Source organism: endosymbiont GvMRE of Glomus versiforme, from assembly GCF_003546845.1.
Window position 1 is genome coordinate 115,343 of sequence record NZ_NWVA01000002.1, and the last position, 57,671, is coordinate 173,013.

Below are 57,671 nucleotides of genomic sequence, written 5' to 3' on the forward strand. Positions count from 1 at the left end.
TCCACACTCATAAACATTTTATTCACCATTATAATTTCCCGGCTTTTGCGGTGAACGAAATTGAGAAATTTAAGTCTATTTCTCGGCGAGAAATTGGACATGGGCAATTAGTCGAAAAAACTTTCCCTCCTTTATTACCATCGGTTGATACTTTTCCTTATACTATTCGAGTAGTTTCAGAGGTACTAGGTTCCGATGGTTCCTCTTCCCAAGCTTCAATTTGTGCTACTTCTTTGGCCTTGATGACAGCTGGTGTCCCTCTGCAAAGGTCAGTGGCTGGAATTGCCTTAGGATTACTAGAAGGAGAAATTTTAGTTGATATCAATGGTCTGGAAGACAAACTCGGAGAAATGGATTACAAAATTGCTGGTACGGAGAAAGGTATTTGTTCCTTACAGTTAGATGTAAAAAATCAAGGAATTTCCTTTCTCACTTTCCAAAAATCTTTGCAAGAAGGCAAAAAAGCCCGAACTTATTTGCTCCAAGAAATGAGCAATTTTTTGCCGAAAACTCATCTGCAATTGCCTCCCCAAGCTATTAAATTTAAAAAAATTTTTGTTGGCACTGAGCGTTTTGGATTAGTCGTTGGTAGCCAAGGAAAAAACATTAACCGTTTAATTCAAGAAACCGGAGTAGAGATAGACTTGCAGCAATCTAGTGGCTTTATTCTCCTTTATCATCATGACGAACAACAATTAACTAGGGCTATTCGTTTTATTGAAAATCAAATAAAAAAGTAGAAGTCTCTAAACAATTAAAAATTATGGATAAAAATTGGTAACAGAAAGAGTTAAAAAAATTGAATTACCCTTATTACCAAAGCAAAAGGATATTAATTTTTAGAGTTAATGGACATAAAAATTTGATTATTTTTCCTTTGCTTGGCTCAGATGCTAAAAATTTATTTTGGGGAATATTGAACTTGTTGGATTTGTGCTATTTGTTGTAATTGATTTTGTAAAATAGTTACTTGTTCTTCCAGGCTCCTAATTTCTTCATTTTTTTTATCAATGATTATGTTTTTCTCTTCTAGGACTCTCATTTGTTCTATTATAGTGTTTACTTTTTCTTCTTCCGAAAGTGATTTTATTCAATCAAAATTTTCCTGTTGAGAAACTTCTTTTCCTTTGCCCTTATTTGAGGAACTTGAAGTTTCTTCTGGAACATTACTCAAAGAAAAATTCATTGCTTCAAGCAACTCAATATTTTCATCTAATCCTTGTTTATTCCTTTGATAAACACTTGTTAAAAGGGGATGCTTTTCTTCTTGAAAAAGTTTTAAGGTTGATATTAATTCTTGCATTTTTTCTTTTTTTTCATTAATTCCAATTATTTTGGCTATTTCTTTTATTTCTCCTAAAAGAAATGAATAATAAAGACTAAAAAAACTTTGTAGAGTTTCCTTTTCGTTGCCTTCAATTTCTTCTACAGAATTTAATTCCTCTATTTTATCAGCAATACTAGTCTCATAATTGATGTTTTCTGTAAAATAACTAGTGAACTCATCATTATCTTTGCACAAAGCAGTTTGCACATTTCTAAAAAGTTGGTCTAATTGTGATTTAGTTTCTTCTAAATCTAAATGATAAGTAAATTTATTTTTTTCGTAATTTTCTACAAGTTTCAAAACTTCTAAAAATTTTTCTTTATTAAGTATCTTCATAATACTCTTTTTTAAGTAAATAGTATTAAAATTATAAAAAAGAAATTATATGGCTAATTATATTTTCGAATGAATTTTCTTTGCTAACAGCAGTAATGAAAACAAAATTGAAATAACTTTTGGCAATTTACAAGAGGAGTGAAAATATGACTATTTGAAAGAGGCAAAAGGAAAAAAAATCAATGCCTTTGTTATAAAAGGAGAAAAAGCCACTAAATTAAATAAAGAAATATCACGACAAGCATTAGAAGATTTCCAAAAGTTCCTATCTAATTTTATGGGAAGCACTCTTATCATTAAAGGAGCTAAAAAAGAACCAACAATTGTTCCTGTTTCTGAAGAAAAAGTTAATTTTATATTTGAAAGCGAAGATTTTGAGAGCGTTATAATTACCAAAGGAGAAGACGAAAAGAAAATCCTTCGTGATTTGGAAAAAGAGTCCGAGCAAGAAAAACCAAAGGAATCTAGTTCCAAAGAAAAAACTCAGCAAGAACAAGAAGTCCCCCCAACTAGTAATGAAAAAATGAGCCAATGGAAAATTTTTCTTTGAATTAGCGGAATAATTATTTTTCTATTATTAGCCAGTATGTTTCTTTATTTTTGGTGAAAAAAGGAAAGAGCCAAAAAGTAATCTATGAAAACCAATAAACAAAAAAAAGGAATCAGTTGACCAGCAGATTTATGTTTAGAAGGAAACGACCAATTTCGTGGTTGATTTAATTCTTCACTTATTATTTCTACTATTTTAACTAATAATCCTCCTTATAGGCAAGTAGTATCTCATGGATTTGTGGTGGACGAAGCCGGAAGGAAAATGTCAAAATCATTAGGGAATGTTGTCGAACCTGATGAAATTATTGAAAAATTTGGGATTGATACTATTCGTTTGTGAGTAGCCAGTACAGACTTTGCCAAAGAAGTAAAAATTGGCATTCCTTTATTACAAGAAGTTCAAGGTAACTACCAAAAAATTCGCAATACTTGTCGCTTCCTTTTGGCTAATCTTGCCACTTTAACTGGCGAAGAACAGTTAGTTAAAGAATTAGAACCAGTAGACGAATGAGTTTTGGCAAAGCTAGACAGACTAACGAATTATAGCCAAGAAAATTACGAAAAATTCAATTTTAATTTAATCTATAAAACTCTTTTACATTTTTGTATCAATGATTTAAGTTCTTTTTATTTTGAAATTAGTAAAGATAGTTTATATTGTGATAGTTTAGAAAGCCTAAGGAGGAAGCAAATTATTACAGTTCTATATTATCTTTTAGGTGGATTATTGAAAATTATCACTCCTTTGTTGCCTTTTCTGGCAGAGGAAGTATATGAAAACATTCCTTTTAATTTTGGTTATGCCCGAAAGGAAAGTGTAATGTTTTTGCCTGATTTCCAGTTTTTATCCACCATTAATGAGCAAAATTTAAAATTAATGGAGGGTTTTTTTTTATTACGCCAAGAAATTTTTTCAGCCCTGGAAAAAGCCAGGCGAAGTAAAATAATTCATACTAATTCCCAAGCCCAAGTTTTAGTTATCCCAAAAAAGGAAATAAAAATTTCTCAATTTTCTTTACTTAATCTGGCTCGTTTGCTGTTGATTGCCCAAATAGAATTTGCCGAGAAAACTCCCCAAACTGATTTCTATGAAGAACAAAAATATTTAATAAAGGTAGTAAAAACTTCGGTTGCTCGTTGTATTCGTTGCTGAAATTATGAAGAATTAAAAGAAGAATCTTGCTCTCGTTGCTGAAAAGTGCTTAATCAAATTTAAAATCACCCCTGGCTAAATAAGACCTAAAATTAGCCGCCTTATTAGCAGGAATTCAATCAAAAGCATCAAATCTTTTGCCATTTAAGATTTTAACTAAACAAGCATCACAGAGATATTTATGCTGATTACTTTCTTTTTGGGTTCAATAGCCTCAATTGTTTTTTTGGCTGTATTGTTTTTTTTTTGTATATCATTTTTTTGTTTTTTCTTTTTTTGCTTATCTTTGAATGGTGAAAGCATAATAAAAACCTTAGCATAGACAAAAAGCATGATATCGCTGGAGTAGGAGAAGCTATTTTAACTTTTTCTAGTTTCCTAGTATTTTTTTTAGCTTTTTTTTCTTTTAGTTCTTTAAGCGGGTGAAAACATAGTTGACAGAAAAAAATAATAAAACAAAAGAAAAACAAAAGAAAATGGATACCAAATATAATCCTCTTCTTCGTATTCTTGTTGTTATTCATTTTTTTGATAAAATTGTAAAATAAATTTACATGGAACCATTAGGATATCTTTTTTATTTTCTTATTTTTTTTCCTTTATGAGTTATTTTACTTGTTTTCTCTCTAGTATACAAAATCTATCATATTCAACAACAGATTAAAAAGCACAAAAAAGCAGCCGTTTTTTGATGAGACTGGTTAATGATTAGTTATCTTTTACTTATGCTTGCTTGTGTTATCTTATATTTGAATCGTTGTGACAAGTTAATTTCGATTATTGTTATACCCATATTTACTTTTTCTTTATTTTTGCTAATTAGTAGATTTTTTTATCCCCAAAAATCTTCATGAGCAGATTGATTACTAGTTTTTCCTACTTTGCTTGCTTCTACTTTAGTTTTTCTTCATTTAATTATTATTTTTTATTATTAAACTAAAAAATGTTGAGTAAATAGTTAACCAACAGAGAAGACTCAGCGGGCAAAGGTTAAGAAACGAGAGGCAAGCCAGCGAAGGTTGAATTAGTTCAAGCAGTTTAGAAAGAAAAAACAGGCTCCAAAGAGAATTAAATGAAAAAAAGCAAGAGTTAGAAGAACAGATAAGGAGAAGTGAAGATAGAAAAGATGCTTCTCGGCAACAAATGGAGGCTTATATTCAGCAAAGGTTAAATAATAATTTTTCTAGGAGAGATTAATAATTCCTAATTTTTTACAAAAAAATTTAAAATAATAAGCATTATGATAAATAATAATAATACTAATAAAGGATTAGAAAAATTAAAAAGTCATCATAATATTAGCACTACCTTGCTTCACTCATTACGGAATAGAACTGATTTTCAAATATGTGTATAGGTGTTTGTCTTCATGATGAAGGAAATGGATATAAGTTATATAGCCAGCAATAAAGAAACTCCTATAAGTGTGAAAGACTAAAGGCGAAAAAGTGGTAAAACCAATATTTCCTTTAAAGTGTTTTTTGTCTTTTATTCAGGTTTAATCAGCAATCTACAAAAGAATGTTTTTAGTTATTTCATTTTACTTCAACTAATCTCAGTTCCTTTTCTTGAAAAAATTGAAGTTTAAAGGTTAAGCAAATATGTTCTTTGTTCTGTCAAAACTGGGGATTTTTTTCAGGTCATTCAATAACATTTAAATTGTTAATGGTTAATTCCTCAAAAACAGAAAGATTATCCTGGGAAGTTAAACGAAAAAAATCAAAATGATTTAAATAATAGTTATTCCTTATTTTGTATTGCTGTAAAATGGTAAAAGTGGGTGAATTTACTGTTTGCTTGATTCCTAGTTTTTTAGCGATTATTTGGGTGAAAGTGGTTTTGCCTGTTCCCAATTCTCCTTGCAAAAGTAAAAAGATATCAGGTTGAAGGTAAGGCAAAATAAAGTCTGCTAGGTTTTCCAAATCAGTCAAGTTTTTTATGACAAAAGATTGATTTGGGAGCATAAAAGTAAAATTATTTCTTTTTCTTAAATAACTTAACTAATATAAACACAAGTCCAAAAAGAATTAAGGCAACACTAATTCCTACGCAAAATTCTTGTCATTTTCATTGATTTTTATCCTCTTTTTCGAAGTTCAAGTTATTTTTCGCTTTACTAAGTCTAGCGCCACAGCCTCGGCAATATTTATCAGTGGAAATAACTTCTTTGATTCCATGATTAGGACAATATCTTCTTACATATTCAGGGTCTTTTTTGGTTGTTTCATTATTTTCTTGACTAAAGACCTCAGCAATTTTTTCGTGTAATTTCCGAATTCTTTCATGCTCTTTTATTATCCTGTCGTGTTCCTCCATTATTCGAGCATGTTCTTTCAATGCTTTTTTTTGTTCTTTTAGACTTTTATTACTCTCACACTTTTCTCACAACTTTTTCTTTAATTCTTCATTATTAATGGTATAATTTTCTACTTCTCCCCATAATTCTCAACCTTGTTTCTTGCTATTAGGAGAATAAGAATAATCTTTATCAGATTTAAATTTATGAATTATTTCCTTTATTTCTCTAATTACTTCGGAATCGCCCTGGTAACAAAATCAATCAATTTTTCCGTTCTTTTCATAGTCATAACCAATTACACTTCCGTCTGGATAACGGGTTCATGAATTACCTTTTATAGTTTCTGTCATAATTTTTTATATATATAATATAATTTTAAGTGAACTACTCGCCACTTGGAGAAGTGGGAGCTTCTAAAAAGAATCAACAGACCTCACCTATTTCTAGGTCGTGTTCCTGTTTCACGAAGTCCGCTCCGAACTCCGAGATGCCTACACATCTATATTATAATTTTGCCAATTCATTCCCAGTTATAGAACAAGGGGACTTCTTGGCAAGGTTGGGTTAAAATTGCGAGAAATTAAAAATTACCTCTTTGTTTTTTTAACTTTTTCAAGACTGCAATTCTTTCTTCTAATGGTGGATGGGTGCGAAAAAGTTCTAAAAGTCAATCACTTCTTTTTTTGCCAGTGCTAATTTTTAAGAGAGAAATAGAATTAGGCTCTTTTTGGTAATCATTAGTTTGTTTTTTAGTCTCTTCAAAATCTAAATCATCTTCTGGGGTTTTTTCTTCCGGCAAAAAATCATCCAAGGATTCTTCTTGTTTTTCTAAGGATAACAATTTTTTCAGAGTAGCAATCATTCGGTCTGTGCCCACAATTTCAGCTCCTTTACGGTCGGCTTTTAATTCTCTTTTGCGGGTAACTCAACAAACAATTATCAAGGCTATAATTCGCAAAATAGTAGTGACTATAATGTAAAGAACAAAAGCAAAAATAAATCGGACAATTTGACTACCAAAACTTTCCTCCTCGTCTCGGCGACGGGGAGCCGCTGCCAACACAAAAACAAGAGAACTTAAAACAATAATCACTAAATCACAAATTCCTTGAACTAACAAAATAAATCTTAAATCTTTGTGAATTAAATGAGAAACTTCGTGGGCTAAAACTCCTTTAATTTCATCATCAGTAAAATTTTTGATTAAACCGGTAGAAATGGCAATTAAACTATCTCCGGGACGACCAGTAGCAAAAGCGTTAATTTCCCGTGAAGGATAAATTCCTATTTCCGGCATGGGCGCTTCATAATGGCGACAAATTGCTTTAATAGTACGAACAATTTCTGCCAATTTTGGGTATCGTGCTAGGTCTTTTCGGTTATCAATTCTTTTTACTCCTTTAAACCAAATAGCAATACTTTTAGCCCAAAAATAAGTAATCAAAGGACCAAGCAAAAGTAGGAAAATAAAGAGAAAAACAATAAGAATTATTAAAGCAGGGTGGAGCATATAAATAAATTTTAAAGAGTTTTAGATTTTTTCTTATTATAAGTTAGTTTCGTTCAAATTATTAAAAAAGAAAAGAGCAAAACAATAAGAAAAGCAAGCGGTAATCAAAGAAAAAATAACAAAGAATTTTTTTTAACAAGTCATTGGAAAATTGGGTAAGGATATTTTTTCAGGTAAAGACCTAATTTGTTTCCGTCACCAAAATTAAATCGGGAAAGAAAGTAAACATAAATAAAGTAAAAAACAGGCCAAATAAAAGAACATAAGATACTTCTGGCTAGATTTTTTTTCAAAATATCTATTCTGGCTCATGCATAAAAGCAATAAATAGTTAAAGGAGGGGCAACTAAGTGCCAAAGAATTGAATTTAAGTTTAAAAGAAAAGAAGGATGTTTTCGTCCCAAAGCACCAAAAAATAAATTAAAGAGGCAAAACAAAAAAGTAATTAAATTAAAAATAACTGACAAAAAAGGAATGAACTGGGATAACCACGAAGAAGTCTTTTTTTTTTCTTCCCGAACTATTATAATTGCTGCTAGAAGGGCCAAGATAGAAGAATGAACCGACCACCAAGTAAAAAAACGAAGTAAATGAAAAGACAAATGAAAAGGCAGATTATTTTGAGTTTTAAAAAAAGCTACTAAAATTCCTAACAAGTGGAACAAAAAAGTTAAACCAATTATAATTCTTTTTTTCGAGCAGGCAAACATTCTATAATAAGTTTTGAAAAAAACTTAACAATGGCGAGAGAAATTTAAATACTTTTATGGTTAATCATTTTCCGGCTTCGTTTTACATCACTACTACTTAAAAAAGCAACCTTTCGAGAATTTTTTCTTTGCCGACTAGTTTTATTGCCAAACAAATGAGAAGTATTGGATTTCCCTCTTTTTAATTTGCCATTAGCAGTTTTTTTAGCAAATCTTTTAGAGAAGGATTTTCTTGATTTGAACTTTATCGTCGACATATATTAATGTTTTTATAGTTGTTTTTCTTTTATCTATATGGAAAGTGAAAAAAAATCAATGAAAAAGTATAAATCGAGCAGCAAGGTCTACGAAACTCTGGTGAATTCCAGAGAAGAAAAACCGATAACCTTTGTTAACTTTCCGAGCCTCCTTTTAGAGAGATTTCATTTTCATCGGTAATTTTGCCAACCAAACTTTCCAAAATATCTTCCAGGGTAATAATACCAATGAATTTTTTTTGTTTATCAACCACAATAATTAAATGTTGACAAGTTTTTTGACAAGTCTCAAAAGCAGTATTTAGTTTAGCATTTATCTCAAGATAATTAATTTTTTTTTCAATAAACTCGTGTCAATCATCTTGTTTGTCTTTCATTTTTAAACTAAGTGTTTTAAAATTTAAGATGCCGACTAATGTTCTTTTTTCGGAAAGGACAGGATAGCGAGTATAATGATATTTATAATAAACTTGCTGAATTTCCTTAAAAGTCATTTCTGTAGAAAGTAAAATTACTTTTTTGCGGAGTCTAAAGTGCTTTTCAATAGTTACCTCATCGAAATTAAAAGCGGCTCTTAATAAACGAACTTCTTGGGGTTCGAGAACATTTTCCGCTTCTAAATTTCCTATTAAGCGAATAAGATCCTGTTCTCTATAAGGAGAAAGTTTTTTTTCTTTGATTATCCAACGCAAAGGTCAAGCCATTACTCGGGTAATTAAATTAGCAGAATTAAGAAAAAAAGGATTAAGTATTCGGCGCTTGGCAAATTCTTTTTCAGCGAGATAACGTACAAATATTTCGGTGAAAATAACTAAAAAAAGGATGGTAAATATTTCAATAATTAAATTTCATGCTTCCTTTTCATTAAGAGGAATAATAGGTTTTCCAAAAAAGCCAGCAAAAATAATTCGCGAAATGGCAACATTTAAAAGCACCGATAAGACTGAAGCTCCTACAAAAAGGAAATAGTTATTTTTAATAACGTAAATAAGTTTTTTGACTTTTTTTTTCCTTCGGTTAACTTTCGATAAATCAATTTTAGAAATATCAATATCGGAATATAAAGAAGAAATAAAGTTAAAAAATCCAGTTAAAATTAATAAAAAAACAACAACTACAATACTTGCGACACTGGTTAATACTTCTGTCTGTTTTTCTGTTAGTAATTGAATTTGCGGCATTATTTGATTTTTTGAATAATCTTTTCTAAATCACTAATTTTCTTTAGTCCTTGGTCCAGCAAGAGGGTTATCTTAGGCAAGCGGGCAAATTTTTTTGATTTTGCGAGATGCTTTTTAATGAGCGGCAAGTAATTTTTACTAATAATATTAAGAAATTTTTGGTCTTCTTCATTGGCAAAAACTAAGTAAACTTTTAAGTTTTCGGCTTTAGTGCTTAAAGAACAATAACTAATGGAAAAAAGTGGCAGTTCTTTTTGATGAATTAATTTTTGAGAAATGAAAGCAATTTCTCGGGCATATGCACTTTCTAATCTGGCATGGTGAAAATTGGTTTTAACTAACATCTTCTTCCTCCCAACGATAACTAATAATTTGGTCTTTTTCTTGAAAGTCATCAAATCCTTCTAATACTATTCCACATTCTTGACCTTTCCTCGCTTCACTGGTTTTTTCTTTTTCCACTTGTAAACTTTTAATCTTTCCAGAAAAAATTTTTTGCCCTTGGCGAGAAACATGAACTAAATTATTGCGTTCAATTATTCTGTCGGTTACTTGGCAACCGGCAATATTGCCGACTTTGGAGAAATAGATTATTTTTGTGACTTCGGCTGTTCCTAAAATTTTTTCTACCTGCTTTTTTTCTTTGGTTCTTTTGATTAATTTCTCAAGTTTTTCTTCTACTTCGTAAATGATATCGCTCTGGAACCATTTGAGTTCGTTTTCCTTGAATCTTTGACGAATTTCTTTGCTTAATTTTAAGTTAAAGATGAGCAAATAACTCCGGGTGATTTTCGCTAAGTTAAGTAATTGGTCAGGGATGTTTCCAACTGAACTAGCAATGATTTGAAAAGATAAATCATTAATGGCTTTATTTTCAACTAGGTCAGTAAGCACTTCCAAAGAAGCTTGGGTATCGGCAATCACTAATAAATTGATAACTTTTTGTTTCTCAACTTCGGGGTTTAGCCAAGTAGTTGATTGACTAACCAAATCAATTTCACTTCTTTCTTTTTGGTAATCAGTTAATAATTTACTGATTTTTTTACCTAATTTGTCATCAGAAATAGTTAAAAATTTTTCTCCAACTTCGGCCAGAAAGTCCAAACCAATTACTTGCACCGGGTCGCCAGGAAAGGCTTGGTTAAGGTTTTTTTTTTGAAAATCAGTCATTCTTTTAATTTTTCCTATTTTTCCATTAGTGAGAAGTAAATCTTTTTCTCGCAAAGTGCCATTTTGGACTAGAAGGAGAGCAATTTTCCCTAATTTTGAACTTAATTTACTGTCAATAACCAGACCGCAAGCCGGTAATTGGGGATTGGCTTTTCATTGGCCAATCTCACTTATTGAAAGAATATTTTCGCAAAGTTGGTCGGCATCTTTTTTTTCGCGGACACTGCCAGAAATTCATTCTATTGGAGTTAAACCATACTCCTGCACCTGTGACTTTAATTTAGTTAAATTAGTTTCGTTATCCGTTTCAGAAGGTTTTTTATGATTAAAAAAAACAATTACTGGCAATTGGTATTCGTGAAGATAATTAATGATTTCTTTGGTTTGAGACATTATGCCATTTTTGGCATCAATTACTAATACCACCAAATCAGTTAAGGAAATTCCTCGTTGACGCATTTTAATAAAGTCACTATGCCCTGGGGTATCACAAAAAGTTATTTTCTTTTCTTGAAAAGTTACTTGATAAATGCTGATTTTTTGGGTAATGCCGCCTTTTTCTTCTTTTTGAACTTGACTTCCCCGAATAGTATCTAAAAGAGTAGTTTTGCCGTGGTCAATGTGTCCCATTATGCTAACTACTGGTGGACGAGAAACTAAATTTTCTTGTTGGTTAATTTGGTGAAAATACTCTTCAATAATTGAATCAAAAGAAGAATTTTTTTGCTTCACAACTTTTATTCCGTGACTTTGGCAATAATTTTCAATTAGTTGCGGTGAGAGATTTTGTTCTTGGTTAACAATTATTCCTTTATCCCAAAAGAAGGTGATAATTTGTTTAACAGGAACTTGAAAAATTTGGCTTAAATCAGTTAATTTCAAATTGCCAGCATAAAAAAAGGTTTTATCTTTTATTTCTTGCCAATTTTTGGCAGATAATTTATTTTTCAGTAATTCCAATAATAATTGATTATTGTCCTGGGTCATATTGATGTTTTTCTGGATAAGTTTTGGTTCTTTCTTGTCAATCTCTTTTATCAGGTGTTCAAAGAATAACAACATTTTTTTCCTTTATTTCTTCGGGAGTTTGAATAAGAATTTTGATTTTTAGATAATCTTCAATTAGTTGAATTATTTTGCCTTCTAAAGACAAACTTAAACTTTTTTGTTCTGGTGAAACAACAACTATTAATTCTTTTTTTTCTTGCAATTTGCAAAGATAAAGAACATTTGTTGGTAAAAGAAGCTCGGCAATTAACTCGTTTTTATTTTCTTTTCACTCCGCAAATTCAATTCTTTCTTTTTCCATTTCCTTTTTAATAATCCTAACTCTTTCTCCTCCTTTTCCAATGCAAGTGCCTTTCACATTAATGTGTGGATCCTTACCAGACACAATTATCTTACTAATTGCTCCTGGCTGACGTAAAATGTCTCGAATAATTATTTCTCTTTTATTGATTTCGAAAATTTCAATTTCTAATAGTTTGCGCAGAAATTCTTCATCACGGCAAACGAGATTGACAGCATATTCACCCTCCTTTTTCACTTCCTTAATTAAAAATCTTCTTTGCTGTCCTATGTTAGGAGCTTTCTGGGATAGTCACTCATCTTTGTTTCAGTAACCAATTCCTTTTCCTCCCAGTAAACTTACCAAGCAATAGCGAGGATAAACTTCGTGAACTGTTCCTTCCACAATTTTTCCTTGCAAAGGTAAAAATTCTTCATACCATTTCTTTTGCTGGCTTTTTTGCAAGCAAAGGCGAAACTGAGGCAAGATTTCTTCATAAGTAGTTATTTTTTTCAAATCTAATGGTAAAAGCAAGCAGTTTTCTTGAATTTGGGCTTTTTCTTCTTGAAGCAATTCATTTCGGGAAGTGATTTCTTGGTTTGGGTCATTAACTTTCTCCACAATTCGATAAACTTGATAAGCCAAAAACTGTTTTTCTTCCGCATCAAAAGTTACCCGTAACTCTTTTGGGTCGTTAACTTTTTGCTGATAAATTTCTTGAATGGCAGAAATAAACAACTCAATAACTCGGCTTTCTGCAATTTTTTCTCTTTCTGCCAAACTTTTGATTAGTTGATAAGTAGTATTAATATGCATTATAAATAAATTTTATTTTTGGCACGCCTAGAGGGATTCGAACCCCCGATCTTCTGATCCGAAGTCAGATGCTCTGTCCACTGAGCCATAGGCGTAAACTTAAAAATGCCAACGAAACAAAGATTTTTCATTATTATTATATTTTTACTAACTCTATAAATTTAAATAAAGAAAAAGTAATAGCATCCAACAAAGAAATCAAATCCTTATTAGCAAAATTCCTTTTACGGCATTAGATGAACACTCATTATATCTCAATTTAGACCTTAGATTTGGTTGTCCCTTAAAAGAAGTAGATCAGTTTCCAAAGACCTAGTTTTTTAACCCGAGCAGACCAAGGAATTATAAAAAAATGAAAAATTCATTGAATTATTGAATAAGAAAAATTTAAAAGGAGATGCTTTGAAAATTGTTTAGAATACTTATAAAAAAATAAGTTATTAGAAACTATATTAAATGTATATACCTTGAAACTGGCTAAAAAGTCACCTTATTTTTCCTGAAAATGCTCAACCGCAAAAAATTGCTGAAAAATTGGCTGAATTAGGGCTAGAAACTGAAATAGTAGAAAAAAATTGACAATTCACTCCTTTACCAAATCGCTTAGACCTTTTTTCTTGATGGGGAATTGCCCAAGAAATAAGTATTTTATTAAATTATCCTTTAAATTTACCATTAACAAGCCAAAAAAAACTAAATAATTCAACTAAGCAAGAAACAAGTTGAGGTAAAATCACTATCAATACTTCTCATTGTTCCCAAATTAAACTGGCTTTAATTCAAAATGTCAAAATTAACCCTTCACCACAACGAATAAAAGATTATTTGGCTAGTAATGGCATTGTCCCAATCAATAATGTCATTGACATTGCTAATTTGGTAATGCTTGAAATCGGTCAGCCTTTACATATTTATGATTATAACCAACTGGCCAGCAAGGAAATTACTGTTCGGCAAGCCCTTGAAAGAGAAAAAATAACCATTCTTTTAGGAAAAACCTTTTCCCTAAGCGTGGAAGATATGGTAATTTCTGCTGGTCAAGAAATAATAAGTTTAGCGGGAATTAGTGGAAGCCAAGCCACAGCAGTAAATAACCAAACTGTTAATATTTTAATTGAAAGTGCTTGCTTTGTTCCTTATGTTATCAAAAAAACCAGTCAGCGTTTAGCAATTTCTACCCAAGCCAGCCAATATTTTAGTAAAAAACATAATTTACCCTTTGGCAACTATGCTTTGGGTCGAGCAATTGAGTTAATTAAAGAAATTTGTCCAGAAGGAAAAGAGCAAATAATTAGTTGAACAAAAGAAGAAAAGCAGAAAAATAAAAAAATTATTACTATTAACCAAGAATTTATTGAAAAAAAGTTAGGAATGAAATTAGACTCAGAAAAGTTAGAAGAAATTTTAAATCGCTTACGCTTTCCTTTCAAAAAAGATAAATAAAATTTAAGTAAAAAAAGTCATTTTATTTTTAATTACTTTAAGTAAATTCTACTAATTTTAGTAAAAATTAAGGTGATTTTCATCATTTTTCAAATTCTTTATATTCAGAAGAGTTAACAATTATTTCTTTAATTTCTTTGGTCAATTGAGTGTGTTCTTTTACTCATTCAGGGTATTTTGGCTTGGTTAATTTAAGAGGGTCGGTGGGGTCATTTCTTTCTCCTTCTCCGCTGCTTTCGCATTGGCTTAATATCATGCCTCTTTCACCCATTTTTCAATCGTCCATATTTATTACTTCTTGAACCGCATGGGCTAATTCGTGAGCAATAGTATCAATTAAACTATCAAAATCTATAATTAAAGAGTGGATGTTAGTTACTTCGCCTTTGGAATTTCTTTCAATCTTAAAGATAAATTTATCCATACTGCCATTTTTTCCATTATTCAGCAAATACATTTGGTTAAGTTTGATTATTATTGGTAAGCGAGTTATTTTTTTACCGTCTGGCGTAAGTGGAATATCTTTATCGTCTTCCGGAGCTCCGCAATTACCCATTTCGGATACTTTTCCGGAAGCTCAGTTAGGTTCAATATAAAACTTTCCAAAACCTTTAAAATCGACTTCGGGTCGGGATAGTCCTTTTTTGGTTAAAAAGCGGTGAAAGAAAGTTTTAATAAAATCATTAAAGCGAGCATTAACTCCTTGGTCTTGGTCTAACTTAAAAGTCATTGATTCTCAGTTTTTTTGGATTTCATGTAATTTTACGTTATCAGCAGTTTCTTTTTCTATTTTATTTCAATATTCACCGATTTTAATTTTAATGTCGTAAAACTCCTTTCACGCTTGCTGAAATTCTTTTTCTAGTTTTTCAGTTTTTTCGTTTTTTTGTTCCCAATTAGGAATTTTTGGTGGTTCATCACGAGGGATGCTACCTTCGCCTTCTTTTAGCGTATTATTAAGAAGTTTATTATAATATTCCTTATTATATTGAGTTTCCTGCTTTAATTGTTGGATTACCTTTTCAAAATTCTTAATTTGCGTGTTATTTTGCTCGGTTGAATGATTTTTCTTTCAATGGCGATAAATGAGATAACCGCCACCAACTAAACCTGCTAACAACAAAATACTAATTATTCACTTATTAAAGATTTTTTTCATATTAAATTTTTATTAACTTTTTTCAGCATTCTTGATATTTTTGATTGAGAAATTGACTTAATTCCTGTTCCTGGCAAGAAAAGCGAAATTGCTCTCTGCTGTCTCTTTCCCTAACTGTTATTGTTTCATCATTTAGAGTTTGGTCGTCTACTGTTAAACAGTAATAAGTGCCAATGGCATCTTGATAATGGTAACTTTTGCCAATGCTATCAGTTTCTTCATAAATTACGGAAAAATTAATTTCGGTTAATAATTTTTGGTAAATTTGCTGGGCTTTTTCCCGCAATGATTTTTTTCAAGGAATAACTGCCACAAAATAAGGGGCTAAAAGAGGATGTAATTTTAATACTTCTCTTTTTTTTTCTCCTTTGGAATTTTTTACGGTTTCTTCTTGGTAAGCATCTTCCAAAATGGCTAACATTAATCTTTCAACACCAAAAGATATTTCAATTACATGAGGAGTTGTTCCTTCTACTTTTAATTTCTCTCCTGATTTTTCGCTATGATTTTTTAAGTCGTAATCTCCACGGTCGCTAATACTGCATAATTCCCCTTCACCAAAATGATATTGAAAATATAAGTCTGTGGTTTTTTTAGCGTAATGCGGTAATTCTTCTTGGCTAAGTGCTTTTTTTTGGGCTTTTTTTTTATCATTGACAAGCAAACTAGTTAAGAAACTTCAGGCTTTTTGGTTTCAGTATTCTCATCATTTTTCTTTTTCTTCAAGAGAGCAAAAAAATTCTAACTCCATTTGTTCGAATTCTCGAGTGCGAAAAATGCCATGGTGGAGGGTAATTTCATTGCGAAAACTTTTCCCAATTTGTCCCACCCCAAAAGGTAATTTTTTTCGAATGCTTCTTTGAATTGCTGAAAAATTAATAAATATTCCTTGGCAAGTTTCTGGGCGAAGGTAAACAATATTTTCCTTTTTTTGATTAGTTATTTGTAAGTCACTACTTAAAAGCAAATTAAATTGTCGTGGGTTGGTGAATTCATTTTTGTCGCAGGAAGGACAATTTTGCTTAACAATATATTCGCTCTTGTTCTCTAAGGCTAGAAAATCATTAAATTCTTTAACAGAAACTAAATTATCTAAACGATATCTCTTTTTACATTTGTTGCATTCTACAAGCCAATCATGAAATTCTTTTAAATGTCCTGAGGCTTCTAATACTCGTGGGTGAGTAAGAATTGAACTGTCTAAACTTATGTTATAAGGCTGAGAAGTGATAAAATATTTTCACCATAAATCCTTTAATTTTCTTTTCAATTCAGCACTGTTTGGTCCGCAATCCCAAGACTTCGCTAGCCCTTGGTAAATTTCTGCATTAGGGAAGAAAAAACCATAATTTTTAAGATAACTAGTAATGTCTTTGGCTTTATTCATTTCCTTATAAATAAATTTTTAAGTCTTTTTTTGTACTGTTTTTCTTTCGCATTTGATTGAAATCTCCAAATTTGTCACTATGAGTTAAAATACTTATATGAATATAAAACCAGGAAATTTAGATTTAGAGAAAATTGAAGGTGAAATCAAAAAATTTAAACTAAACGAGGATTATACCGTTTCGGATAATGAAACCGGCACAATTACTTATACTATAAAATCAGAAAAAGCCAAGAAAGAATTACGTTTAAAAGTTTTTGGTTCGGAAAAAGACGAAATAGACGTAGTTATTGCTCGGGGAAAAGGAAATTGTGGCAGTTTTGGTAAACCATATTATCATTACCAAGAGGCAGAAGAAGGACCTGATTATTTTACCATAGAAGGTGGAGAAGATAAGAGAAAAAAAGATGCTGAATGAAAGGAAAATAATGAAAAAGAAAAACAAGAAGACGTAAAGTGAAAAAGAGAAAGAGAAAAATGATTGAAAGAGCTGGATTCGCCAGATAATAAAAAAGTGAGAGAATATTGTTTTTCTTGCGGCAAAGAAATTAGAAAAGCCGATTTACCGAAAGACATGCCAACTATTACTCGAATAAAAATTACCGAAAAAGGGCAAGAGCTAGCATTTTGTTCTCTTGAATGTTGCAATGATTATAAAAAGAAAGAAACTAATGAACTAGAAAACAAGCAAAAACTAAATAAATTTTCTCCATTATTAATATTCGGCTTTTTAAGTATTGCTATTTTCCCAGTTATTTATCTTTTGGTGAAAAAAAAGAAAAAATAATTTTTGTCTGCTATTAGTCATATTCTCGTCTTTGTAGTTTTCTTTTAATTTCTTTATCTTTAATATCTCTCTTTATCTGGTATTTTCTTAAAGTTTGTACCAAGGCAATTTCCGTTTTGGCTCAACCTCTTTCATTAATAAATACTCGTAAAGGAATTAAATTATAATGTTTAGTTTTTATTTGGGTAATTAAATGCTTTATTTCTTGCTTTTTCATTAATAATTTGCGAGGCTTTTTGCTAATGTTATCAGGTTGAGAAAATTGACTAGCATAACGGTAGGGGGAAATAAAAGTTTTATGAAGAAACAATTCACCTTTATAAGGCAAAATATAGGCATCACTAATGGAAATCTGATAGTTACGAATTGCTTTAATTTCGTTGCCCGTAAGTTGAAGACCAGCAGTTTTTTCTCGACTAATAATTTTGAATTTATGAGTATTTTTTCGTTGAGTGATAATTTTCATGTTTTATTCATTTGGTGTGGGTCAAGGGACTCGAACCCTTACGCTTTAAAGGCACAAGAACCTCATTCTTGCATGACTGTCCAATTCCATCAGACCCACTTTTTAACTTTATTCTTATTTATTATTTTATCTGGTGTGGACCGAGGGACTTGAACCCTCACGCATAAAAGCACTGGATTTTAAGCCCAGCATGACTACCATTCCATCAGATCCACTCTATAAGCAAATTTTTAACATAATAACATAAAAATTTATTTATAGCAAGGAGGTGTGGTTAAGTGGTAGAATAACAGTTTCCAAGTCTGAAGACAGGGGTTCGATTCCTCTCGCCTCCGCCAATATTCAAACAAAGATTTGTAAAAACATTATTCTTTTATTTATTTTTTTTCTTTTCCTAGTAATTCTTCTTTTTCCAACTTAATTAGTCTTTCTCCTGTGAATTGATAAACTTCATTAATATATTGGAAAATATCATAATGATGGTCAATCACAATAATTGTTTTGTTTTTTAAGTGAGAAAAAATATTAGTGAGAATCTTTACTTTTAAATCTTTTTGGACATTGCTTAAAATTTCATCAAAAATATAAATGTCATAATCTCGCACAAAAATGCGCATGGTAGCAATTTGTTGTTTTTGTCCTTCGGAAAGGTCACCGCCTCTTTCTTTAAGTTTTGTTCGGAAGTTTTGGGGCAAAGTTTCAATAAATTCTCAAATCCCGACACTCTTTGCGGCATGAGTTAATTGTTCTAATTTTTCCTCATTATACTCATTTTCTGCTGAAGAATAAGGATAAAAAACATTCTCAGCAATCGACATTTGGAAAAACCCCGGTCGATTAGTTAAATAACAAATTCGTTCGTGAAGATTTTTTGTGTCAATGTCTTGGATATTCTTCCTGGCAATAGTTATTTCTCCTTCACGCAGGTCGTAAAGTTTCAATAAAGTTTTGGTTACTGTGCTTTTACCAATGCCGTTTTTTCCGGCAATCCCATAACTTTTGCCTTGATAAAAACAAAAAGTGAAATTTCGTAAAATAATGTTATTTGGTCGAGCAGGATAAGCAAAAACCACTTTTTTGAAAGCAATATCACCGTTTTCGAAGGGTAAATTAGCAGGGAGAGTTTTTTTTTCTTCATGAAGAGTTTTCACGCTTTCCATTACCAAGGATAAATCACCCGAAAGGTCATCTAAATTTGCACTCGCTTGGACCATTTTTTCTACCTCGCCTCGCAAATCAGAAACAGTAGCGTGAATTAGAGCAAAAGTGACAAAGAAAAAAAGTTGATTTTCGGCGGGACTAGGAACCAGCCAAAAAGTGGAAAGACCCGAGAGTACGATAAAGAAAATATTAATGTTCGGAATTAAGATAAATTGAGGGATTGCTTGAAAAAACACACTCCATAAAAGAGATTTTTTGTTTTTTTGAAAATTACGGTCCAGTAATTTATTTAGTTTCTTTTGTTCGCAATTCTCACCTGAAGTAGTTTTGATATACTCCAAATTATTAATTCTTTCAAAAATATGACGATTTTCTTTTTCGTAGCGGTGTTTTTTTGCAATATTTAATTTCGTGGCTCGCTTGAAAAGGAAATATTGAATGGCAAAAGTGACTGCAAAAAGAAATAAAACTACCAAAGTAAAACGTAAAGGAAAGCCATAATTTCTCGTTCGAGCAATAAAGTCAAAAGTACAAAGAAAAATTAGGGAAGTAAAAACATAAAATCCACGATTGACAATAAACCAAGTATCCCGAGCCACTCGGTCCAAAAGGGTAAATTGAGTAAATAAATTTCGAGAAACCTGGAAAGAATGAGGATATTTGGCTTGAATAAAATGTCGAAATAAATCTTTGGTTAAGTCATTTTCTATTCGTTCGTAGGAATAATTCATCCAGTAATAATGTAAAAGAGAAAATATTCCTTTACCAATTAGTGATAAAAACAGAAAAGATAAGAAAAATCCTCAAAAGCCTATTCCTTCGACCAAGCGGCCAAAGGGGAAAAAACTAAAATTAAATCCTTTGTAATCTAAGATAGACATATGCGGTCTCTCCGCAAACGCTTCTTTCAAGTTCAAGCGAATATTAAAGTTAATTATAGCAGTGATAATGGCCAAAAAAACGTTAAAAAGAAACAAACTAAGATTATTTTTGACAATATTACAAAAAACCAATCAGAGTAGTTTAAATTTACTTTTTTTTTTTTGTTGAATAATTGCGGGCGTGAAAATGGCAGCCTGAGGCATATTAGAGTATTATTATTTATTTTACTCCTTTTAGTTAATTAATTAGCAAAAAACTTTACTTGGCAGTCCCTCATTTGTCAGGGTCAATGTCGTCAGTAGCTGGCAACAAGAAGAATTTGCTGAGAAAATATTTGATAGCATAAGTATCGGCTGCTCCTTTGGCTTTAGCCAAGTCTATATTCTGCCCACATGCTCAAAATTCTTCAATTATTTTCTCTTCTGGCTTGTCAATATCAATTATTTCCATTTTTTTGGTGTATTTTACCACGTGTTCTTTTTCCAGTTTTTCATGAATAAATCCTTGCTCTTTGCTGTCACTAAACAATAAAATTAATCTTTTTTCTTTTAATAAAGGTCTTAATTTAATTAGTATTTGGGACTCGGTAAAATAGCGATAATTTTGAAATTTATTAAATTCAGTTCGCACCAGTTTAGCCATTTTTGGGTCTTGTTGAACTGCAAAAACTTTTTGGTAAATATTCATAAGTTATCTTTTATATAGATATTTTGTTAATTATTCAATAATTTTAGTAACTTTTCCTTCACCAATAGTTTTTCCACCTTCGCGGATGATAAAATTATCACTATTTTCAAAAGCTAATGGCTCAACTAGTTTTACCGTGAAGTCTACAGTATCACCAGGCATTACCATTTCAATGTTTTCAGAAAGTTGGATACTACCAGTAACATCGGCTGTAAAAAAATGAAATTGGGGTCGATACTCCTTTCCACTTTTTTTATCTTTTTTGCTTTCTCTTTCACTTCCGCCAAAAGGAGTGTGTCGCCCTCCTTCTTCCTTAGTAAGAATGTAAGCAGTTGCTTCGAATTTAGTGCGTGGTTTAATGCTTCCTGGTGCTGCTAACACTTGACCCCTGGTAACATCTTCAAGTTTGATTTTTTGTAAAAGAATAGCAAGGTCATCGCCCGGCTTGCCTTCTTTTAAAGGCAAGTGGTTTTCCTGAATTTCAACAACTTTTGTTTTAATAATTAACGGAGCATTTTTTGTCTGTGGCAAACCCACAATTTCTACCTCAGAATTTACTGTTAGCACTCCTCGTTCCGGTGTACCGGTTACTACAGTTCCGCGACCACTGATAGTAAATTTGTCACTAATCGGCATTAAAAAAGGTTTAGATATATCACGAATCGGGGAAGGAAAATTATCAATAGTCTCTATCAATTTTTCAATTTTCTTCTCACCTATTTCGGGATTTTTTCCATCTAAAACACATCTAGCTGAGCCTCCGATAACAGGGGTTTCCACACCATTAAATCCGTACTTAGTTAAGCAGTCACGAACCTCCATTTCTACTAACTCAATTATTGATAAATCGTCAACAATATCTGCTTTGTTAATAAAGACTACTAAATGTTTAATCCCAATTCGATGAGCTAAACGCAAATGCTCTCTAGTTTGAGGCATCACACCATCAGTGGCAGCAACGACCAAAATAGCTCCATCAGTTTGGGAGGCTCCCGTAATCATGTTTTTCACATAATCAGCATGTCCTGGACAGTCAATTAAAGAATAAGCTCTATTTTCAGTTTCAAATGGAACATGAGCAGCATTAATAGTAATTCCTCGCGCTTTTTCTTCCGGAGCCCGGTCAATTTCTCCATAATCTTTAAATTTGGCTCTTCCTTTACTGGACAAATATTTAGTAATCGCCGCACTTAAAGTGGTTTTACCGTGGTCAACATGACCAATAGTTGTAATATTAACCCGTTCTTTTCTTATTTCTGGTGCTGCCATAGTTAAAGACGGATTCCTTTCATTCTTTGCTTCACGATTCTATTCATATATTATAATTTTATTGCCCATAAGGAAAATTAGCAAACTTGGAGTTTACTTTTTAATTCTTTAATCATTTCTTTTAAGTTATTTAATAGTGGCTGGTAAATGTCAACTTTATTCAAGTCAATGCCAATGTCCTGGAAAATAGCCAAAGGGTCTTTATGCCCCCCTGACTTTAAGAATTTCAATAAATTAGTAACTTTGTTATCTTTGATTTCTTGGTATAATTTAAAAGAAATTGTAATTGCCACAGCGTATTTATAAACATAATAAGGAGAATGAAAAAAATGAGAAATTCGTGGTCAAGCATAGGATTTTTTGTTGGGGTCTTTTTTGTCTAAAATGTCAGCACCAAACTCTTCATTAATTTTTTGAAATAAGTCGGCCAAGAGGTCAGCATTAAGGGGGGTGTCTCTTTCTACCATTTGGTGGGATTCTCATTCAAATTTGGCAAACTGAATTTGGCGAAAGAAAGTGCCTACAATTTCTTCAATATGACTTTGAAGCAAGTAAATTTTTTCTTCTTTGGTTTGGCTGTTTTGATAAAGATAATCAAATAGCAAATGTTCATTAAGGGTAGAAGCCACTTCGGCTAAAATAATAGGATAACCAGCATTAGGATAAGGTTGATTTTCCTCAGCAAATAAAGTGTGAACAGAATGACCCAGTTCGTGAATTAGGGTATTAACTGAATTTAAAGTATCATCTCAGTTCATTAAAATAATAGGCTCAACTCCGTTTCCGCCAGCGGAATAGGCACCATCACGTTTATTAGTATCTTCATAGTAATCGATTCTTCCGGGTTGCAACGCTAAATTTAATTTTTCTTGGTATTCTGGACCCAAAATTTGGAGTACTCGTTTGATTAAGACAACAGCCTCTTCAACAGTAAATTGTCGTTGGTATTGAGGAACTATTTTTAAACTATTATCAGTAGCATAAAAATTTGTTAGGTCAAAGAATTTTTTTTTGATTTGGAGGAACTCGCGATAAAGTTTAGCATTTTCTTGTCCCGCTTGAATTAAAGTTGCATAAATTTCATTAGGAATGTTGTTCCCAATTAATCCCATTTCTAAGGTGGATTGGTAACCACGAAGGGACAATTCTTCTACGCTTGTTCGCAAAATTCCTTCGTAAACCTTGGCAAAAGAGTGTTTTTTGTCATTAAGATAAGCAACTCATTTTTGGCTAACTTCATAACGAAAATCTTGGTCTTCTTTTGGTTGCGATTTTTCCATAATTTCGGTATACAAAGTTAAAGTTAATTTTTGCTTTTGTCCTTGGTAATCAACGAAAACTGGTTGTCGGTCCGCATAAGCCAAAGTGTCATAAAGTTCATTAGCAATATGTCGGGAAATGCTTACTTGGCTCAATAATTTTTCTTTGTCTTCAGGCAAAATATATTTGGCTAAGCGAAAAAATAATTCAAATTTATGTTGATAAGATTGTAAGTCTTTATTTTGTTTAATTCATTTGGTAATAGTTAATGCCCCGATTTTCTTTAGTTCAGGGTCAATTCAAGACAAAGAAGTATTAATTTCTTGGCATTTATTAGTATATAGAGTATTTAATCTTTGAAAATCCAAGTTGGTTAAATCTAAATCAGCATAATGTAAATATTGACCTAGTTTTGTTAATTGAAAAGTTAGTTCTTTTTCTCGTTGAAGATATTGGTAAAAGTTCTCTAATTCGTTGAGTTTTCCCCGAAGACTTGCTAATTTTTGAATGATTTGATTGAGATTGTTTAATTCTTTTTCTCACGCTTGTTGATGAGGAAAAAGATGAGTAAAATTTCATTTATATTTACTGCTGGCTTTTTTTCTTTGCATTTACTTAAAATTTTACTATGAACCCACGTGGCTCAATGGATAGAGCAGATGCCTTCTAAGCATCAGGTTGAGAGTTCGATTCTCTCCGTGGGTGCCATTTGTAATTAAAAATAATAAATATAGGGCCTTAGTTCAGCGGTTTTAGAATGCTTGTCCTACAAACAAGAGGTCGGGGGTTCGAATCCCCCAGGCCCTACCATATAAATAAATCAAAGAAAAGTAAAAAAGAACAAAAGGCTAAAAAAACTTGCTAGGAGCAAAGAATAAAAATAAACGTGATTAAAGTTAAAAAAAAGAAAATAAAAGTTGAACAAAAAAAGAATTTTAATCTAAATTTTCACGAATAAATAAGCATTGCCAAAAAAGGAGACCGAGATTTGCGCAGTTCGTTTTTAATTTTGCGAAAAGAAAGAAAAAAAAGTAATTTAGCAAGTAATAAAAGCAAACAGGAAAGAAAAGAGAAAAATTCCTACAATTCCCAAAACATTAGAAGAAATTTGACTTGCAATTCTCGGTATGTAATACATAATAAAAAATTTTAATTTCATTTGTTCTTTTTAAAAAAAGCAATTAAACCAATAACTTTGCCATGTTATCTTAAGCAAGAGAATTTTGTTGTTTTTTTTTTTTTTTCGAAATATTTTTGGCTGGTTACTAAAAATATTAAAGATTACTTAATTCAGTTCTTATCTCTTCCAAAATTATTTTGCGAATATCAGTTTCTAAATCTTTTAAATTTTGTGCCGCTCGGCTAATTTTGTCAGTATTATTATTTAAATCTGCTAATTTTTTTTCTAAACGTGAAAGATATTGAGGCAATTTGTTGCCCACTCATTCATCAAGGCTCCTAATTCTTTTTTCTTTGCTGTCCCTATCATTGTTAACTGTTTCCAATAAATTATATCTTTGTATAATGGTATCTCGCATTATTTTAGCAATATAAGTAAAGTTAGCATCGTCGCTAACATAAATTTTTTTACGAGGGTCTACACAACGCAAAGGCTCGCCGTTCTCACAAGCAGCTATAATAATACCAAAGTCAGCTTTAAAATTAATCATATCTTTATCTAACTTATGTATTCATTCATCGCTCCATTTTTCAGTATCTTTGGCCTCATAAATTATTTTGCCAGCGATTTTTTTAGGTTCTGTCTCTGTTAGTACTTCTTGAATAAAATCAGCTTTTTTGCCGGTCTGGGTTTGGTTAATTTTTTCTATTTTGTCTTTACCGAAAAAAACGCGATTTAATTCGCCAGAAACATAGTGTTCAAAGTCTTCTCCTTTTCTCTTAACTGCTCGGCTTTTTATCATTAATAGTTGGATTTGATTGCGTAATTCGTTATTTTCTTCGTTTAATTTGCGAACCCTTTCCAACTTTTCAATATACTCGGAAGACTGTAATTCAGCAATTTTTTTAGTTTGGAATTCTAAGTTTTTTTTTATTTCTTTCACAGCTGGAAGATTTTCATAAGTGCGGTTTGCCTCTAACTCTTTTAACCATTTTTTTCGATATTCATTTTCCTGAGAAAGAAAATATTTTTCCACTAATTCTCTTATTTGTTCACTAATGTAATTAAACGCTCGGTGTTCTTTACTAAAATGTTCATCATTGATTTCCTTTTCGCAATGTGGACAAGGAAAAGTAAGTTTGTAATTTTTAATTATTTGTTTAATATTCACTTGGTTTATTGGTGCTTCATTTAAATTTTCTAATTGTTGCTCATTCATATTCTGTGTTTATTAATTAATTTTAAGTTAGAGATAAATCTTTTTCTTGTTGCAATCTCTTAAAAATATTAATAATAAAGAATTCTTAACACTTTAATTATGCTTACGCCCATAGCTCAACGGACAAGAGTATTTGATTGCGGTTCAAAGGGTAGAAGGTTCGACTCCTTCTGGGCGTGCCAAATTCGACAAAATAAAAAAATTTACATGGAATATAGAGTTAAATATTTAGGAAAACGTAAGAGAAAAATTTATAGGAGTAATGAAAGATTTGGCGAAGTTTTTTATGTTTTAATTTTTCAAAAATTAGATGAAAATAGCGAAGATAAAGAGCAAAGAACGCCAGCAGAAAAAATTTCCGCTTATGTTTTTGAAAATAAACTTGAACTTGAGCAATGAAATGCTATTGAGGAAAACAAGTTAAAAGTCGGCGACATATTAACGATAAAAATTGAAATCAATACAGATGAAAGATATGGACGCAAGCAAGATTATTACCATTTAATAGATTTTAAATTAGAGGAAGAAATAGTTGATGTAGTTATTGAAGAAAATAAAATAAAACAGTTAAGGCAAGAAATAACTGAACTAATTAGTGAACTTAACATTATTGACAATCAAACAAAGGACTTGCAATCACGTAAAAGAATTATAAATAAACAAATTAAAGAGAAGCTTCAAGAAAAAAATTCGCGAGAAGTAATTTTATCTAAGCAACTACCAGAAGAGAAATCAAAAGAAATAAACAACAAAAATGAATAAAAATTTAAAAATATTAGCCCTGGGTGGCTTACACGAAGTAGGAAAAAATTGCTATATAATTGAAAAAAATGAAGATTTAATTATTATTGATTGCGGAATTAAGTTCTTAAACAATGGTTATAATTTGGCTAATGGGATGATTCCTAACTTTGCTTATTTGAAAGAAAATAAAGAAAAAATAAAAGGACTATTTATTACTCATGGCCATGAAGACCATATTGGCGGAATGCCATATCTTTTAGAAGAAATTGGTTATGAATTCCCAATTTATGGCTCGGCTTTTTCTTTGGCTTTGTTAAAAGGAAAACTTGGCAATAAAGAAAACTTGCTCAAAGGTGTTATTTTCTCTGATGAAACAGTTGCTCGCACTGCTGAATTTCGAGTTAACTTTTTCCGGGTAACCCATTCAATACCAGGCTCTTTTGGATTAATTGTGGAAACTTCTCATTCTCGCATAGTTCTTACTGGTGATTTTAAATTTGACTGAACCGAGATTGGAGAAAAAACTGACTTAGTTAAATTGGCAGAGGTAGGAAAAAAAGGAGTTGATTTGCTTTTAAGTGATTCCACTAATGCGGAGGTTCCGGGTACTACTCCTACGGAAAGGAAAATAATTTCGCGTTTAGAAGTTATTATTTCCCAAGCTCCCGGACGAGCAATCATTACTTCTTTTGCGTCTAATGTATACCGTTTAAAAAAAATCATTGAGATTGCTAAAAAATATGACAAAAAAATTCTCCTTCTAGGTTCTTCATTAACAAAAATGCTAAAAGCTATTCAAAAAGTTAGTTTGTGAAAAATCGATAATTCAATTTTCGTCAAGTCAGCTTTTGAAAAAAAAATTCCTCCGCAAAAATTGATTATCTTTTGCACTGGTTCCCAAGGAGAAGCCAAAGCAGTTTTAAGCCGCTTAGCTCATCAAATCCATCCTGACTGAAAAATTATTCGTGGTGATACCGTGATTTTAACTTCTTCACCAATTATGGATAATCGTTATAACTTAGAAGCAATTAATAACAAATTAATCGAACTAGGAGCCACTATTTATGAAAACAGTAAAGAAGAATTACTCCACGCCTCAGGTCATGCTTGTCAAGAGGATTTAAAATTAATGCTGACTTTAACTAAACCTCGCTATTTCATGCCTTTTCATGGTGATTTTCGCATGTTAAAGGTTCATGGTTCTTTGGCTCAAGAGACAGGAGTTCCAATTGACAACGTTTTTGTTTGTCAAAATGGAGAAGTGGTCCAAGCAAGAGAAGAAGAAAATAAACCCACCCAATTCTTTTTAACTAACCAAAAAATTGATACCACTCCTCACTATGTTTTCAATCAAAAAATCATTCAGGGTGATTGGTGAAAGGATTATCTTGACCTGCGCCAACAAATGTCTCATTTTGGTGTGGTGGTCGTCATTACCTTTTATAACCAAGTTCAACAAAAATTTGATTTACCTTATCTTTTTACTTATGGCTTTTTGAACATGGAAAAAAACAAATTTTTGGTGCATAATTGAAAAAAAAATCTCCATAAACTAGTTAATGACAAGAAAAAATCTCCTGTTGATGAACTAAAAAAACAGATTAAAGAAAAAATGCAAGACTTAATTTCTCAGGATTTACCAAAAACCAAACCACTAATTATTTCTTTAGTAGACGAATAAATGAAAAGTTTAGCATAAATTAATTTCATTCCTTTTCAAACTAAACTTTCTTGAAAGAAAAATTTTAGGCAAGCTTTTTCTTCCTGAAGTCAAAAAAGAGAAAAGAATGTTCTTAAATTTTCCGAATAATCTTTTTTTTACTGACCCATTTTTGACGTTCTTCCAAGGCTGAGCCAATTGGTGCTAATTGACCGACTACTAAGTTTTCTTTTATTCCTTGAAGATAATCAATGGGTTGAAAAATAGAATAGTTAATTAAAGCTTTCAAAGTTTCCTGGAAAGAAATACTGGCTAGGAAAGAAGGTGAAAACTTTGCTATTTGCTTCAAGCCAAAAACTAGATTTCTGGCTTGGGCTAGTTCTTTGCTTTTTGCTTTTAAATCTTGGTTAGTTTGAAAAAACTCTTGATTATTAATAATATCGCCAGTTAAGCAATTGCTGTCTCCAGTCTTAGTTATTTCAACATTTCCTAACATTTGACGAGCAAATAATTCAATGTGTTTTTCGTTTACTCTAATTCCTTGAGCGTAATAAACTTTTCAAATTTCTTCTTTGATATAATTTTGGCAAGCCTCCCGACCAACTATTTCTAGCAATTTTTCTAAATTGATTTTGCCAGCAGTTAAACTTTTTCCTTTTTGCACCTCTTGCCCTACTTTTGCTCTCACTTTTTTTTCTGAGTTAAAACTATAAGTGAATTCCTGACTTTCAGTTTTTTGTTTGATAGTGATTTGCTGGTTTTCTTTGTCTTCAGTAATTTCAATTATTTCTCCGGTTTCTTGGGCTAAAACTGCTTGTTTTTTTTTGTCAGGAAGAACATTGCCTAAAATTTCTTTTACTTTAGGTAATCCTTGAACAATGTCTCCTTCTCCGGCTACACCTCCAGTATGGAAAGTTTGCATTGTCAATTGTGTTCCGGGTTCTCCTAATGATTGAGCGGCAATAATTCCTACGGCAGTTCCTAATTCAACTATTTCCTGGTTTTTGCTTAAATCACAACCATAACATTTTTGGCAAATTCCGCGAGTTAAGGAACAAGTAAATGGAGAACGTACTTTAACTGTGGAAATGTTATTTTCTTGGAGAAGTTTAACTTCTTTTGTTCACAAAAGTGTGCCATTAGTCATTATTATTTTACCGTTGATTGTAATATCTTGGGCTAAGTATCGACCAGTAATTCTTTCGGCTAGATTGATGAGAATATTTTTTTCTTGGCTAAAAGCAATATTTTCTTTCAATTCCTGAAGGTAAATACCTTCTTGGGTTTGGCAATCTTCAATAGTAATAATCAAATTTTGGACTGCTTCCACTAATTGACGAGTCAAATAGCCAGCTTCGGCAGTTTTTAACGCTTGGTCCATCATTCCTTTCATTGCACCATAAGCAGAAATGAAAAACTCAAAAGGATTTAAACCTTCTTTTAAAGAGGAGAAAATAGGTGTTTCAATGGTAGTGCCTTTGTAGTCAGTCATGCTACCTCGCATTCCAAAGACTTGGGTCAAGTTTTCAATATTAGCCCGAGCTCCTGAATCTCAAAGATAATACAAAGAACTATTGCTTTTTTGGGTTAGTTTTTGAAAGATTACTTTTTCTAAATTTTCCTTACATTCTGTTCAAAGATTATTTTTTTGCTGGGTGAATTCTTCTTCACTATAAAAACCTTGGTCATAATAATCTTCAATTTGTTGAAGTCGAGTTCAGTTTTTTTGAAAAAGAGTTTTTTTTTCGGTGATTTCTGGCAAATCAAAAAGAGAAATGCTAATCCCAGATTGGGTAACTGCCGCAAATCCTAAATCCTTTAATTGGTCCAAGAATTTTACCATTTCCCCTTGACTAACTATTTTAGTTAACTTATTGAGAAAAATAATAATCTCTTTTTTTTTCCACCCAGGAGAATCTTTCGGCTCCCCATTAAGAAAAGGCAAAGCAAAAATATTTTCTGGAGTTGGAGAAATTTGATGTTTGTTATAATATTCTAAATCATTAATGTAATGAGGAAAACTAGCAGGAAGAATTTGGTTGAACTTCCACTTACCAAAAGTAGTCAGGAGAAATTTTTGTTCGTTTTGGTGAGCGAATTGTTTGCCCGCTAACGGCAAGGGAATAAATAAAGGAGCAGCGAGATTAAGTTTTCCTCTTTCATAATCTTTTTCCATTTGGCTAGTTTCGTAATAAAGAGGAATATTTTCTTTAACATTTGGGGAGTTAACTTGGGTTCTTGTCAGGTAATAAATCCCTAAAATGATATCCTGAGTAGGAGCAACGATTAAATTACCATTTTTCGGGTCCAAAATCTGAGAGTCCGCCATTGCTCTTGCTTGCACTTCTTCTTGGCATTTTTTGGTTAAAGGTAAAAGGACTGCCATTTGGTCTCCGTCAAAGTCCGCATTGAAAGCCACAGTTACGAGTGGATGTAACTGAATAGTTTTGCCTAAAGTTAGAACGGGCTGAAATCCTTGCATACCTAGACGGTGCAAAGTAGGGGCACGATTAAGCAACACCGGTCGGTTTTGCATAACTTGGTTGAGAAGCGAGAAAATTTCCGAATTATTTTGCGACAAAATTTGTTTGGCTTCTTCCAAACTTTTGCCTTTTTTTAAAGAAGAAGCCAACAAAAAAGGCTGGTAAAGTGCTAAAGCCATTTCTACTGGAATTCCTACTTGATTCAAAGTTAAGTGAGGGTTAGGAGAAATGACTGAACGAGCTGAATAATCTACTCTTTTTCCTAGTGAATATTTACGCAAAATTCCTTCTTTGCCGCTTAATATTTGGAGTAAACTTTTGGCTGTGCTTTGTTTAGGAAGGCCTTCTCCTGATTGTCGTTGGTCAAAGACTTTTTGTAATCTTCTTTTTTCATTATGAACGATGTCTAAAAAGAATATCGGTGTTTGGAGGTTTTCATTAACTTCTAAAATTTTTTTCACTCTTTCATTAGTAAGAATAAGTTTCCAATCAAGATTGCTTAGTTGACCCATGGCAATGCTTCCATCATCTAATTTAACTATTGGGCGCAAGCCTGCAGGAAGCACCGGCACATAATTTAAAACTAAACCAGTTAAAGGTAAATTATTTTTGAGTAAAGCTTGAATAAATCTTTTTTTGTTGGTAGTTTGTTCCGGCTTTATTTTAGGAGAAAGTTCAGCAATTTTTTTCAATTCAGCTTTTAAATCAATGGTTTTTAGCAGTTCAGAGAGAGCCAGAGAGCCAGTTTCAATTCTTACTTTTCAATTTTCTCGTAAAAAGTCCAAATAATCTTCCAAAAAAACTACTTCCAACTTTGCTTGGTTTAACTTTTCTTGCAAATCAGTTTCTTGTTTAGTTAATTTAGCCTTTTGTTTTTCATTTTTCTCTAACTGTTGAGATTTTTTTACTTGGTTTAGTTCACTTTGGATTTCTTTTTTTTTTTGTCCAAGTAACTTTGTTTGAAACTCCTGGGCTTTTTTTAACACAGTTTGGTTGCTTTTATTTTCGTCATTTTGGATAATCTCAGTCAGAATTTCGCTAATTAGTTCTGGGTCTATTTTACGGGTTAAAATCTGTTTATTTTGTAGAACGGTGGAATTACCCTTGTCTAGAACAACGTAAGCATTAAAATAAACTAAATCTTTGATGGATTTGCCAGGAATTTCTAGTAGTTGTTCCAAATAAGGAAGAATGCTTTTGAGAATTAAAGTGTTTGTAACCGGGCTGGCTAAGGCAATGTGTCCCATTCTTCACCGACGAATATTAGAATTAGCAATTAAAACTCCACAGTTTTCGCATTTTTGGTTTTTGATTCGTCGTGATTGGTCACTGCGGCAAGCACATTGATAACTCTGAGACGGGCCAAATATTTGCGGGCAAAAAAGTCCACCGATCTCTGGTTCAAGAGTGCTAGGGTTAAGAGTTTTGCTGTTTTTTACTTCCCCAAAGGAAAGTTTTTTAATTTTTTCGTCGGTTAACCAACTGAGTTTGAGCGATTTAATGATGGTCATAATTATACTTTTGAGATTTTACTGAATTGTTTATAGAAGTCAACATTTTTATCTTGGTAATCTTCAGCCGTTAAATCAAAACCAATGCCTCGTAAGTATTGAAGTAAAAGATTAAATGATTCACTTTGGCTGTTTTTGATGACCAGTTCTCTCTCACCAAAGACTAAAGAATATTGTATCAAGCGTCGCAAATGTAGGTCATCAGATTTGGCGCTCATCATTTCCAGCAGGTTATAAGCAACTCCGTGGGCTTCTAAGGCTCAAGCCTCCATTTCTCCCACTCGTTGTCCACCACCATGAGCCCTTCCTTTAACTGGTTGTTGATGGACCAAAGCATAAGGACCAGTATTACGAGCATGAAATTTATCGGCTACCATATGATTAAGTTTAATAATATAAATACAACCAACTAGAACTTTTTGGTCGAAGGGTGAGCCAGTTTGACCATCATAAAGTTGGGTTAAGCCGTAATCTTTCAGTCCGCTTTCCTTAACAATTTGAGCAATATGCTCCCAACTAGGAGTATTGAAGGGTCGAACTAGTAATTTGGTTTTTGTTTGATAAGCAACTTGCCCTAATAAAACTTCCACTAACTGACCAATATTCATTCGGGAAGGAACACTTAAAGGATTAAAAATAATATCTACCGCTTGGCCATTTTCATCAAAAGGCATGTCGATTTCTGGCATAATTTTTCCCACTACTCCTTTATTTCCAAAGCGAGTAGTTAACTTGTCACCAGGTTCGATTCTCCTTTTTTGTACTACACAGACCTCAATGGCTTCCAAATCGTCAGCATTATAACTGCTTCTTCCTCGTTGGTAAATTTCTTCTTTTGACAAACGGTTTACTTCATAAACAATACTTTCCTTTTCTCCTCATGGTAAACGGAAAGAACTATCCATAAAGGAATGGGTTTTTTCACCCATGATACTAGCAATAAGCAGTTCTTCGGGTTGTTGTTTTTTGTAAGGAGTTCTTTTGCTAACTAAAATGTCATTTTCATGCACCTCACTACCGACTTTGACTATTCCTTGATGGTCTAAATGACTAACTTCCCGCTCGGGGTAATAAAATTCTTCTTCTATAGGTTTCTTGTCAACTTTGATTTTCTTGCGAACAACGATATATTTTTTGGCAAATAAAGAAGTTAAAACATCCTCTTTAATTAGACGTTCATTTACCACAATTGAATCTTCAAAATTATAACCTTTTCAGCACATAAAGGCTACTCGCAAATTTTGACCTAGGGCCAACTCTTGTTGTTCTTGATAATTGCCACAAGCGATTATTTGCCCGGCTTGGACTTGTTCGCCTTTTTTTACCATTGGAGCCGAAGTAAGCAGACTATTAGTGTTGGTAATCATAAATTGACTAATGGGATATTCTTGTTGTTTTTTACTTGCAGGAGATGAATGATTAATGATAATTTTTTCACTATCCACATACTGAACTGTGCCAGCAAAATTGGCTTTGACAGTTAGGGAAGCATTATCTAACAAATAATTTTCAACTCCGCTTGCTACCAAGGGTGCTTCTCCTTTCAGCAAAATTACGGCTTGCTTTTGCATATTGGTAGCCATCAGCATTCGCACAGAGTCATTATGTTGAAAAAAAGGAATATTAGAACTGTTAACTGAATTTAAATGGTAAAAAGAAGTATCGATAAAATTAATTTTTTCTTTGGAGACAAGAAAAAATTTTCTTTGATGCCGAGCTCAAACCTTGTCTTCTTCAATTAAGTCGTTTTCGTTAATTTTAATATTACAATGAGCAATGTAGTTTTCTAATTCTTCCTCAGCAGTTAAGTACATAATTTCCGGAGTAATTTTTCCCTGTTTAACCAAGTAATAAGGAGCCAAAATCTGTCCGTATTTATCAATTTTGGTGTTTAAAGTTAAACTATGGATTAATCCTACCTTTTGTCCTTCGGGAGTTTCGACAGAACAATAGCGACCATAATAGGAAGGATTAATATTGCGAATGCTTGGGCTGACATTAGTTAAGTTAAAGCCACCCAGACCCAGAGAACTAACTTTGCGAATATGAGAGTTTTCAGCCAAAGGATTATTTTCATTTTGAAGTTGAACCAAAGTAGAAGAATTAAAAAAGGCTTTCAAAACTTTTTGATTAAATTCTTGAATTTTTGGTAATTTGGTGGGGTCAGATTTGTTTAACTGAGAAATGATGGCAATATATATTTTTTCAATTCACTTCTTAAAAACTCCAAATTTATTATCAAAATCATTATAAAGTAAGTCTCCTACGCGACGAATTACTTGGTTTTCTAAACTATCTTTTTCTTCATCTCCTTTTTCTACTTTTCCTACACCATGATGCAAGTTAAAGAAATAAGAAATAACAATTAACAAATCTCCTCAGTCAAATCAAGTTTTGCTATTGTCTTTATCCACCGGACCTAAAACATTGATTTTTTTTTGGGGAGTAATTGGTGAAATAATTGAAAAAGAATAAAACTGATAATTTTCTAGAGTGAGCAAAGACAAACGGTTTTCGTTGATTAAATTTTGGAGGGTGGAAATCTTTTCTTTTTCCAGTATAGTTCCTGCCGAAAAGATTAATTTTCCTTCCTTGTCTTTCAAATCTTCGGCTAGAGTTTGCCCCCTGAGACGAAGAAGAACATTCATTTTTCGATTGAATTTTTGTCGACCGAGTTTGCCCAGCAAAAAGTAAGAATTTTTTTCATTAAATAAAAAATGAGGAACAGATTTGCCGTCTTTTCCTTCACTTTTACCTAATTGGAGACTGTTTTCAATAATTTCTTCTTGGCCAAATAAATTTAACAAACTTTCTTTGGGAAAAGGAGCCTCGGTAAGAATTTGGGTTAAATCAAATATGGATTCCGTGTTTTTTACCTTTTTTAAATTTAAGAATTCTAATTTTACCCCTAATTTAGTTTCCTCTTTGTTTCGGGATAAATTATCTAAAAAAATTCTAATTCACGGGCCTTTAAAAGGAATTATTTCTCCGTAGGGAACTTGGTTTTTACTGTCTTGGAAAAAATAAACGTTGGGTGCTCGAACAGATTGAAAAACCACTACTTTATTGTTGCCATTGATAATAAAATTACCTTGTTCAGTCATTTTAGGTATCTTACAAAAGGGAATTTCCTTAGTTTGTTCGTAGTAAAATTCAATAAGTCGGTTAGGAGCATTGCCAGAAAGCCAAAGAGTTATTTTTAAGCCTTTATCATTTACTTCTCATAAATCTTCTTCTTTTTTTTCCAAAGTAAAAGATTTGTTGACCTTGAAACTCTTCTCTATTCAATCATGTAAATTATCAACTAATTGTTTTTCTTCATCAATCTGAAACTTAACTTCTTTACAATTTCATTTAATTAGTCAAGTAAGAAAAAGTCTTTGGCTCCAAGTGGCTTTTTTATGGTAGGCCTCGATTTTGGTGAACTCTGGTTCTTCCCAACGACAAAGTTTTCCGTTTTCGTAATTTAAAATTTCTAAACTTACTTGGTTGTTATAATCTTTAAACTCAGCAGGAAAGTAAAATTGTAATAATTTTGGTAAAGCCTGATAAAGAAAATATTCATAGGATTCTCTTTGTTCTTGGGTTAAATCTTTTTGGGGCAAAGACCGAAATAAATCTGAGCGATTGTGATGATAATATTCCTTTCTTTGGATTTTTCCGGAATTAATTAAGCGATACAACATTGGCCAGGACTATAATTTATTTTTACTCAATTATTTCTACTTTTGCTCCTAATTTTTCTAACTGGTCTTTATATTCATCAGCTTTAGCCTTTGGGATATTTTCCAAAATTGGTTTTTTTTGGTCAACTAATTGTTTAGCATTGATAATATTTATTGGGCTTCCTTTTCCTTCATTAGCAATTTTTTCATTAACAATATCTTTTATTGCTCCGTAAACTTTAATTGGCTCTAAGCCTTGACCGCTCATCTCTGTCACTCTAAGAGAAACATTGGCCGAACTAGTAGTTTTTTTTCCTTCAACTTTTTGGCTGGGAGCAAATGCTTCTCCTTTAATGTCAAATTTTTCTTCAATAGCTTTCTTTAATTCTGCTAATCAGCGAGGAGTAAAACTTTCAATAATTTCTAAACATAAGTTAATTCTTTCCTGTTGACCGAGTTGATTAATATCCATATATAATAATTTTACTGTTTTTTGCTTTCAATTATTTTACTTTTTCTTTTTTTTCCATGCCAAGTATCCAACTAAAACCAAACCGCTCACTAAAATTCCACCAAACACTATTCAAAGAACTATATTTTTATTCTTATTCTGATTAGTGGCAGTAGAATTAGAAGCATTTTTTTGAGTTTGCTGTTGCTTAGTTTGCTCAATAACTTGTAAAAGAGCGTTTTGATAAGCAGTAATTTGTTCAATAGTGGTTAATTGGTTAATTTCTTGTTCTCAGTTTTGGTATTGACTATTAGCCAGTTTTTTTCAATCAATTGGTAAATCTTTTAATTTAGTTTTGATTTCTTGAATGGCTTTTTCTTTAAAATCTTGGCTTTGTTCAGGGAGAGAAAGTGGCTCGGTATTATTTTCTTTTGAATCTAGGCTTTTTGATTTAATTGGCTTGGTTGTTTCTTCTTTGGATGAAGAACTTGGTGAAAAAGAAGAGTCTGAAAAACTACTGCTACTGCTGATGTCAGAACTACTTGGACTGCTTGAAGGAGTATGGGGAGTGCTATTTTCATTGCTAGTGCTAGAAATGTTATTGGTGTTTGTAGAAGAAATATTGCTATCTCCTTTATTAGTATTATTGCCACTGTTGCTAAAATTATTGCCACTGTTGCTAAAATCATTATCTCATTCTTTTAATTTAATAATATCACTTAGTAGACATTTTTTTTGCAAACCTAATTGGTATTTGCTTTCTGAATGCATCATTGCTTTCTTTCAAAAATCAAAACTTTGGATTAAAAGTTCTTTATAAAAATAGTATTTTATTTCCCTAATTGCTCTATTTACTTCTTCTTCTAACTTTTTAATAATTCCTTTTTTGTCAATGTCAGGTAAGTTATTTATATCAAAGGAGAAATTTTGTAATTCTAAATCTTCTTCTGTATCAATCAAGCCAGTTAAATGGTCGTAGTAGTTATTAATATCGTCCTGGGTATTGAGAGCGTTAATGTATTCTTTTCAATCGTGACCTAAAATGTCTGTTTGATTTTTGCCGTTCACTAGCCCATTAGCTTGGACAATATCCCAGTAAGCACTCACGGCGGCAATGACTGCATTTTCCTGTCCAGCAAACCTATTTTTAATTGCTATTTTAATAATTCTTAACATTTCTTTTTTGAAATGCTCGGCTTGGTTTTCATCTTTTAAACAATTATAGGAATGCCAAATAATAGTCTTTCCTGGATGTTCGCATTCACAAACGCCGCGAGGTACTGGTTCAAATAAATCAAAAAAAGCAACACAATCGGCATTAAGGGATTCTTCCATAGTTATGCCCAAAAACCCTAACTTTTTGATTATTATTTTCCTTCTTTCTCGAGCTTTTTTTTCCTCTTCAATAAAAGCAAACAATTTATCTCTAAACTCTGCTTTTTTTTTGGTATTAAAATGTTTTATTCTGCCAATATAATCTCCTGCCGTTGGATTGTAGTTCAATGAATCATTATTATAACAAATAGAACATGAGTGGCGGGAGCATCGTGGAGGAAATAGTTCCTGAACTTGGGAACGAGTTGACCATTCAGATAATTTTAAATCAACTTTTTGGCATGATAAATAACAATTAAAACCTAGTTTTTTTTGAACCTCATCTGAGATTGCTCTTGATACCTCATCAAGTATATAAAGTTTTTTTAGTGAGCGATAATGATTTATGTGTCTTTCAGGTGGTAAATAACCTGTATCAGGAATTCGATAAGCATATTTATCAGTACCAGCAAAACTATAAAAATCACTAAAGTCAATTCCGTATTTAATATTGTCATTCATACTTTTTACCTCCTAATTATTTCTTCCTGGTGGTGGCACACCTGGATATTTGCTTGTTGTTCTTGATTCTCTTGCCCTTGTTGTTCTCTTTCTAATCTGGTCAGTTTCCTTCTGGCTTGAAAAAGTTCATCAATTTGCTGTTCAGTTAATTGTCTGTTGCTTAATAAGTTCCGCTTAGATATGTTTAATAATCTTTGAGCAAGGTGATTATCGCCTCGAGCAAGAGTTTCTTGTGCCTCTAACAGACCATCCAACGCCTCATGTAAATCTTCATTTAGTCCGTTCCTGGCATTATTTATTAATATTCCCAAATATTCCCTTTGGATTTGAACCATTTCTCCTGGCTGCATAGCCTCAAAATTAGTTAGATGCTCATAGAGAGTTTGGATTCGTGCTTCTAATCTCCTATTAAGTTGTTGAAATTGGGTAAGTTCTTCTTGATTAAGAGGTTGGTTATTTTGCTCTCTTAATCTTCTTGCTTCTTCTCGTGCTTCATTTTTCTCTCTTTCTAGTCTGTCCCTTTCGTTTCTTAAATTAGTTAATTCATCAGGAGTAATTTCTGCTCGACCATTTAAATCATCTTGTGTTGGGCGGGCCAATAAAACATCTAATGTTTGTCTTTCTGTTTGGTTATCTAAGTCATCCCATTGAGTAAGACCAAAATTTTCAGCTTGTTGTACTCTTCCTTCCGCAGTATTTAGCCGATTATTAACGCCTTGGGGGGCTTGATTAGTAAACTGATTAGTTCAATTGTTTCTTTCTCGAACTAAGTTGTTGTAGTCATTGATGGTTGTATTTGGACGAGCGTCACGTTGTCTTTCAGTGTTTTGCCTTGCTGTTTGTTCATCTTGTAATTGTTGCTGTGTAGGACGATTAAGAAGATTAGTTAAATTTTCTCCATTCAGTAAAGCAGGTAAATCATTCAAATTATTTATCCCTAAATTATTTTGAGCATTGGTTATTTTATCTAATGCCTGCTGAAGTGTTTGATTGTTCATATTCGGCAAATTGGCTAAGTCAGCAATGCCTAAATGAGTTCGTGCGTTGGTGATAACGGTTTCTGCCGCAACTGTACGAGCAGCTTTGGCTAAAACTTGGTCCAAAGTGTCGCCATTCATATTTGGCAAGTTGGTTAAATCTGCTACTTGTAAGTGGGTTTGGGCATTAGTGATAATGGTATTTTTTTGGTTCAGTTCACCTTCCATGTTATTCCGTTCCGTTTCGGCGGTAGTTGTACGTGAAGCTTTGGTTAAAACATCATCCAAGTTAGTTGTAATGTCGCTAACTTTTTTTCCGTTAAGTTTGGCTTGTAACTTGTCCCGTCAGTCAGCATCGTTAGTAGCAAAACCAATATCGTCATTTAGCGAAGCAGCGTAAGTATCTCGTTGGGCACGAGTTGTAGTATGGGCATTTTGTTCAGTTTGAAGTTGTCGCTCAGCAGTTTGTCTTGCTGTCGTCTCCGTATTCAATCGAGTTTGTAAATTACTTGTTTGTCCCTGTAAACTATTAATTGTGTTTTGATTTTGCTGCACCTTTTGACAAGCTGTTGCTGAACAATAAGAGTTTGAAGAAGAAACGCTTGCTCCACAACCATGACAAGAGGGTCGGTGACTAGAACAATAACTTTGTCCACTTGAAATTCTTGTTGAACAAGAAGAACATTGATTAGAATGCTGATAACAATAACTTCCTGAATAACTTACTACACTGCCACATCCATTAGCACAATAATAAGTTGGGGGTGGAGTGTAAGTATATTGTGTATAATTACTTGAACTACTGCTACTAGAACTAGAAGAACTAGCATTACTTCTGTGATTAGTACAATAAACTTCTCCTTCATGTGGCCATGCGTTGCAACCATTTGTTTGACATGAAGGATATGTTTGGTGTTGGCACTGAGGACATGGTTTAGTTATGTTGCCAGCCGTGTACCAAAAAGAACATTTAGAGCAAGTTACAGATACCCGATACGGACCATAACCCTTAGAGACACTGATATCTCCTCATGCTTCATTTTCTAGATAATAACTTTCTGCTACCTGTTCATCAATATCTTGTTCATTTTTTGTATTTTTATTTTCTTTAAATTCATCTTTCATAAATTATTTACCTCATATATATATTATTAACTAAAAATCTCTTTATAGAATAAAAATAATGACTATTGAATTAACTAAAGAGCAGAAAGATTGTGTTGAATATCCTTTAGACAAACAAATTTTATTGATTGATGCTGACCCAGGAACTGGCAAAACTGAAATTTTGCGGCATCGAGTTAAGTTTATTTATCAACAAAACGAAAAGCAAAGAAAATTTATTCTTATTTTAGCCGTTGGTCGAAACATTAGCCTCTCCATTAAAAGAAAATTGAAAGAAGAAGGATTAAAAAAAATTCATCGCCAATTGAAAACCGTTTTGCCTGAATTTATTCATGAGTTGTGCAAGCAAACTGATTGTTGGGAATGTGAAAACAGAACAAGACCGATAATTCTTGCTTGCACTGTTCATTCGTTGGCTTATTGAATAATTAAACAAGTATTTACTAAACAATTAAAAGAAAAAAAGAAAATTCAAATCTTAACTAATGCTTGAAATAAAGATTTAAGCCTGATTTATCAAAATCCTAACCATCCCCAACTCAAAGAAAAAATTCAATGAACAGTTAAAGAGGTCATTGCCAGAAAACGCCGAATTTTCAGTTATTTGTTGAATAAAATTGCTTCGGAGAAACTAACCAAGGAAAGAAAAAAAAGATTATGAGCAACTTTTCGTCAAGAAGTAGAAGTAACTCGGGAAAATCATCCTTACTATCATTGAGAGATTATTAATTATTCGGGATTTTTAACCGCAGCCAAGAAACTTTTTTCTGAAAATGAATTATCTGTCTATCAGGAATTAGAAAATGCCTGCTCAACTGACCAAGAAAAAAATGTTTGGTTGAGTTTTGACGACATGATTGACAATGTTCTTCTTTTTATGCAAAAACAGAATGATAAACCTCACTATTGACCTATTTTTGATTATATTCTGGTTGATGAATGCCAAGATTTAAAACTTAATTTATTAACTTTGATTACCAAAATATTTAGCCATAAAAAAACTAATTTTACTTTTGTTGGTGACCCCAAACAAAACATTATGGCCTTTGCCGGAGCCACCGAAGATGTTTTTCAATTATTGCGAAAAGAATTTCCTCACTGTGTACAGATGGAAATAGCTATCAGTTTTCGGGTTCCCCAAGAAATTGCTACTATGGCGAATAATTTCACCAGCAAGTTTATGCCTTACAAACCAAAATTAACCACTAATCAAACTAACGGAGGAAAAAAACCAGTCATTTTTCTTGCTGGCACAGACAAAGATTATCAATTAAGCATTGAAGAAAAAAATTCTCTAAATAAAAAAATTGAATTAATCGCTAAAGAGGAAAACTGGTTCGAACTCTCTCCCAGAGAAAGGGAAAAAAAGTTGCAAAGAAAGCAAAATGACCTCGAATTAGAAGAAATAAAAGCCAAAAAATTAAAAAGTCAAGTTAATTTTATCCTTTCTATAATTAACAATCTGGATAAATCGAACTCTCGGGCTATTCTTTACCGGAAAAATGAGACTGGAAACTGACTGAAAAATTGATTTGTGGCCACTAATTACTATGATTTCACCATGGCAGGCGATGATTTTGGCCGAGCAGTTAAGCACATTGTCAACAAAATTAAAAAGGAACTGAAAGAAAAATCATTTTTCATTAGCAAATTTAAGTCTATTGAAGATTTTCTGAACAACTTAGGCATAAATTGAAGAAATATTCCTCAACTTCAACAAATAATAGATAAATTTGAGCAAGAAAGATTTTTGAGTAAAGAAAACCAAAATTTAGATGAAGGAGAAATCAGTGATTTTGTTATCCAAATTGAAAAACAATTAATAGAAAAAGACTTAGAAAATACCGGAAAAACAGTGCTTTCAACTATTCATAAAGCCAAAGGATTAGAATTTGATTATGTTTTTCTGATATCAGTAGATGAGGAAATATTACCCAATGAAAATAACGCCAGGGCTTGAGAAGAAGTAAACTTATTTTACACTGCTATCACCCGTACCAAAAAAGAGTTATACTTAACTGCCAGTTGTCCAGAAGAATGCTCCCGATTTATTCGTAATTTGGACCCGAATTTAATTGAATTAGTGCCAAGCAGTTTTCAACAGCCATTGCTAAACAAAGACAACATTAATTATCCGCATCCTTTCTTTCCTTACTCCTCTATTTCTGAAATGATTGGTGAAAAGGGGGAAACAGAAGTATGAAAATTACTGACGAATCACAAAAAACTAAAATTTGAAAAACTCAACAGAAATTGGCAAGAAATTGAAGAATTACAAATTGACGTTTATGCCGAAACTGCCAAAAATGTTTATTTTGTGGAAGTAAAAAATTGAGGCGAAAGTTTTTATCATTCACCAAAAGGCACTTTTCATCAAGAGAAAATTTGAGAACAACAAATCTGAAGAAAGGAGAAAATAGCAAACAATTTTGAAACTTCAAAAACAGTTATTTACTTAATTACTTTTCCCAGCGGGGAATTGGCTAATGACTTTCAGGACTTTTTGGCTAAAAAACAAAACCAAGAATTGCTAGTAGTTCACCACGACCAAGTTCACGAAAAAGTTTGAGAAAGAGCTTATAATTTAAAAAGAATTGATGAATTTATTTATGAAAAAGAAAAAGTTTTCCGGAGCAGGAAATTAAAAATACCAAATCCAAACCTAATAAAAATGACTAACAGAGAAAAGGTAAAAAATAATTGCTAGAATGGGAAATTAAAACTAACAAAGAGAAAAGAGTGGCGGACCGCATTTTTTTAGATATTATTTTTTGAAGAAAATTTTTCGCTTTTTAAAACCAAAATCATTTAAATTTTAGCAAAAATTGTTTCCTTATCATGAGTTCTCATACGCACATATTCACTATATAGAAAAAAACAAAGTAAAATTTATAAATTTGGTTTACCAAATTATTATAAAAAAATTTTGTGTGTGTAAAATATATATATGAGGTAAATTTATGAAAAGAAATGTAATTAATAAAATTCAAAAAAACAAAAATGCAGAAATGAAAGGAGATGGAAAATAATGGTACATATATTTGAAGAGAGAAATTTTAAAAGTTATTTACACAGAAATTGTGTTAAAGTTTGATTTGCATTTGGTGAAGAAACTGTGCAATATGAAGACCAAAATGGAGTTCATTCAGCAAATCCGAGCGGGAAGGTTACAGTGCCAGTTCCTGGAATAATTAGAGATCCAATTTTAAATAAAGAGGGAATGACAGCACAAGCAGTAGGTGGTGGTGTAGTTTCTGCAATATCTGGAGTAATGGCGGGAGTACTTGCTACTCCTTTTACAGGTGGAGCGAGTTTAGCCTTGTCTGTAGCAGCAGCCGCAAATGCCGGAGTTACAGGGGTGGCATCAGCTGCTTTGCTTGAAGAAAGAAATAGACCAGAAGATGTTTATTTTAATGTTGTATACGGCTATAGTGTTTATGATACAGAGTGAGTGGCAAAAAATGTTTCTCCTGGTGGTGTTTGACAAGTGGCTAATAATGTCGTGCAATGAAGTAACCAAGTTTTTCGAGAAAGATATGTGGATAAAAAAAGTAGTGAATTTCAATCTTATATCGAGCAAAGACCTCCTACTCCTACAAATTGACCTCCTTCTTCTAAATGGTAAACAAAAATAAAATTAAAAAAAGAAGAGTCGTGGCATATCTTTTTTTTTCTTTAGTTTGAGTTTTATTTTTTTATGCTTTCGGTGTTTATTTAGGATTAAAAATAACGGGAAGGAGCCTAGATAATCTTTCTTTATTTCCTGTTATTTTTCCTATTTGATGTATGTTATCCGCTGCTTTGATTGCTTTATACTTAGCGAAAAGCACCTCAAAAAAATAATTTAATATAGTCAATTTTCAATTTTTTTTTATGTTTTATTAATTCGGCTCTTTTATCTTTAATATAAGAAAAAAGTTCCTATTTGGCGAGACTTGCTTTCTAGTTAGCGGTTTATTTTTAATTGCGTGTATTTTATGTTTATGCTTATATAACACATATACATTCTGTATGATACAAGAGTATTATTCTTTTAAAATATCCTCATTTCTTTTAATAAATTCACGGTTGGGATTTCAATCACTTCTTTGCTCAATTTTTTTTAAAGTTTCTTTGGTCTCTTCAGTAAGTTTTCGGGGAATAACTACTTGAAAATGAATATAAAAATCTCCGCGAGAACTATTGCTAATGCCCAAAAAACACCCTTTATCTTTTAGGGTGTAATAGTCATTACTTTGCGTGCCTGCCGGAACCCGAATTTTTTCCAAACCTTCAAGGGTTATCACTTCTACATAATTGCCCAAAGCGGCATCTAAAAAAGAGATAGGGAGTTCAACATGAATGTCATTTCCTTTCCGTTGAAAATAGCGGTGTTTTTTTACCGCAATTTCAATGTAAATATCTCCTTTTTCAGCCCCATATAAACCATCATTACCGGCATTTTTCATTCGCAGTTGATTGCCTTGAACACCTCGGGGAATATCGATAGAAATGGTTTCTTTTTTTTTGGTGAATTTTTTTCCTAAGCAAGAAGGGCATTTTTTGGTAATTGTTCGCCCGCGACCTTGGCAATTAGGACAAGTAGTACGAGTGTAAATGTCTTCAAAAAAAGTCTTTTGTATTATTTGGACAATACCTTTGCCTTTACAAGTCGAACATTTAGAAATATGTTTATCAGAGTAAGCACCAGTTTGCTTACAGTATGCACAAACCTTATCCAGTTCAAGAACTATTTGGTGAGTTACGCCTAAAACTGCCTCTTTAAAGTTCAAAGTGAATTTAATCAAAATGTCTTCTCCTTTTTTTGGCTCTCATTCGCTGGTAGCAGTTGGTGCTCTTCGCGAATAACTTTCTCCTCCAAAAAAACTATCAAAAATGTCTTTAAAGATGGAAGAAGCATTTTTATCAAATCCTTCAAATCCCCCACCGGCTTGGAAACCTTTAGTTCCAGCATGACCATAGTGGTCATAATTTTGTCGCTTCTCTTTGTCAGAAAGAACGCTGTAAGCTTCTCCAATCTCTTTAAATTTTTCCTCAGCAACTTTTTTTTCTTTTTCTTTACCCACATGGCGGTCGGGATGCCATTTTAAAGCCAGTTTATGATAAGCTTTTTTTATTTCGGCTTCCGAAGCATTTTTGTCTACTCCTAGGACTTCATAATAATCTCGCTTTGCCATAATTACGATATTATTGTTTGATACCGAGAAATTTTGTTAAATCTTTGGGCTCATTTTGCAATTTTTGAAAAGTTTCTGGACTGTTTTTTTTTAAATATTTGTAAAATGAATAGCCCCTCTTTTGATTTTTTTTAATAAGTGCTCTTATAGCACCTTTGTCTTTTTTATTCTTAGCAAAGTGGGAACTTAAATTTTCAATTTCTTTGCTCAACAAAATTATTTGCACCGCAGTTGAGCCGGTATCTTTCTCGTGTAGTTGGTATTTTTTAATTAATTCAGCAGTTTGCACCATATATAAATTTTTAACTTAACTCTTTCTTTTTTACTTTTGCTTAGACCTTCCCTTTACTTGCAATAATTATTATTAGTATTAGCAAAAAAATGCCAGCGGCAGCCAAGGAGAAAATTAAAGTTATTCGTCATACCCCTTTGAAATATCAATCTCATTCTCCCTCTTTAATGTTTGCTAGCCAAAGTTTCATGATATAAGAATTTTTAACTATTTTTCGTTTTTCTTTTTTTTCATAATGCTACTATTAAGCACTATTGCTAACAAACCTAGGCAAAAGAGGGGAATAACAATTTTTCAAGGAAATTCTTTGTTAGAAGTGAAAGTTTGTTTTTCTCTTGGATTATTGTCATTTTCTTCTTTTTTAAAAGACAAATTAAATTTAAAATTTTTCTTATAATCATCTATGCTTTCTTATTCAAAAGTTGAAAAACATATCCCAGTGATGTCCGCAGAAGTTTTAAACTATTTGGATATTAAAAAAAATGGTATTTACCTTGATTGTACTTTGGGAAGCGGCGGCCATTCGCAAATTATGCTAGAATGTTTTTCAGAAATAAAAATAATTGCTTTTGACCAAGACCAAGAAGCGATTAAACGTTGTCAACAGAATCCATTTTTTGCTAGCAAAAATATTACTTTTATTAATGACAATTTTGTTAATTTTCCTCAATATTTAACTGAATTAAATATTTCTCAAGTAGACGGTTTTTTGTTTGATTTAGGAGTTTCTAGCGAACAGTTAAATGATGATGAACGGGGCTTTGGTTATCGACAAGATGCTCCGCTCGATATGCGAATGTCAGCTGAAAATACTAATTCTTTAACTGCTCAAAAAATCATTAATAATTATAGTTGTCAACAATTAGCCGAAATTTTTCGTGAATATGGTGAAGAAAAAAAAGCCAAAAAAATAGCTTGGCGTATTTGCCAAACTCGTAAAAAGGAGAAAATTACTACCACTCAGCAGTTGGTAAGCATAGTGGCTAGTTGTTTTTCCCAAAAAAGCAAGAAACATCCTGCTCGTCGGGTTTTTCAGGCTTTGCGAATTGTTGTTAATCAAGAACTGATTAATCTTTCCCAAGGGTTAGAAACAGCTCTCCAAAAACTTAAAAGTAGTGGGAGAATTGTTGTAATTAGTTATCACTCCTTAGAAGACAGAATTGTTAAGCAAATTTTCAAAAAATACAACGAACTTGGTCATTATCAAATCCTTACTAAAAAGCCTTTAATTCCTTCTTTTGAAGAAATTACTATTAATCACCGAGCCAGGAGTGCAAAAATGCGAGTGATTGCTCGTCAAAAGTAAGTTAAATTTATTACATTCACAATAACAAAACTCAACAATCACATACAAAATTCAAGCAAATTTGTTAAAGACTACTCCTAAAAATGCATTTTTCATCACTACTAATTAAAAAATCATATTATGCCAAATTGTCTATTTTGCCAAATTATTGAAGGGAAAGTGCTCGTTTACATCGTGGCTAAAGATGAAAAAAATAAATGTTTAGCTTTTTTAGATATCAATCCTGCCAGTGAGGGGCATACTTTAATTATCACTAAAACTAACAAACATGCTAAAAACATTACGGAATTAGAACAAACAAGCTGAAATAATATCTTGCCCCTCTTAAAAAAAGTGGTTAAAAAATTACAAAAAACCTTTCCAAACATTCAAGGATTTAATTTTATTAGTAATATGGGAGAAAATGCCTATCAAAGTGTTTTTCATTTTCATTTACATATTATTCCAAAATACAAAGAAAATGAAGGGTTTATTTGAACTGTCAAGAAAAAAACAATTGATTTAGTATCTCAAGCGGCGAACAAATTAAAGATAGAACTTACCGAGGTTTTTTAATTAATATTCAGAAGTAATAAGTCCAAGTTAAACGATAATAATTTGTGTTATTATAATAAAGTTAAGAGATTCGTATTAGTCTTATTTTTAATTGTGTTTTTTTCTAATAATTGAAAATGAGGAAGTAGTTGCCGGAAATTAACCAAAAATTTTATCTTTTTGGAAGGCAAATTAGTTAAGCCCTGGTCAGGTTTTTGGTGAAAATCTTCATAAACAAGATAATAAAAGAAGTGCCTTTGAATTTGGGCTAGTTCTACTGGGTTAACTACTTTCTTTTCAACCAAACATTTAGTTGCTTGGTAAACTGCTACGTAATACTTAGTTTTCTTTTGGTCAATACTAATTAAACTAATGGCTCTTTTCTTTCCTACTTGAAAAAGCAAACTATTGAGATGGTAAATTTTAACTTGGGGATTTAGTACTTGCAAAGTAAGCACAAAGGCTAAACTAATCCGGTATCCAGCTTGGCTGCCTGGTAAACTGGTAAAATAAACTTCCTCAATTTTCTTCAAAGAGTGATTAGTTTTTGCTAAAATTTTTCTTAAAATAGGGGAAAAATTCTCAGAGTGTTGGCGAAAGTTAACTTTTTGAATACTTTTTAGGCATTTTTCATTTTCCAAAAGAGCGATAAAAAGAAATTGAGAAGTTAAACTAAACAATAAACGTAGCATATTAATTTTGGCAATGACAATTATTATAGAGTTTTATCTATATAGTAAATAAATATGAAAGAAAGAGCAATGGTAAAATCTGTTCGAAAATGTAAGATAGAAATGGGAAGAGTGAAATCTGAACTAGAAAAAGAAACTTATAACAAGCCGAAAAATTAGGACAAAATGATTTCATATAGAAAAACAAAAAAATATTATATATGGTGAAAAAATGACAAAAAAAAAAAACAATATTTTAAATGGTTGGTTTTTGTAAGTTTAATTCTATTAACTGTTTTACTGGCAGGATTTTTCTTTTTTTTAAAAAGTAAAGAGAAAGAAAATCAAATAGGTCATGTAGAAAAACATTGTTTCAATTGTAAAAAGGAAGTTCTTGAAAATGCTGATTTTTGTCAATATTGTGGTGAACATTTACAAAACTTTCAAGATAAACCAAAGACAAATCCAAACGCAAAAAAACAAAATAAAACTTCGTGCTACCCAACAAAAACAATAAAAATTCAAAAAACAACTTCAGGAAAGTATTTTGTAAAATTCTCATATAACAAGATTAAAAACAGTAAAAACAAACAAGAATTTAGTGTTACCACAGGTAAAAACGTTTTCTCAGCCAAAGAAACGCCTAAAATTCTTAGTGAATACCAAGAATGTTGAGAAAATAATGATTGAACTGGGTGAGAAAAAGAGTTAAAAGATAATTACTTGTTAGTAAAAGAAAGAAGACAAGGAGAAGACAGTCAATTTCATCACCAAACTAATTATGAATTTCACCCTATAAGCGAAGCCGACCAAGAAGAAAAAGAAGCCGAACAAAGAAAAAAAGAGTGTAAACAAAGAGCAAAGGAATCCAAGGAGAGAGCAGAAGAAGCCCGAGAAAGAGCAAAAAAATGAAAAGAGGAGCATAAAAATGAATGAAGAACTTGCCACAAGTGCGGTAAAAACTTTTGCCTAGGAACCGAAGGAAGTATTAAAGAAACCTGACCTAATTGTGACTGAGACAACCCACCAAAAGTAGAGTATTTTTGCGGTAATTGTACTAAAAGATAAAATTAATCCTTGTTTGTTGCTCCCTTTTGTAAATCTAAAATTAAGTCGCGATATTCAGCCGCTTTATCAAAATCAAATTCTTGGGCTGCTTTTTTCATTTTTCGTTGGAGCGAGCGAATTTCTTTGCTTAATTTTTTTTCGCTTCAATTCTGTTCTTTTTTTTCTTTACGTAAAGCCGTTAAGCGAGGGTCAAGAAAAAAAATTTCTTTTTGGATAGTTTGCGGAGTAATTTGATTTTTTCGATTGTGGGCTTCTTGAATATTGCGACGCCTTTGGGTTTCAGCCATTGCTTCTCGCATGTTAGTAGTAATAGCGTCTCCATAAAGAATTACCCGTCCATTTTGATGACGGGCTACCCGCCCAATAATTTGAATGAGCGAACGAGTATCCCGTAAAAATCCAGGCTTATCAGCATCTAAAATACAAATTAAAGAAACTTCAGGCATATCTAGTCCCTCTCGTAAAAGATTAATGCCAACTATTACATCGTAAACTCCTCTTCTTAAACTGGTAATTGCTTGATTACGGGCAAAAATATCTAATTTGCTATGTAAAAAAATTGCCTTAATATCTCGTTGGTTCAGAAAATAAGCAATATCTTCGGCCATTTTGATGGTTAAAGCATAAATAATCGTTTTTTCTTTTTTAATAACTTGGTATTGAATTAATTTAATAATATCTTCAATTTGGTTTTTAGTAGGGCGAACTTCTACCAAGGGGTCCAAAAGTCCCGTAGGGCGAATAATTTGTTCGACTACTTGCTGGTTAGTTTGCTCTCGTTCATAAGGTCCAGGAGTGGCAGAAGTATAAACGATAAAAGACAATTTGCTTTTGAACTCCGTAAAATTTAAAGGTCGATTATCCAGAGCAGAAGGTAAACGAAAACCATATTGAACCAAAGTTTTTTTGCGGCTATGGTCAGTGTTATACATAGCCTTAATTTGGGGAACTGCTAAATGGGATTCATCAACAATAGTTAAATAATCTTTTTCAAAATAATCTAGTAAAGCATAAGGGCATTCTCCTGGCTTGCGACCATCAAAATAACGAGCATAATTTTCAATCATGGGACAATAACCAGTTTCTCCCAAGTTAATTAAATCTTCACTAATCTTTTCTTCAAGGCGTCGGGCTTCCACAATTTTTCCTTCTTGGTGAAATTTACCTGCTTGTTTTTTTAATTCTTGCTTAATTTCGGCTAAAATTTCGGTCATGCTTTTACTCTCCTCTTCGGTGAGATAGATATATTCTCTGGTCGGAGGGATAAGGATATTTGTTTTGGTTTCAGTTTTTTTATCCTTTGTTAGGGAATGTCTTTCTATTTTCTCTAAAATATCATTTTTGATTTCTAATTGCCAATAATGATTTTCTTCTCAAACTATTTTTAAAATAATGCTATTTTCTTTAACAAAAAAGCAACCTTCTTCTAATTCTATGGCATGAGGATTATAACCAAGTTTAGTTAACCAAGTAGCAATTTCTTTTTTGCTTATTTTTTGTCCTTGACGTAACTCTAAAACTGCTTTACGGTAAGAATTGGGGTCAAAACAACCGTAAATTGCTGCCACCGAAGCAATTACAATTACATTTTTTTCGGTCACTAAACTATTTAAAGTTCTCAAACGCATTCGTTGAATATTCACATTAACTTGAGTTCTTTTGCTAATATAAGTGTCTGAATGTGGTTTATATGCTTCCGGTTGGTAATAATCAAAATAAGAAACGTAATATTCAACTTTATTTTGAGGAAAGAAATTTTGCATTTCTTGGTAAATTTGCAGAGCAAGCGTTTTGTTAGGAGCAAGAATCAAAGTAGATTTTTGGGTTTGGGCAATAACATTTGCCATAGTGAAAGTTTTGCCAGTTCCGGTAGCTCCCAGGAGAACTTGTTGTTTTTTGCCTTGTTGAATATTTTCGACTAACTGCTGAATGGCTTTTTCTTGGTCTCCTTGGGGATTCAGGTTAGTGATGAGACGAAACATGGATTATAGTATTTTTTACTTGTTTCGTTTAGTCTATAGAAAAAAGTATGAACGAAAAAGCAACAATGGCAAGACCTGCCCAAAAACTAAACCCAATTGCAAAGAGCAGTGTTGGTGGCTCCAAGTTAGACCAACAAATAATCACAGGAACCCTAACTTCACGCATAGAAACTAAACAGGAGAAAATAAGTGGTAAAGTTTACCATTACAGATTTTTCAAGTTTCCTAATCAAGGACAAGAAATCCCCGTAGTATTTAAAGACCAAAAAAAGACATTATAAACCAGTTATTCCCAAAGATAGCCAAGTCCAATTGACAGGCACCTGAGCAAAAAGAAACAACTCCCGACCTTCTTTCACCTGCCACAGATGAAGCAGGAGTAGAGTGATTGCTTTACTTGAATTTAATTGAAGGTGAATATGATGCTCACTCCCGAGCCTTAGAAGAAAAACTTAATCCCTCCACAGTTAATTGAGATGATTTCATGATTGATGAAGACCAAATGAAAAAGTATAAGGTAATTTACTCCATTCAAGACTTCTTTTTCTGTGAACTGGGAGACAGGAAAGTTCATAAGAAGTATGCTTTGATCCATTTCACTAAAAACACTAAACAGACCGATAGCACTCTCATTAACTTTTGCTTTGACTGAGAGGAAGTTGCTAAAAGTAAATTGAAGAATTGTAGATTGAGGAAAAAAGAGGAGATTGTTAGGAAATGAGTGAAGATGTTGAAGGAGGGGATGTTGAGGTTTCGGGATTATCGGGGGAGAGATTGATTTTTGGAACAAATAAAAAAAAGCAAGTAGTTTTTTTTCTTTATTTTTAATTTCTTTTTTTTGGGGAAAGCATAACGAACAACGAGGAACCCGAAACGAGGTTTTTCTCTTTCTTTGTCTTTCTTTCTCTTTTATTTATAAATAAATAACTTTTGGGATAAAACTAAAAATAAGTATTATGAATCATCACCTAGCATGTATCATGTGTGAAAAAAAAGATTGTAAAAAACTTTTTAAACTGTTGCCTCCTAATTTTGGAGAAAGTATGAAAGCCAAGGCAAAAATAGTTTGTTTAGATTGCTTAAAATCTATTGACAAGAAAAAGTTTCAAGATATGGAAAAAATAATTTTACAGAAGGAATTTTGCTCTTTTCATAACGAGCAAAAGAGTGCTTATATTAGAGATAATAATGACAAATGACAAAAATATTGTTTTTCTTGTGAAAAAGAGAAATGAGAAAAAGGGCTGCAAAGATTAGAAATTAATTCTCTATCAGTAGCCAAATATTTTTATGAAAACTGAGGATTAGCTGATCCAGTCATTATGCAAAGATTAATTTATTTTGCTTACTTAGAAATCTTAAGAGAGCAAAAAATTGTCCTCTTTGAAGAAAAATTCCAAGCTTGACCGGGAGGACCTGTTCTTGAATCAGTTATTTATCCTATGTATGAACACTGTGAAGAACTAGAGAATTTCTTTGAAAAGGTAGAAGGATTAGACAATCAAATTGTTATCCAATATTTAGATAAGATTGCTAAAAAATATTCAAAATTAGAAAGTTTCCGAATTTATCAAGAATCTAGAAATGAATTATGAGAAGAGGCTCGGCAAGATTTAGTTAGTGAAGAAGAAAGCCAGACAATTGAAGAAAGAAATATCTTTGCTTTTATCGAGAAAAGTAAAAAACAAGTAACCTTTTATCTTTCTCAATAATGCTAGTTTCTTTCCAAAAGTTAATTAGAAGAAATTGTATTCATAAAGATGAAAAAAGCGAATTTCATACTCGGATAGATATAAATAAACTAAGGCAAGCATTTACTCAAATTCATAGCAAATTAAAAGAGTGAAACAGTAAATCATTAGAACAGATTGAAGAAGTTAAGCCGGGAGAAGAAAAAGAAATTAAATCACTGAAAGGCGAAGAGAAGAAGTTAGCTAATTATTTTTCTCGTGTTGGTGACAACCAAAAAATTAAAAGGATTTTTTTTAATAATCCCATTTGACAACTCCGGGTTAACGGAAAAATAAGAATAATAGGGATTTTGGAAAAGGATTATATTGATAAAAAATTCTTACCTGATAACATTAAACAAAATAGCAAGGATTTATTCTATGTTCTCTATTATGATTTTGAACATACTTCTTTTCCTAGTTCTGATCAAGAACAACCAAAAGAAGAAGATTTGGTTTGTATTATGAATGAAAATTGCTCGAGATATTTCTTTCTTCCTAATGAGACTGAGGAAGAAGACTAATGTTTATCGGACTTGCTAATTAGTTCTTTTAGTACTTTTATTGCTGGCTCTATCTCGTTTAATAAATTTTCAATTTGTTTTTTTACTTCTTTTGCTTCCTTGACTATCTCTCTTAATTCTTCGGCTGATTTATTTGCTAACGCTTGTTGTCCATAATCTATTGTGCTTGTTTTCTTTTTAAAACCACAAGAAGAACAATAATATTTACCATCTCCCCATTTTTCTACAAAATTAGGAGAACCACATATGTCACAAAATTTTTCATTATTCATATTATTATTTTTCTCCTTTCTTTCTAGTCAAGAAATAAACCACTATTCCAATTAATCCTAATACTCCAATTCCTCCTAAAATTCACGGGAGATAATTCTTCGGTTTGGATGGATTGCTCTCTCTGTGTGTATTCGTGGAGTTTAGTGAACTATTAGATGATTTATTAGATTTTGTTTGATTTGAACTTTCGGAAACAGAATGACCCAGGTTTTCCTTTGTTCCTATTTCACAATTACAACTTTTATTTTTTAAGAATTTTGTTGTATCTCCATACTGATTAGATTTGTGGATATAATGTAAACTATCTTTGCCACATTCAGAACATTTTTCATAACTATAACCTTGACTATAATCTCCAAAAGAAGAGTATTGAATTTTGTTGTCATTATCTCTTCTGTTGTTGCATCACTCAAATTCAATTGTTTCAAATTTCTCTATTTTTTCTTTCTTCTTAACTTCCCAATCCTCTATTTTAGCAAGTAATTCTTGTTGTTTTTTCTGGCAATCCATACAAGGATTTCCTTTACTACATTTTACTCCTTTACTCATGATAATTATAGTTTTAATTCTAATATATCAGAAATAATTTTTTTAATCAGCATTATTGTCACAAAAGTAGAAAAAATTTAATAAATGGAAGAAATCTCATATAAAAAATTAAAAAGCAAAGGTTATACTTGTAAAGGATATGATTGTGAACTAGCTTGCCGGGAACACCAAATAAAAAGACTAGGATTAAAAATCGAAGAACTTCCAGATTTGAATGAAGAAAAAAGAAAAGGAGTAATAAAGAGGTTGTCAGTAAAAAAAAGAATGATAAAAGAAACTCTCATAGAAACATTTGAATTAGGAGAGGTTACACTAAAGCAGTATAAAAAATGATATGAATCGGTTGGAACGCAAGACGAATTTGTTTTAGTTTTAAGGAAATCTGACAAAGTTATTGATAAACCGGAAAGGTTAACAAGTGAATTGACTATTAAGTTTATCTTAGGTAATGATGAAGCAACAAATCAACGCAGAAGATCTGCGATAATAATCGGTATTAAAAAACTGTTTGAATTAAATAAAGGCAAAGATTTTTATTGAGACCAAGATATTTATTTTCTTTTCAATAATAACACTACTGGTGGATCTAGCGGAGTTGCTTTGCTCCTTGCCCTTTACAGTGTTTATTATCAAAAACCTATCCCAAAAAACGTAGCAGCAACCGGAGCTATTAATAATGACGGAAGCATAGAAAAAATTGGTGGTCTAAGAGAAAAATTAATTTGTGCAATCAAAGGTGGAATAGAGGTTTTAGTTATGCCAGAAGAAAATTATAGAAAAAATCTTTCACTTACTCCTGGATATTTTGAAAAGATTAAGAAAGTTCATCCAGTAAAGTCTTATAGAGACTTGATAAATTTGCTTTTTCAATGGAATAGTTAGTCTTCAACTTCTCTGCTTCTTTATCATCCTTAATCCCCATCAGGGTCATCATCTGGGTCTACACTAGGTATATCAGGTTCTCCTTTATCTGGGTCTTGCCCTGGGTCAGGTTCATTCGGATCGACTTCGGGTGGGTCAGGTTCGATTGGTGGTGGGTCAATGTCTGGAAACTCATCTGGGTCAGCTGGGTCAATGTCCGGAGGAATATCAGGCTCAATTGGTGGTATTTCTGGTTCACCTCCACCTGGATCGAAAGGGTCAACTTCTGGGAAATCATTATCAGGGACAATGTCTCCTTCTCCTGGTTCGGGAACATTTATTTCCGGGTCAGAGAGGAGGATTTCTATTTCTCCACCTGAACCAGCAGGAGGAGTTCAATCGAGTTGCTCGAAGTCGTCCTGTCCTGGGATTTTTTGTCAATCAAGTTTAAATCCACCTCCTAACCTCCAAGTAATAGTGTTGCCATCAGGCACAAATCCATAGGCTTTTGAGAAAGGTTTGCCATCTGATTTTTGTTGAGTGGCTTTTTCTCAAACATCTCCTTGGGAACCTAATCTGCCTGCTGTTCCGTTAACAGTTAAGTCATAATTGGGACTAGTAGCAGCACCCATAGCACTAAATCAAGGCTCAAAAGGCAATCCCTTGTGAATAGTATCTCAACTATCACTGCTGCCATTTCGGTAGTTATTGTGGAGAGCATCAAATAAAGGAGTATCTTGGGCTCCACAGCCGATACAGGAGGAATAGATATCGACAAATTTCTTAACTGGTTTAGGAAACTCTAAGGTAAAAGCTCCGTGAGTGTGTCCGTCGGCTAATTCTTCATTTCTGAACATAGGATACAAAGCCATTCAGTGTTCTTGGGTTCCATCTTCATATTCTATAAAATAGTGTCCTCTTTGGTGATAGTTGTTGCCTTTTGGTCTGTTGACATCAACAGTTTCTTCTCCCTCTCCTACTGCTTGGGCTGTATATCCTTGACTAGTGCCAAAACTGGAATATTGGATACGATTTACTGCTTCTTTAACTCCCAAGTCAGGATTAACAAAATGCTTCTTCTTGTCTTCATAAAATGTGATCCCACGAGCAAAACATTCAGCCATTTTGCCATCAGGGTCATAGTCAAGAGTTAATTTACCTTGATAAAATCCTGGTTTGAGAATATTGCCCAGTTTTTCGAAAGTAATATTTAAAGGGTAGGTGATAGGATTTTCGTTATTATTATGTTTGAGGTTATTTAAAAGGTTGTTGCTGTAATAAAACCGACAAATAAAAGCCTTTTGTTCAGTTCTAAGCCAAAAATCAAATAAGTTATAAGGAAACTTTACTGTATTAGCATAAAAGATACTTGGTTCAATTGGATTATCTCCGGTATGTGATAAAGCAGATTGAAACATCCTGGCTGTGTGTTGTTCTTGGTTTCGATTATCTTTCTCTCGCTTCATGAAATCCTTGCCTTTATCTTTACCAACTAAATTGCCTGCTATTTCTTCTTTAGCTTTGTCAACTCCACTAGTATTAACCCCAAAAAAACTGCCTATTGCCTGCATTCCTCCTTTAATTGATTGACTTACTCCATCAATCATTACTTTTACTAAGGTCATATTAACTATTCCCTGTCTAACTTCTATTTTCCATTTAAAGAAAATGTGGCCACTACGAAAAACAACATAAGTTCCTGCTGGATTAGCCTTAATTGCTCAATGAATTCTAATTTGCTTGTTATCGTCAATTTCTAAATAAGCTAAATTAGCCGTAAACAAAGCAAAGTTTATTTTCTCTGGTCAGTCTCCATCAACAACCACTTTATCTCCCAAATCAGAGCAAAAAGAATAGTGTAGTTTATCCAGATTAGAAATTGGCATTATAAATTCCTCCCCCAATAAATAGGATGATTCCCACTAACTAAACTCCCCATAGCATTAACAATCCAAGGCAAATCTTTCCAAACTCAATCTTCCCTCAAATAAACACTAACATAAAGGTTTCTAGGGTTCAAATAATTAAATCCGTCCACAACATAAACCCGAAACACTTTTTGGTGAAAGTTCACCACAAATAAGTAAGGATTATTAAGATTAAAACCTTTTCTATTTTGGCAAGCAATCTCCAAGCCTTCATGAGTGTCTTTCTTAATAAATCCTAACTGTAAGAAAGGTAAACCATCACTAATACTTTCGGAGCCTAAATCAAATAGCCTGTCCCGAGCCTCTTCCATTCTTTTTAAACTTTCTTTTCACTCACTGGTTCCTAATTTTCCGGCTTCTCAATCCTTGAGAAATCCTTTTAAAGCCTGCCAAATCCCTCGGGCAGTATCAGTGCCTTTTTGTTCGATAAGGTTAAGTCATTTTCTATAAAACACCCAAGAGATATTAAGGTTAGTTCTTCCTTCTTTTAGTTTTTCAATATCACTCTCAATTAATTCTTGAAAAGGAACTTTTTTAATTGACCTTTTAGAATATACCGAACAATTGCTAAAACAACAGCAAAATCAAACTTCCCAAGAAGAATTAATAGCCCAGCAACTTCAACAAACTCATTTGCCTAGAAATGATTAAATATAGTAAACGTAAAAATAATATATATGCTATATATGAAAAAAATTATGAAAGACTATTACAATATTTTAGGAATAGACAAAAATGTCTCGGTAAGACGAATAATGATAGAGAGAGAGAGAGAGAGAGAGAGAATAAATTAGAAAGGAGGGTAGTGTTTTAAATCATGAGCCAAGATAGAGAAGAAAATAAAAATTACTTGCTCAACAATCTTGATAGTTATGTTGTTGACTC

51 protein-coding genes and 5 tRNA genes (2 of these 56 running past the window's edge) are annotated in these 57,671 nt (G+C 32.3%); 22 read left to right on the forward strand and 34 right to left on the reverse strand.

Features of this window, described 5'->3' with window-relative positions; all coding sequences use genetic code 4:
• Positions 1–740: the final stretch of a polyribonucleotide nucleotidyltransferase gene (locus tag GvMRE_RS04190; RefSeq protein ID WP_147410024.1), read on the forward strand. 1,120 nt of this gene lie to the left of the window's left edge; only the last 740 of its 1,860 coding nucleotides appear in the window; the start codon falls outside the window, past its left edge; the stop codon is at positions 738–740.
• A 161-nt stretch (positions 741–901) separates the two neighbouring features.
• Here the strand turns inward: GvMRE_RS04190 and GvMRE_RS04195 are convergent, their stop codons facing one another.
• Positions 902–1,663, reverse strand: coding sequence for a hypothetical protein (locus GvMRE_RS04195; RefSeq protein ID WP_147410025.1), 762 nt, complete (start codon positions 1,661–1,663; stop codon positions 902–904).
• A gap of 49 nt (positions 1,664–1,712) precedes the next feature.
• Between GvMRE_RS04195 and GvMRE_RS04200 the strand changes: the two genes are divergently transcribed.
• Together GvMRE_RS04200 and GvMRE_RS04205 are read left to right on the forward strand one after the other, a co-directional pair.
• Complete coding sequence (locus GvMRE_RS04200) at positions 1,713–2,294, forward strand: hypothetical protein (protein ID WP_147410026.1); 582 nt, start codon at positions 1,713–1,715, stop codon at positions 2,292–2,294.
• 3 nt (positions 2,295–2,297) lie between these two features.
• Positions 2,298–3,431, forward strand: a complete 1,134-nt coding sequence (locus GvMRE_RS04205; protein ID WP_147410027.1) for a class I tRNA ligase family protein — start codon at positions 2,298–2,300, stop codon at positions 3,429–3,431.
• A 93-nt stretch (positions 3,432–3,524) separates the two neighbouring features.
• On the opposite strand, the gene GvMRE_RS13520 is transcribed toward GvMRE_RS04205, so the two are convergent.
• The 4 genes from GvMRE_RS13520 to GvMRE_RS04220 all read right to left on the reverse strand — a co-directional run bounded on the left by GvMRE_RS13520 (position 3,525) and on the right by GvMRE_RS04220 (position 7,177).
• Positions 3,525–3,671, reverse strand: a complete 147-nt coding sequence (locus GvMRE_RS13520; RefSeq protein ID WP_172575252.1) for a hypothetical protein — start codon at positions 3,669–3,671, stop codon at positions 3,525–3,527.
• 1,223 nt (positions 3,672–4,894) lie between these two features.
• Complete coding sequence (gene tsaE / locus GvMRE_RS04210) at positions 4,895–5,332, reverse strand: tRNA (adenosine(37)-N6)-threonylcarbamoyltransferase complex ATPase subunit type 1 TsaE (protein ID WP_147410028.1); 438 nt, start codon at positions 5,330–5,332, stop codon at positions 4,895–4,897.
• 10 nt (positions 5,333–5,342) lie between these two features.
• A complete protein-coding gene (locus tag GvMRE_RS04215; RefSeq protein ID WP_147410029.1) occupies positions 5,343–6,017 on the reverse strand; it encodes a hypothetical protein in 675 nt (224 codons plus the stop codon).
• A gap of 230 nt (positions 6,018–6,247) precedes the next feature.
• Entirely contained in the window at positions 6,248–7,177 is a 930-nt protein-coding gene (locus GvMRE_RS04220) for a M48 family metalloprotease (protein ID WP_147410030.1), read from the reverse strand.
• A gap of 474 nt (positions 7,178–7,651) precedes the next feature.
• On the opposite strand from GvMRE_RS04220, the gene GvMRE_RS04225 reads away from it, so the two are divergent.
• Positions 7,652–7,894 (forward strand): hypothetical protein, encoded by a 243-nt coding sequence (locus GvMRE_RS04225; RefSeq protein WP_147410031.1) that lies wholly within the window; start codon positions 7,652–7,654, stop codon positions 7,892–7,894.
• A gap of 37 nt (positions 7,895–7,931) precedes the next feature.
• On the opposite strand, the gene GvMRE_RS04230 is transcribed toward GvMRE_RS04225, so the two are convergent.
• The 6 genes from GvMRE_RS04230 to GvMRE_RS04255 all read right to left on the reverse strand — a co-directional run bounded on the left by GvMRE_RS04230 (position 7,932) and on the right by GvMRE_RS04255 (position 12,694).
• Positions 7,932–8,144, reverse strand: coding sequence for a bL35 family ribosomal protein (locus GvMRE_RS04230; RefSeq protein WP_147410032.1), 213 nt, complete (start codon positions 8,142–8,144; stop codon positions 7,932–7,934).
• A 134-nt stretch (positions 8,145–8,278) separates the two neighbouring features.
• Positions 8,279–9,325, reverse strand: coding sequence for a CBS domain-containing protein (locus GvMRE_RS04235; RefSeq protein WP_147410033.1), 1,047 nt, complete (start codon positions 9,323–9,325; stop codon positions 8,279–8,281).
• Positions 9,325–9,669: a ribosome-binding factor A gene (locus GvMRE_RS04240; RefSeq protein ID WP_147410034.1), complete on the reverse strand. Its 345-nt coding sequence runs from the start codon at positions 9,667–9,669 to the stop codon at positions 9,325–9,327. The genes GvMRE_RS04235 and GvMRE_RS04240 overlap by 1 nt, the downstream gene beginning before the upstream one ends.
• Positions 9,659–11,482 (reverse strand): translation initiation factor IF-2, encoded by a 1,824-nt coding sequence (gene infB / locus GvMRE_RS04245; protein ID WP_172575253.1) that lies wholly within the window; start codon positions 11,480–11,482, stop codon positions 9,659–9,661. The genes GvMRE_RS04240 and infB overlap by 11 nt, the downstream gene beginning before the upstream one ends.
• Positions 11,466–12,599 carry a NusA N-terminal domain-containing protein gene (locus tag GvMRE_RS04250; protein ID WP_147410036.1) on the reverse strand — a complete coding sequence of 378 codons (1,134 nt, stop codon included), beginning with the start codon at positions 12,597–12,599 and terminating at the stop codon, positions 11,466–11,468. The genes infB and GvMRE_RS04250 overlap by 17 nt, the downstream gene beginning before the upstream one ends.
• Before the next feature lie 19 nt (positions 12,600–12,618).
• Positions 12,619–12,694, reverse strand: a tRNA-Arg gene (locus tag GvMRE_RS04255).
• Between the two features lie 361 nt (positions 12,695–13,055).
• Here GvMRE_RS04255 and GvMRE_RS04260 point away from each other — a divergent pair.
• Positions 13,056–14,042, forward strand: a complete 987-nt coding sequence (locus GvMRE_RS04260; RefSeq protein WP_147410037.1) for a phenylalanine--tRNA ligase beta subunit-related protein — start codon at positions 13,056–13,058, stop codon at positions 14,040–14,042.
• A 67-nt stretch (positions 14,043–14,109) separates the two neighbouring features.
• Here GvMRE_RS04260 and GvMRE_RS04265 read toward each other — a convergent pair whose 3' ends face one another.
• Together GvMRE_RS04265 and GvMRE_RS04270 are read right to left on the reverse strand one after the other, a co-directional pair.
• On the reverse strand, positions 14,110–15,201 hold the full coding sequence (locus GvMRE_RS04265) for a hypothetical protein (protein WP_147410038.1): 1,092 nt from the start codon (positions 15,199–15,201) through the stop codon (positions 14,110–14,112).
• 1 nt (position 15,202) lies between these two features.
• Positions 15,203–16,588, reverse strand: a complete 1,386-nt coding sequence (locus tag GvMRE_RS04270) for a glycine--tRNA ligase (protein WP_147410039.1) — start codon at positions 16,586–16,588, stop codon at positions 15,203–15,205.
• A 97-nt stretch (positions 16,589–16,685) separates the two neighbouring features.
• Between GvMRE_RS04270 and GvMRE_RS04275 the strand changes: the two genes are divergently transcribed.
• Positions 16,686–17,375 carry a hypothetical protein gene (locus GvMRE_RS04275; protein WP_147410040.1) on the forward strand — a complete coding sequence of 230 codons (690 nt, stop codon included), beginning with the start codon at positions 16,686–16,688 and terminating at the stop codon, positions 17,373–17,375.
• A gap of 13 nt (positions 17,376–17,388) precedes the next feature.
• Here the strand turns inward: GvMRE_RS04275 and GvMRE_RS04280 are convergent, their stop codons facing one another.
• From GvMRE_RS04280 to pepF, 6 genes are all read right to left on the reverse strand, one after another.
• On the reverse strand, positions 17,389–17,841 hold the full coding sequence (locus GvMRE_RS04280) for an SsrA-binding protein (RefSeq protein WP_147410041.1): 453 nt from the start codon (positions 17,839–17,841) through the stop codon (positions 17,389–17,391).
• A gap of 131 nt (positions 17,842–17,972) precedes the next feature.
• A tRNA-Leu gene (locus GvMRE_RS04285) sits at positions 17,973–18,056 on the reverse strand.
• A gap of 162 nt (positions 18,057–18,218) precedes the next feature.
• Positions 18,219–20,087 (reverse strand): ATP-binding cassette domain-containing protein, encoded by a 1,869-nt coding sequence (locus GvMRE_RS04290; RefSeq protein WP_147410042.1) that lies wholly within the window; start codon positions 20,085–20,087, stop codon positions 18,219–18,221.
• A gap of 55 nt (positions 20,088–20,142) precedes the next feature.
• The gene (locus GvMRE_RS04295; protein ID WP_147410463.1) at positions 20,143–20,571 is read right to left on the reverse strand and encodes an ERF family protein; all 429 of its coding nucleotides are present in this window, start codon (positions 20,569–20,571) and stop codon (positions 20,143–20,145) included.
• 30 nt (positions 20,572–20,601) lie between these two features.
• On the reverse strand, positions 20,602–21,840 hold the full coding sequence (locus GvMRE_RS04300) for an elongation factor Tu (RefSeq protein ID WP_147410043.1): 1,239 nt from the start codon (positions 21,838–21,840) through the stop codon (positions 20,602–20,604).
• A 77-nt stretch (positions 21,841–21,917) separates the two neighbouring features.
• Positions 21,918–23,711, reverse strand: a complete 1,794-nt coding sequence (pepF, locus tag GvMRE_RS04305; protein ID WP_147410044.1) for an oligoendopeptidase F — start codon at positions 23,709–23,711, stop codon at positions 21,918–21,920.
• Between the two features lie 21 nt (positions 23,712–23,732).
• Here pepF and GvMRE_RS04310 point away from each other — a divergent pair.
• A tRNA-Arg gene (locus tag GvMRE_RS04310) sits at positions 23,733–23,808 on the forward strand.
• Between the two features lie 24 nt (positions 23,809–23,832).
• A tRNA-Val gene (locus GvMRE_RS04315) sits at positions 23,833–23,910 on the forward strand.
• A 464-nt stretch (positions 23,911–24,374) separates the two neighbouring features.
• On the opposite strand, the gene GvMRE_RS04320 is transcribed toward GvMRE_RS04315, so the two are convergent.
• Complete coding sequence (locus GvMRE_RS04320; RefSeq protein WP_147410045.1) at positions 24,375–25,439, reverse strand: DUF2130 domain-containing protein; 1,065 nt, start codon at positions 25,437–25,439, stop codon at positions 24,375–24,377.
• Between the two features lie 105 nt (positions 25,440–25,544).
• On the opposite strand from GvMRE_RS04320, the gene GvMRE_RS04325 reads away from it, so the two are divergent.
• The 3 genes from GvMRE_RS04325 to GvMRE_RS04335 all read left to right on the forward strand — a co-directional run bounded on the left by GvMRE_RS04325 (position 25,545) and on the right by GvMRE_RS04335 (position 27,864).
• A tRNA-Arg gene (locus GvMRE_RS04325) sits at positions 25,545–25,621 on the forward strand.
• A 25-nt stretch (positions 25,622–25,646) separates the two neighbouring features.
• Positions 25,647–26,201, forward strand: coding sequence for a hypothetical protein (locus GvMRE_RS04330; RefSeq protein ID WP_147410046.1), 555 nt, complete (start codon positions 25,647–25,649; stop codon positions 26,199–26,201).
• Entirely contained in the window at positions 26,194–27,864 is a 1,671-nt protein-coding gene (locus GvMRE_RS04335; RefSeq protein WP_147410047.1) for a ribonuclease J, read from the forward strand. The genes GvMRE_RS04330 and GvMRE_RS04335 overlap by 8 nt, the downstream gene beginning before the upstream one ends.
• A 112-nt stretch (positions 27,865–27,976) precedes the next feature.
• Here the strand turns inward: GvMRE_RS04335 and rpoC are convergent, their stop codons facing one another.
• From rpoC to GvMRE_RS04360, 5 genes are read right to left on the reverse strand one after another with little or no spacing between them, the layout of a single operon-like run.
• Positions 27,977–31,837, reverse strand: coding sequence for a DNA-directed RNA polymerase subunit beta' (gene rpoC / locus GvMRE_RS04340; RefSeq protein ID WP_147410048.1), 3,861 nt, complete (start codon positions 31,835–31,837; stop codon positions 27,977–27,979).
• Positions 31,838–31,839: 2 nt separating this feature from the next.
• Entirely contained in the window at positions 31,840–35,523 is a 3,684-nt protein-coding gene (locus tag GvMRE_RS04345; RefSeq protein WP_147410049.1) for a DNA-directed RNA polymerase subunit beta, read from the reverse strand.
• A 22-nt stretch (positions 35,524–35,545) separates the two neighbouring features.
• Positions 35,546–35,974, reverse strand: a complete 429-nt coding sequence (locus tag GvMRE_RS04350) for a ribosomal protein L7/L12 (RefSeq protein WP_147410050.1) — start codon at positions 35,972–35,974, stop codon at positions 35,546–35,548.
• A gap of 36 nt (positions 35,975–36,010) precedes the next feature.
• The gene (locus GvMRE_RS04355) at positions 36,011–37,789 is read right to left on the reverse strand and encodes a hypothetical protein (RefSeq protein ID WP_147410051.1); all 1,779 of its coding nucleotides are present in this window, start codon (positions 37,787–37,789) and stop codon (positions 36,011–36,013) included.
• A 5-nt stretch (positions 37,790–37,794) separates the two neighbouring features.
• Complete coding sequence (locus tag GvMRE_RS04360) at positions 37,795–39,891, reverse strand: hypothetical protein (protein WP_147410052.1); 2,097 nt, start codon at positions 39,889–39,891, stop codon at positions 37,795–37,797.
• A 58-nt stretch (positions 39,892–39,949) separates the two neighbouring features.
• On the opposite strand from GvMRE_RS04360, the gene GvMRE_RS04365 reads away from it, so the two are divergent.
• Positions 39,950–42,598 (forward strand): UvrD-helicase domain-containing protein, encoded by a 2,649-nt coding sequence (locus tag GvMRE_RS04365; RefSeq protein WP_147410053.1) that lies wholly within the window; start codon positions 39,950–39,952, stop codon positions 42,596–42,598.
• A gap of 321 nt (positions 42,599–42,919) precedes the next feature.
• Entirely contained in the window at positions 42,920–43,516 is a 597-nt protein-coding gene (locus GvMRE_RS04370) for a hypothetical protein (RefSeq protein WP_147410054.1), read from the forward strand.
• A gap of 400 nt (positions 43,517–43,916) precedes the next feature.
• On the opposite strand, the gene dnaJ is transcribed toward GvMRE_RS04370, so the two are convergent.
• The 3 genes from dnaJ to GvMRE_RS13525 form a co-directional block, all read right to left on the reverse strand.
• Entirely contained in the window at positions 43,917–45,068 is a 1,152-nt protein-coding gene (dnaJ, locus tag GvMRE_RS04375; RefSeq protein WP_147410055.1) for a molecular chaperone DnaJ, read from the reverse strand.
• Positions 45,069–45,078: 10 nt separating this feature from the next.
• Complete coding sequence (rpsO, locus tag GvMRE_RS04380) at positions 45,079–45,360, reverse strand: 30S ribosomal protein S15 (RefSeq protein ID WP_147410056.1); 282 nt, start codon at positions 45,358–45,360, stop codon at positions 45,079–45,081.
• A gap of 207 nt (positions 45,361–45,567) precedes the next feature.
• Positions 45,568–45,732: a hypothetical protein gene (locus tag GvMRE_RS13525; RefSeq protein WP_172575254.1), complete on the reverse strand. Its 165-nt coding sequence runs from the start codon at positions 45,730–45,732 to the stop codon at positions 45,568–45,570.
• Positions 45,733–45,763: 31 nt separating this feature from the next.
• On the opposite strand from GvMRE_RS13525, the gene rsmH reads away from it, so the two are divergent.
• Complete coding sequence (rsmH, locus tag GvMRE_RS04385; protein ID WP_147410057.1) at positions 45,764–46,666, forward strand: 16S rRNA (cytosine(1402)-N(4))-methyltransferase RsmH; 903 nt, start codon at positions 45,764–45,766, stop codon at positions 46,664–46,666.
• A gap of 120 nt (positions 46,667–46,786) precedes the next feature.
• Positions 46,787–47,221 (forward strand): HIT family protein, encoded by a 435-nt coding sequence (locus GvMRE_RS04390; protein WP_147410058.1) that lies wholly within the window; start codon positions 46,787–46,789, stop codon positions 47,219–47,221.
• A gap of 50 nt (positions 47,222–47,271) precedes the next feature.
• Here GvMRE_RS04390 and GvMRE_RS04395 read toward each other — a convergent pair whose 3' ends face one another.
• On the reverse strand, positions 47,272–47,892 hold the full coding sequence (locus GvMRE_RS04395; protein WP_147410059.1) for a hypothetical protein: 621 nt from the start codon (positions 47,890–47,892) through the stop codon (positions 47,272–47,274).
• A gap of 165 nt (positions 47,893–48,057) precedes the next feature.
• Between GvMRE_RS04395 and GvMRE_RS04400 the strand changes: the two genes are divergently transcribed.
• Positions 48,058–48,939 (forward strand): hypothetical protein, encoded by an 882-nt coding sequence (locus GvMRE_RS04400; RefSeq protein WP_147410060.1) that lies wholly within the window; start codon positions 48,058–48,060, stop codon positions 48,937–48,939.
• A gap of 2 nt (positions 48,940–48,941) precedes the next feature.
• Here GvMRE_RS04400 and uvrB read toward each other — a convergent pair whose 3' ends face one another.
• Positions 48,942–50,921 carry an excinuclease ABC subunit UvrB gene (gene uvrB, locus GvMRE_RS04405; RefSeq protein WP_147410061.1) on the reverse strand — a complete coding sequence of 660 codons (1,980 nt, stop codon included), beginning with the start codon at positions 50,919–50,921 and terminating at the stop codon, positions 48,942–48,944.
• 47 nt (positions 50,922–50,968) lie between these two features.
• On the opposite strand from uvrB, the gene GvMRE_RS04410 reads away from it, so the two are divergent.
• From GvMRE_RS04410 to GvMRE_RS04425, 4 genes are all read left to right on the forward strand, one after another.
• Entirely contained in the window at positions 50,969–51,202 is a 234-nt protein-coding gene (locus GvMRE_RS04410) for a hypothetical protein (RefSeq protein ID WP_147410062.1), read from the forward strand.
• A 107-nt stretch (positions 51,203–51,309) separates the two neighbouring features.
• Entirely contained in the window at positions 51,310–51,729 is a 420-nt protein-coding gene (locus GvMRE_RS04415) for a hypothetical protein (RefSeq protein ID WP_147410063.1), read from the forward strand.
• 148 nt (positions 51,730–51,877) lie between these two features.
• The gene (locus GvMRE_RS04420) at positions 51,878–52,633 is read left to right on the forward strand and encodes a Panacea domain-containing protein (RefSeq protein ID WP_147410064.1); all 756 of its coding nucleotides are present in this window, start codon (positions 51,878–51,880) and stop codon (positions 52,631–52,633) included.
• The gene (locus GvMRE_RS04425; RefSeq protein ID WP_147410065.1) at positions 52,633–53,175 is read left to right on the forward strand and encodes a hypothetical protein; all 543 of its coding nucleotides are present in this window, start codon (positions 52,633–52,635) and stop codon (positions 53,173–53,175) included. The genes GvMRE_RS04420 and GvMRE_RS04425 overlap by 1 nt, the downstream gene beginning before the upstream one ends.
• Here GvMRE_RS04425 and GvMRE_RS04430 read toward each other — a convergent pair.
• Complete coding sequence (locus GvMRE_RS04430) at positions 53,172–53,447, reverse strand: hypothetical protein (RefSeq protein WP_147410066.1); 276 nt, start codon at positions 53,445–53,447, stop codon at positions 53,172–53,174. The two genes, GvMRE_RS04425 and GvMRE_RS04430, sit on opposite strands and share 4 nt — an antisense overlap.
• A 4-nt stretch (positions 53,448–53,451) precedes the next feature.
• Positions 53,452–53,997, reverse strand: a complete 546-nt coding sequence (locus GvMRE_RS04435; protein ID WP_147410067.1) for a hypothetical protein — start codon at positions 53,995–53,997, stop codon at positions 53,452–53,454.
• Positions 53,998–54,081: 84 nt separating this feature from the next.
• Here GvMRE_RS04435 and GvMRE_RS04440 point away from each other — a divergent pair, with 84 nt between their 5' ends.
• Entirely contained in the window at positions 54,082–54,879 is a 798-nt protein-coding gene (locus GvMRE_RS04440; RefSeq protein ID WP_147410068.1) for a S16 family serine protease, read from the forward strand.
• Positions 54,880–54,908: 29 nt separating this feature from the next.
• Here GvMRE_RS04440 and GvMRE_RS04445 read toward each other — a convergent pair whose 3' ends face one another.
• Together GvMRE_RS04445 and GvMRE_RS04450 are read right to left on the reverse strand one after the other, a co-directional pair.
• On the reverse strand, positions 54,909–56,744 hold the full coding sequence (locus GvMRE_RS04445; RefSeq protein WP_147410069.1) for a hypothetical protein: 1,836 nt from the start codon (positions 56,742–56,744) through the stop codon (positions 54,909–54,911).
• The gene (locus GvMRE_RS04450; protein ID WP_147410070.1) at positions 56,744–57,241 is read right to left on the reverse strand and encodes a hypothetical protein; all 498 of its coding nucleotides are present in this window, start codon (positions 57,239–57,241) and stop codon (positions 56,744–56,746) included. The genes GvMRE_RS04445 and GvMRE_RS04450 overlap by 1 nt, the downstream gene beginning before the upstream one ends.
• Before the next feature lie 362 nt (positions 57,242–57,603).
• Here GvMRE_RS04450 and GvMRE_RS04455 point away from each other — a divergent pair, with 362 nt between their 5' ends.
• Positions 57,604–57,671 carry the 5' end (the start) of a hypothetical protein gene (locus GvMRE_RS04455; protein WP_147410071.1) on the forward strand. It continues 1,024 nt past the right edge of the window, so 68 of the gene's 1,092 nt are visible here — the first part of the coding sequence; its start codon is at positions 57,604–57,606; its stop codon lies beyond the right edge, outside the window.